The following is a 57,671-nucleotide window of genomic DNA, read 5'->3' as shown; positions in this document are numbered from 1 at the left end:
CGTCATCCCCCAGCCTGGACCTCCGACGACCTGCTGCGCCACTCCGGACGGTCCGATCGGAAGCGGAGCAGTCGCCCACGTGCCCTCTTTCATTTTTTCTTTTGCCCCATCGATGACGTCCGGGTCCTGGATCAGCATAGCGGTCGACCCTGACACAAATCCCTGCACCATCTCCTGGAAGCCCCAGCTGACTGAATCGGCAGGCGATGCCTCTTTATAGAGCTGTTTATAGAAGTTCATGGCTTGCAGAGATTCCGGAGCCGCAAACACGGTACGTCCGTCCTTTAAGAAAAAAGCAGAAGCAGGATCGACCTCTTTGCCGTTGTACGCCCAGATGGTGATCAGCGCATAATCCCAGCCAGTCGGTCCTCCGCGGAAGCTGTAGCCGTAGCGGTTTTTAGCCGGGTCTGTCAGCTTTTTCGCGGCAGCCAGCAGTTCATCCCACGTTTTGGGCACCTCCAGACCGGCTTCCTTCAGCCAGTCTGTCCGGTAAAACAACACGCGCTGGTACAAGCCATTTGGAATGTAGTATGGCGTGTTATCCACCCAGGTCGCTCGCCGCTTGGCGATATCCGTCAGCTGGTCGTAATTTTTCCATTTGTCCGTGTACGGCTTCAGATTTTCAATAAAGCCGTTCATGGAAAACTGCTTCGCATTGAACTCGCGCACCTCCAGCACATCGAGCTCTTCTTTGGCCATCAGCATCTGGGTAATTTTTTGATCGGCCCCTTCAAACGGGGGGGAAATCAAATCGACCTTGATGCCCGGATTTTTCGCCTCGAACTGTGCCAGAAGTTCCTTGAGCAGCTCCGTTCTCTGTGGACTCGTGATACTCTCCACCATCTTCAGTGTAACGGTCTGCCCAGCTTGACCATTGCCTCCACCAGAGCTAGCAGCTGGCGGATTGCTGGCAGACTGGCTACACCCGGCGACTAGCCCCACAGACAGAGCCAGACTTAGTACAGCCGAAAACCATTTGGACACTTTCATACACAAACCCCCTCAATCTACGGATGAATGCCAGTGTGCTTGCATTGTACTAAATATTCAGAATAGTAAGTTTCAATATATTCACCTCTTTTTTCACTTTCTTTACCATTTGTTGGGTTTTATTGCTGGAGTCTTCGCTGCGGTTATACTGAAGAGGTAGCAGCCTTTTCTTCCCCCAAAAAGAAACGGCAGCCTGGACGAAAAAAAGTCCAAGACTGCCGCTATTGCTCACGATTCTATTTTCACTGCTTTGGGTCACTACGGCTTGGCAATCTCGCTTTCGATGACCCACTTGTGGTTCTTCACTTCACCGCCGCCGGTCGTTGGCGTGTAGTCGACCATGTAGACCGTAGTAGATTCTGCCGACTCGATTTTGGCTGAGGCATCCATCATTCCTTTTTCGTGATCGGCTTTCAGAATGACCTCTGTTCCTGGCTTATACGCGGTTGTTTTGTGATTTTTAATTTCTTCTTGAATGATCCATTTATGGTTGGTCACTGGCGCTCCACCTGTTGTAGGCGTGTAAGTAACCGCATAGGCCGTCGTATCGTAGGCAGCAACGATTTTGCCTTTTGCCCCTTTCATCCCGGGCATATGGTCTGCATGGATGATCACATCACTACCAACGGGAAAGGCCGCTTTTTGCACATCCTTGACCCCTTCTGGCGCCTTGGAAGTGTCCGCACCGCAAGCACTCAAGCCCATTGCAGCAACGAGCATCAACGTAATCAGTCGCAGTTTTTTCATTCAAAAACACCTCCATTTTTCAAAGTCGTCCACATGAACAGTATACACATTGTGACGAGCATGTCCAAATTCGCCCCGTCTTTCCTGTGCACGGATAGTCGGAGCTCTCCCTTCAATCCCTGCTATTCTACTAGATGAAAAGGAGGTCAGCCGTATGGATTTGCTGGAAAAGCTGAATGACGCCCTCTCGTACATCGAGGATCATTTGACAGAGGAAATGGATTATCGTGAAGTGGCGAGGCTGGCGGTTTGTTCCGAGTATCATTTCAAGCGCATGTTCCCGTTCCTCACCGGTGTGCCGCTCTCCGAGTATATCCGTCGCAGAAGACTGACTCTCGCCGCATTCGAGCTTTCCAATACGGACGCTCGCATCATCGACATCGCAGTCAAATACGGGTACAGCTCTGCTGATGCTTTTACGAGGGCGTTTATCGCGCTGCACGGAATCACTCCCTCGGAGGCGCGCCGTCACGGCCATGTGCTAAAAGCTTATCCACGCATGACCTTCCATTTATCGATACAGGGAGGTACAGAAATGAACTATCGAATCGTGGAAAAAGAAGCGTTCACCATCGCAGGCATCCAAAAGCGAGTCCCCATTCAATTCAACGGTGTAAACCCAGAGATTGCCGCCATGTGGGCAACGCTGGATGAGGCTGCTATTCACCTGCTGAAGAGTCTGTCCAACGTCGAGCCTTACGGGCTGCTCAGCGCTTCGACGAATTTTTCGGAAGGGCGGATGGACGAGAAGGGAGAGCTGGACCATTACATCGGTGTAGCAACGACAGCCGCATGCCCAAGCCACTTGACTGCACTTCAGATTCCCGCTTCGACCTGGGCGGTATTCGAGGCAATCGGTCCATTCCCGGATACACTGCAAAACGTGTGGGGACGAATCTATTCCGAATGGTTCCCCTCCTCGATCTACGAGCAGGCGCCTGGTCCTGAAATCTTGTGGAACGAGCACAAGGATGTCTCATCCCCTGTCTTTCGCAGTGAAATATGGATTCCGGTTGCGAAGCGAGCCTAAACAAAGCAAAAGATCCAGCTGCCCATGCTGGATCTTTTGGCTTGCTCTTCGGCTATTCATTGCCCCGGCGATTGTTCGTAGGATAACCCATGTCCATATGGATAGAGGACGTTTCCTTTTCCGTCCGGGATCGTCACTGGCAGTCTCCCCCTCGGCTGGTTCCCGCCAAAAAGGGTGTCCGCCATTGCGGCAAAGCTCGCTGCGCGGTAGCCGTATTGGACGAGGTAAGCATCGACCTCGGGATAAGCCATGATATCGTAGGGATTGCGGATGGCTACGCCTACGACAGGCCCTCTCCTCTGCTCGATGAGTCGCCTGTACTCTTTCATGAGCGGGTCCTCCATCGACCGGCCCTTTACATCCGCCGTGTAGGAAGCGAGAATCACCGCATCTGCCTGTATCACCTGCTTCCACTGCTCTGGGGTAAAGCCTTTGTTTCCTAGGTGGACAGCGGTTGTCTGGGCGTGATATTTCTTCATCGCTTCTGCCAGCTTGTCGACGTATTCCTTGCCCACTACTGCGATTTTCTGGGCTTCCGTCAGCTTCAGCGGCAGCACACCGCTGTTTTTCACCAGCGTGATGGAGCGCAATGCCGCTTCCGCCTCTACCTGCCTATGCTCTGCCGATCCATTCATTTCCCGCGCTTTCATCTGCTTGACCTCGATGCTCTCTGGGTCTTCCTCTATCAAGATCCCACGCTTGATTTTCAAGGTCAGTATCCGCCTGACGGACTGATTGATGCGCTCCTCGCTGATTTTTCCCTTTTTCACCGCATCCACGATACCGGCTATGACCTTGTCCAGGTCAACCGGCATTAAAAGGATGTCTGCGCCTGCCTCAATGGCTCGCAGAGAAGCATCCACGGGCCCAAAATGATCGGAAATGGCCTGCATATTCATCGCATCGGTAAAAATCACCCCATCGAAGGCGAGCTGCTCCCGGATCAAGCCTGTGATGACTTTGGGGGAGAGCGTGGCGGGGAGAGCGATTTTTGACCCGTCCTTTTGAGACAGCACCGTTGTCGCATCGATTTTGGGAAAGGTGACATGAGCGGTCATGATCGCGTCCACTCCTGCCGTGATCGCTTGGCGAAAAGGCAGCAGCTCCAGCTGCGCGAGTCGTTCGAGATCATGGGGAACCTGAGGCAGACCCAAATGAGAATCGACCGCTGTATCTCCGTGCCCAGGAAAGTGCTTGACCGTTGCCACGACTCCGTTTTGCTGAAGCCCCCGCATATAGGCGACTCCAAGCTCTCCTACCAAATTCGGATCCTCCCCGAACGACCTCACTCCAATAACGGGGTTGTCCGGGTTGTTGTTCACATCCATGTCAGGGGCAAAATTGGTGTTGATCCCCAAGCTGGCGAGCTCACTTCCGATGACGTCGCCAGCTTTCCATGCCAACAGCTTGGAGCGAGCTGCCCCCAGTGCCATGTTGCCAGGCATATCCGTTCCTTGCTGCAGCCTGGAGACGACGCCCCCCTCCTGGTCAATCGCCACCAGCAGACCGTATTTTTGCGCTAGCTGCTGGTACTCATGCACGAGGTGCACCGTCTGCTCTGTATTCCCGACATTCTCCCGAAAAAGAATGACACCTCCCACCTGATGCCGCTTGATGGTTTCTGCCACTTGCGGCATCAGGGCTGTCACGTTTTTCCCTTGCACCCTGCGAAAATCAGGCATCATCATTTGTCCGACCTTTTCCTCCAAGGTCATGCTCGCAATCGATTTGCCAATGATTTGATAGCGTTCTCCCTTTTGCTTGATTACGGTCACCTGGGGTCTCCCCTGCTCCCGGTAAACAAGCTCGATCCGATCCTCTACTCTGCCGTCAGAAACGGAAAGAAAGACGGTGCCCTGGTCACTGGTAAAATGAACACCCCCCTGTCGATCGACGGTGGCGACATTCTTGTTTGAGCTTTTCCACTGCAGTCGTCGTGTCACTTTCTCGACATGACCATCCCAATACACATGGAGCGCCTGCAAAGACAGCGTGTCGCCGATCCGCTGTTCCTTGAGCTCGGGCAGGTTCAAGTGAATGAGCAGGTCGGGGATCTGCGCCTGTGCCTTCACATTTGACGGATAACCCGACGTCCCCGTGTTTACGAGGGCAGCGAGCAGCACAACCGTACATACGAAAAAAACGGTGTGCATACGACTTTTGCTTTTGGTCATCTGTCTTCCTCCTTCCTCGTTTGCTCCAGCCTCCAGCCTTCCGCTTTCCAGCTGACGCTCCATTCCTCTCCGTTTGGTTGAAGAAGGACAGGCTGATGGAGAAACCAGCCTCTTCCGTTAATCGTCTCATCTGTCGCGTAGCGGAAACGCACATAGCGCGTCCCCGGCGGCACCTGCAGCGACACACGGGTCCAGTCACTCTCGCCTGTAGCCGGGCTTCCGAGCAGCCGCCATTCCTTTCCGTCCACGGAAGCTTCGACATAGCCGAAATCGTACTCATTCTCCAAGCGATACCATGTGTCAAAGGCAAGTGTGCCGCCCGCCGCCAGATTTGCGGTCGCCGTTAGCGTTGATTGAGCATCGTCCCCCATTCCCGCAAACCAGGCTCCTTCCTGCCAAGGAATATCAACAGGGATAGAACGGGCGACTTGCCGAAAGACCTGGTTGCGCAGAGGCGTTATCGATTCGGTGTCGCGGATGGGGTGCACCCGGTTCGTCAGCAAGATTCCGATCGTCTCCTGATTGGGACTGACGACGAGTGAGGTCCCGGTAAATCCGGTATGCCCCATCGATTTGCTGTCGCAAAGTGCGTCCATATACGTCCCACGCGCGAGCTCCCAGCCGAGGCCCTGCTCGTCTCCAGGAGCGGCTGGCAATTGATTTTCCGTCATCCAGGCGACAGCCTGCTCGGACAAGATCCGCTTTTCTCCGTAGCTTCCTCCATTTAGCATCATTTGGGCGAAAACAGCCAAATCGCGGGCGGTGCCGAAAAGTCCTGCGTGACCCGACACACCTCCAAGCGACCAGGCATTCTCGTCCTGCACTTCTCCCCAGACAAGCCCACGCTTCGGCACAGATTGGTATTCCGTCGCGGCGATATGCTCTCGCAGCTGTCCAGGTGGCTTGTACATCGTATGCGACATGCCCAAGGGCGTAAGGATGTTCGTTTGAACGTAGGCATCCAGCGTTTGTCCAGAAAGCTTTTCTACCACAGCTCCCAAAACGATCATGTTCAAATCACTATACACATAGGCGCTCCCCGGCGGTTGGACGAGCGGCTGATCCAGCACGTACTGCATCCGCTCTGCCCGACTGTTGCCTTTCTTGAACAGGTGGATGTACGCCGGAAACCCTGAGGTATGCGTCAACAGCTGGCGGATCGTGACCTGCTGCTTTCCGTTTGCCGCAAAATCAGGTACATAGCGGGCGACAGGAGCATCCAGCTGTAGAAGTCCTTGATCGACGAGCTGCATAAGGGCTGTCGAGGTAAACAGCTTGCTGATCGACGCCAGATCAAAAAGGGTGTCCGTCTGCATGGCAAGGGGCCGCTGCATGGGCGTGAACTCTTCGTCCTTGTATTTAGCCGCCAAGCCATAGGCCTGCTCTTTGACGATTACCCCTCTTCTTGCCACAAGCAAGACGGCACCGGGTATCTGGTTTTGCCGGATAGCAGCTTCGATTTGCGCATCGATTTCGCGAAAAGGCTCCTCTGCCATCCCGGCATCGGACGGTTTACCTGACTGAAGGATGTTCATCGATTTGCCGGGGCCATCCCAGGCATGAGAGATGGGCTTCGCCACGGGCTTTGCCTTTTTTTTCCCTTCAGGCCCATCCATCGCGAGAGTTAACCATGTGGTGACCATGCAGAGGCACAGCATGATGACAGCGCCTGTGCGTTTTTTCATTCTTCATCACTCCGAGCTGTACAGCAAAAAAAGCTTTCGCTGGTTTTCAAAGCTATGCAATCTGTCCTGCCATTGGGCCACAATCTCGTCCACAGAGGTTCCCTGGTCGATCGCTTTGCGGACCGCGTCCGTCCCGATCAGCTTGTCGATAAAGTAGTCATGACGCCAGGCAAATTGCTTCGGATACTGCTTTTTCACTTCTACGATCACAGAGAGAGCTGTGCGGATGGGATCATACACCTCGCGATCCGTCACATAAAACTGCACTCCGCCAACGTTTTTGCCTGCGTGCTTGGAAAAGGCTGGCTGAAAGTACGCCTCGCGAAACGCAACGCCGGGCAGCTTGAGCAAATTGAGTCTCTGCGCGAGCTCCCAGCTGTTGATATAAGGCGCCCCGATCCATTCAAAGGGTCGCGTCGTTCCCCGTCCCTCTGACAGGTTGGTTCCTTCAAACAAGCCGTTCCCCGGATAGACAGTCGCTGTATCCACTGTGGGCATATTCGGAGAGGGCGGCACCCAGGGCAAGCCTGTTTCTTCATAGGACATCCCCCGCTTCCACCCTGTCATGGGGATGACGGTCACTTTCGCTTTGGCACCAAACTCCTTTTCCAGATACTGCTTCTGGATATATCCAGCAAGCTCGCCTACAGTCATCCCATGACGAACAGGGATGGGATAGAGTCCCACGAAAGACTGGTAAGGCGGCTCGAGCACAGGTCCCTCTACTTTTTCGCCGCCGATCGGATTGGGGCGATCCAACACGATAAAAGGCTTGTCAGCGATGGCTGCTGCTTTTATCGCGTAAGCCATGGTGGCGATGTACGTGTAAAAACGAGAGCCGACATCCTGAATATCGTAAAGAACCACATCGACATCGCGGAAAAGGTGAGCAATCTCTTTTGGCTTCTTTTCGTACAGATTATAAAAAGGCAGGCCCGTTTTCGGATCGCGGAATGAGCCGGTTGCCTCACCTGCTTGTTCGGTTCCACGGACCCCGTGCTCCGGTCCGTACACGGCAACCAGCAAAAGCTTTCGGGCAAGCAAAGCGTCTACATCATGAACGAGATTCCTCGTAACTCCCGTCTGATTCGTGATCAAGCCGATCCGTTTTCCCGTGAGCATTTCGGGATTTTCCAGCAAACGTTCGATCCCGGTCTGGACGATGGGCGTATCCTGTTTGGCTGCTGCCCCCCTCGAAACCGAAACAGCCAGAAGCAGCGTCAGGAAGAGCCGTACTCCTACGGATAACCTCATCCTCTTTCACCTCAAGTATTTTCTTCTCATTATGGGTTACTTTTGATGCGGGCAACCCTTCCCATCAGGTGAGTCCAAACATTAGAAAATTTGGCTCCACGAAGCTTTGTGGTATAAATTCTTACTGTAAAAAAAAAGAGCGCACCCCTGATCGTGATATGATTCCCTCATAGTAGACAGAAAAAAGCAAGCATCTTACTCTGTCTATTATGGGGGGATTTTCGCATGGGGAAAATTAGGACAACGTATGATACTGCTTTCAAGAAAAAAGCGGTTGATCTATACCTGAAAGACGGGATGGGTTACAAGAGCGTAGCGAAAGAATTAGGAATCGATCACTCTATGGTGCGTAGGTGGGTGGAATATTTCCAAGCGGAAGGACTCGCTGGCCTTGAAGAAAAGCGAGGAAAAGCAAAAGGTCCTGGCATGGGAAGACCACGAACAAAGCCCGAAGATCCAGAGGCCAAAATCAAACGACTTGAAGCGGAGAATGCCTTATTAAAAAAGCTCTTAAAGATGTGAAAGGTGGAATGGATTCGGTACCGTGCAACCAAAAGTTTGCTGTCATCCGCAAGAAAAGGCCTTATTACGGTAAAAAAGAAGTATATGTCATTTCAGGTAATCTGTTGAACAGGGATTTTCACGCTTCTAGAGCAAACGAGAAATGGGTGACCGATATTACCTATGTAATTTTTAATGGGCAAAGGCTATATCTATCCGCCGTTAAAGACTTATATAACAATGAGATCATCACCTATCAGCTTAGCCAAAGAAATGATCTAAAGCTTGTCATGGATACAGTGAAACAGGCAAGAAAAAAACGGAATGTGAAAGGAATCCTCCTGCATGGAGAATTTCTTTAGCCATTTCAAATCTGAATGTTTTAATCGTTACACCTTCCGTACGAGTAAAGAAGTGAAGTATGCTGTCAAGCGCTACATCCAATTCTACAACCAGCAACGTTTTCAACAAAAACTAAACAACCTAAGTCCGTATGAATATCGGACTCAGGCTGCTTAATGTTGCTTTTATATTTCTGTCTACTTGGCAGGGGTCAGTTCAGATCGAGGATACGCTCTCTATTTTTTCTTACTCTGCTCTCGTCAACATCCGCATCCCCAGAAGCACTGCCCATGCCCGCTCCCCGGCTTCCGGCTTGAAGAAAAAGCGGAGCGGCATTTCCGTTGCGACAAAGACCAGCGTATCCGCTCCACTCGGGCGCAGCTCAAATTCCGTGCCCGCTACGTCCGCCACCGGAGTGCCATCCCGCATGAAAATGCGCGCTTGTCCTCCCTCAGCGGAGCTGTATGTACCTGTCAGTCTAGCCAGCTCGTCTGGCGATGCCGTGTATTGCGGCTCTCGCTCTTCCCGTCTATCCAAAGGAAGACCCAGACATGCATTCACGGCAGTCAGCCAAACATCGCGGATCGGCACCTGATCGATGTTGGACAAGACGGTCACAACGAGCTCTTTTTCCGGCACAAAGCCAAAATGCGAGGAGACGCCTGGCTGACCGCCACCGTGCTCGACCAGCGTAACGCCTTCTGCATAGGCAGGAACTACTTTAAGCGCATATCCGTACCAGGCAGATCTCGTCAGCTGATGCACAGGCTTCCACATGCTGCGAAGCCCTTCCTCGCTTGCAAAAGCTCGCTCCCTCATGCGCCCGCCCTTTACGTACAGCTCGCCGTATTTCAAAAGATCCAGCACGTTGGAGCGAATCCCACCGCCCGCTTCATAGTTTCCGATGCTCGGCCATTCCACTCGCAGCGGCTGCGACTGTCCCGGCTGTTTGACATAGGGCACGGAAACATCCTGCATACGTAACACTTCTTCCAGACTGTACGTCGAACGGTTCATGCCCAGTGGTTCCAACAGTTCAGCGGTAATGTAGCGCCGAAACATCCGTCCGCTCACTCGCTCGATGATGGCCCCCAGAAGCAGGAACGTATCATTGCAATAACTGAAGTACTCCCCTGGCTCGCCCAAAGGCTCATAGGCAGCCGATGCTACGTAATCCAGATGGTCCTCAAAATAATGCCACTCTTCTCTGCGCAGCAGCGGCGGTACACCGGTCGTATGGGACAGCAAATCATGAATTTTTACGCGGGTAGGATCGCTTCCGTCGGATAACCGGAACGCAGGGAGATGCGCAACCACCGGATCGTCCACAGACAGTTTGCCCTCAGCAGCCAGCTGCATGATCGCCGCAGCGGTAAAAGACTTGCTCACAGAGGCAATCCCAAAGATCGTCGCAGGCGTAACAGGCTCTAACGTCTCTCTATCTCGCACGCCAAAGCCTTTCTGGTAGATGACTTCTCCCCCGCGCGAGATGGCGACCGCAAGTCCGGGTACTTGCTCTTTCTCCATGAAGCTCTCTACAAACGCTTCAAAAGCTGCCTCGTTCCACAAATGATTCGTCACGGGACGCTCCCCCTTTTCCTTCTCTATTGGCTACTGAATCTTTCGAACGGAAAGGCGTAAACCGTATTTCCTTTTCTGCCTGTCGTCGTCTTTGCCTGGGAGAGAGAATTGTAGATGGCTTCCTCCGTCGCCTCTGCTGCTGCCGCAAACAGCTGGTTCATCACGGCATGATCTTCGCGCAGCTGCGTGCGTGTCTCGGCAATCCCTTCGGCTTTATGCGGGATTTTATGCGCCGTGGAAAAGGCAATCACGATGTCTCCGCTACCATGCCCGAAATGACTGCCTGTCCGTCCCAGGCCGATCCCCGCGCGTTTTGCCACCCGCAGCAGCTGGCGATCACTGAGCGGTGCATCTGTTGCCAGCACCATGATGATGGAGCCATCGGTAGGCTTCTCTACAGCAGGGAGGGAGTTCTCGAGCGCAGGAAACAGCTTGTCAACCAAAAACTCATGCTTGCTCCCGAAATTGCTCAAGACAAGCACGCCGACTGTATAGGAGGCGTCTGCTGCTGACACGATGCGGGAGGAGGAGCCGATCCCTCCTTTATACCCAAACGTGACCATGCCTGTTCCGGCTCCAACTGCGCCTTCTTCCACGGGGCCGTTCGTCGCCTTCTGGATGGCCTCGATGGCGTCCTGCGGCTGCACCACGCATCTGCGTATGGAATTCAGGCTGCTGTCATTGCATTCGCCGACTACGAGGTTGATCGTCCCTGTCGTATCTCCGATTTCTTCATGTCCTGCAAGCATATATTCGAGCGTCCCCTGTGTGACAGCTGGGACGGAAAAGGTATTGGTCAGCATGATCGGCGACTCCAGTACCCCGAGCTCATTGACCTGCACCAGTCCTGTCGTTTTCCCGAAGCCGTTGATCACATAGCTGGCAGCAGTCACTTTTTCCCGAAACAGACTGCCACCGTGCGGCACGATTGCGGTGACACCTGTGCACGCATATTCCTGGTCTCCCTCCAATTCGCGCTGGATCGTCACATGTCCCACGCGAACATCAGGCACGTCTGTAATATCGTTCTTTTCTCCCGTAGGCAGCTGCCCGATGGCTACCCCGTACTCGCGGATTTTCATGGCCTTTTGCTCCTCCTCTTGTTCACAATCCTCTTACACCGGTCGATTTCGCAGAAAATTCTCACCGGCAAATCCGCGCACTTCCTCCTCGGAATAATGCTTCAGCAGTTCATTGATGAGATTTTGAGTCGTGCCCGCGTGCTCCAAGCCCACGACCTTGTTCGTAATGCCATCAAAGTCAGAGCCTAGACCGATATGCCGCACTCCCCCCAGCGCACAGAAGTGATCGATATGGCGAATCATATCCGGGATCGTAGCCTCGCCTTCTTCTTTTACGAACATCGGACAGTAGACGACGTGCACATTGGCTCCTTTGGCAAACATCGCTTTTGCCTGCTCGTCCGTCAGATTGCGCGGGTTGTTGCACACAGCTTTCGCGTTGGAGTGGCTGGCAATCGGATACTTGGCGATCTCGAGCGTTTCCCAGAAGCTTGTCTCACTCAAATGGGAAACATCCGTCAAGATTTTGTGCTCGTTATGGAATTGGATGATTTCTTTGCCAAAGGTGGTCAATCCCGCATTTCTCGGCTCCAGTACACCATCTGCTGCAAGATTGGCATTGTTCCAGGTCAGACCGACAGCACGCACGCCCAGCTGATACAGGATGTGCAGTTTTTTCAGGTCGCTGCCGATTGGCTCTACGCCCTCCAGAGTCAGCATCGCCCCGACCTGTCCGTCCTCCAGACGATCAAAGTCGCTCCATTCCCGAATCTGCTTCATCTGCGGATTGTTGCCCAGCACGTCTTTGTAAAAGTAGTGGATTTGATCGAGTGCCGCTTGAAAACGCTGCTCTGCCTTCATATCAGCATTGGTGTAGATCGCAAAGCATTGTACTTTGACCCCGCCTTGCAGCAGCCGTTCCTTGTTCACATCCAGCTCTGCGGAGTCAGCAAAAGAGATTTCTCCGTTTCGTTCCCATAATTTCAATAGCGCATCGCAATGCAAGTCAATCACGTTCATGGCTGCCATCGGTTATCGCCTTCCTCATCTAGGTTCTAGCCAGTCTTATGTTTTTACGTTAATGTAATTGTAACGACATATCCAATAAAAGATTGCTATAGGCGTGTTCAAAATTTTGCATAATGGAGCCATCCCTATGAATATGGAACAGATCGAAGCATTCATTTTCGTTGCTCTCACAGGAAGTTTCAGCAAAACGGCGGAGCTGCTCTACCTCTCTCAACCGACGGTCAGCATGCGCATCAAAGCCTTGGAGACATCCATGGGCTGCAAGCTCTTTCAGCGGACTGGTCATACGATTTCGCTGACTAAGGAAGGCGATCTGTTTCTCCCGTACGCGAAAAACATTTTGCACATGCTGCAGGAGGGGCAGCAGGCCATCCAGCGCTCCTACGGAGATGTGGAGGGCGAGCTGGTCATCTCTACCGTTTTTGTCGCAGCCTTTTACATCCTCCCTGACCTGGTAGAGCAATTTCAAAAGCTTTATCCCAAGATCAAGCTGACCATCCTCACCGGGCACTCTCATCAGGTCCTGGACATGGTGCTGAATCACGAGGTATCGTTTGGCATCGCCCGTGAAGTGACGCACCCGCAGATCAACCGGATTCAGCTCATGCCGGATGATATGGTTCTCGCCATCTACCCGGAGCATGCCTTTTTCACCCGACATCAGGTTTCGATCGAAGAGGTCGCACGCGAGAGACTCATTTTGTTCAATCGCGGGTCGCTGGATTGGAAGCTGATCAGCAGTGCCTTCACTCACTATCAGCTGCAGAACAACGTCGTGATGGAGGTAGACAATATTGAAGTCGTGAAACGGATGGTCAAACAAAGGCTGGGCATCGCCTTTCTTCCCCGCTTTTCGATTCAAAAGGATTTGTCCGAGGGTGAGCTGTTGGAAGTATCTGTTCAAAACCTGCCTCAGCTCAACCGGAATTTTGAGCTGATCTACCTCAAGGATACCCCGCTCAACGGCATCATGCGGACCTTTATCGACTTTTTGATGCAAAGCAAGGTACTTCAAATGTAATACAAATGGTAGAAAAAAACCGCGAGATTTCCCCCGCGGCTATTTTTCTTTTCCCTGGCTGATGATTACTCGTTCCCCAGCAGGTCCTCTAAAACTTTTTGCACCTTAACGCCAGTCTCGAACGTCACCAATCTCGCTTCCTTGCCCTCCATCGCTTGCGCAAACTCATCGAGCAGCAGGGCGAGTCGATCAATCAAAGGAATCTCCACAAAAGACGGCGCCTGATTGTCCCCGCCTATGAAAAGATTGGTCCAGTTTTGCAGGCTGAGCGTCCCTTCTGTTCCGTAAATGCGGTAATCGAGATGCTCTACATGCGCGATGCCTGCCAAGCCGTTGATCGTCACCGGCGTACCGTCTGCCAAGCGCAGGAAGGCCGATACCCCTGTCTCGCATGCTTCTGGATCAGCCGGATAGTCTACTTCCGACCGAACGACCTCCAAATCCCCGAACAGCTCATACGTCAAATGAGTAAAGTGAGGCAGTACTTCCCGAATGAAGCCTCCTTGTTCTCTACCGGAGAGCCAAGGTGTTTGCTGCCAAGGCCGCGGCCATTGATGGAAATGTGTGAGGATATCGACGCGCCGAATCGTTCCCAGCTGAGCGATTCGATTTTTCAGCTCAGGAAAAATCGCCTGGTAGAAGGTCGGGAAGTTCATCGCATGAACGACTCCTGCCTCCTTTGCTGCCTGCAGCATTTCCTCTGCCTCGGAAAGCGAGTTTGCCAACGGCTTTTCGCAAAGCAAATGCTTTTTGGCCGCGAGCACATCCAGGGCAATCGCATGATGGAATTTCGGGGGAACCGCCAAATAGACGGCATCCAGATCTTCACGGGCAAGTAGCTCCCGATGGTCGGTATACCATGCTGCATCCCCACTCAGCTTTGCCGACTCCTGTGCCCGCTCTGCCGATACATCGCTGATCGCGGCAATACGAAACAGGCTGTGCGTGCGAAGCGCATTCATCATCCGCTCCCCCATCACCCCTGCACCAATGACCCCTATTTTGTAAACTGGCTGACTCATCTAGGTATCCCTCGTTTCTTGGCATCTGATCAAATTTTTTCAACTATCCCTCTATACCCCATTTCTCCATTTGTCGGGACAATCCTTGTGCAAAACCTGCGAGAAGCAAAAAAAGAAAGTCCCCTCACACTCTCAGTCGGTATGCCATGCGATTTGCCCATAGAGGCGTACCTAGCAAAAAGTCAAAGAAAACAGCGTCAGGCGAGGAATGCTATCATCCCAAGTCTGACGCTGCTTCTATTTGCAAGGGGATTCAGCCCTCAGGAAGTGGCCGATTGGCTTTCCGTAAGCTCAGTATCTTTGCGGAAAACTCCCTCCCACTTCGCCACAGCGATGCAGGAGAAGACATGTCCAAACACGTTGACGGCGGTACGAGCCATATCGATGACACGGTCGATGCCGATAATCAGCGCGACACCTTCAGGCGGCAAGCCAACAGCAGTCACAGTAGCGAGCAGAATGACCATGGAGGAAGAAGGTACAGCCGCTACCCCTTTGCTCGTTACGATGAAAAAGAGCACCATCATCAGCTGCTGCTGCCAGGACATGTCGATCCCGAAGGCTTGCGCAATAAAAGGACCTGCAATCGTCAGGTACAGGGTGGTTCCATCCGAGTTGAGCGGCATGCCTGCCGGGATCACAAAGGACGTAATGTACTTCGGTACGCCGTACTTCTCCAGTCGCTGCATCAGCTGCGGCACGACCGTCTCCGTACTGCCAGTCGATGCACCTACGATCATCAGGTCCCAGACCATCTTATAGATTTCCTTGATCGGCACACGCAGGAGCAAGGCAACCAGTGAGAAGAGACCAAACACGACGACAGCAAGACCCAGATAGGCTGTCCCGATCAGCTTCAGTAGCGGCACGATCAAAGCGATGCCGTAAGTCCCGATCGTATTGGACATCAAGGCGAATACACCGATCGGCGCTGTCAGCATGACCATGTTTACGAGCTGAAACGACGCTTTGGATGCGATCTCCAGCATGGAGACAAAAGGCTTGGCCTCATTGCCTAGCTTGACCAGCGCGATCCCAAAAAGCATACAGAAGAAAATAACGGCGAGCAGATCATTCTTCGCCATGACGTCGACGATATTGGTAGGAATGATATGGAGTAAAAGCGTTTTCCCATCGAGAACAGTCGAAGTATTAGAAGCAATGGCAGTCAAATCAGCCTGGGGAAGATTTGCCAGATCAATGCCCTTTCCGGGCTGAACCAGATTGGCAATCGCGAGTCCAATAAATAGGATCAGCGTCGTAATCAGCTCAAACCAGAGGACGGTTTTGATCCCGATTCGCCCCATCCGCTTGATATCCCCAATCCCAGCAATCCCCACCAGCAAGGTGGTCACAATCACCGGGATGACGATCATCTTCAGCATACGGATGAAAGCGTCACCGAGAAACTTGATATCCTTGCCTAGCTCAGGAAAAAAGTGACCAAAAGCTGCACCCAGTACGGTTGCCCCTAAAATATAAAAGGCAAATCTAGTCTTCATAAAATTCCCCCAGTTCTTAAAATTCGCTTGTATGAAATGATTATTGCAAATAACATCAGTGCGTGCAATAATAATTTCACAAACAAGGAGGGAATGAAATGAAAATTTCATCGTTGCAAGCTACCTTTCAACAGAGCCGACCTAATTCTGCCGCTTTCTTTGAGCGCGCTAAGCATACGATCTCCGGGGGCGTAAACGGCAACCTGCGCTACTTCGCTCCTTTTCCTATCATTTTTGAAAAAGCGGATTCGGCCAGCCTGATCGATCTGGACGGTCACCGCTACGTCGACTATCTGCTCTCGTACGGTGCGCTGATGCTCGGACACGCACACCCGGAAGTGCTGAAAGCGACCCAGAAGGTATGGGAAGAACAAGGTACCAGCAGCTTTGGTGCGACACATCCACTAGAAATGGAAATGACCGATGAGCTGCTCGAGCTGTATCCAAGCTTCGATCAAGTTCGCTTTACCAACTCTGGCCTGGAGGCAACACTGTTTGCACTGCGTCTAGCTACCGCCTATACCGGTAAAACTCATATCGCCAAATTCGAAGGACATTATCACGGCGCTCATGATCATGTGCTGCAAAGCGTCAACCCAACCGCTGACCTCGCAGGGACTACCGATTCGCCGCAGCCAGTACCGGAGTCTCTCGGAACTCCAGACTACTACCGCGACCACAGCGTCATCCTGCCGTTCAATGACTGGGATGCTTGCGAGAAGATTTTGACGGAAAAGGCGGATCGGATCTCAGCCGTAATCATGGAGCCACTGCTCTCCGGTTACATCGCTGCGGATCGCATCTTCCTGAAAAACCTTCGTGAGTTGACAGCACAGCTCGGCATGATCTTGATTTTTGACGAGGTAAAAACAGGCTTCCGCATCGAGATAGGAGGGGCACAGGCCTTTTATGGCGTTGAGCCTGACCTGACTGCTTTGGGGAAAGTCGTGGGCGGCGGCTTCCCGATCGGCGTCGTCGGTGGGAAACGGGAAATCATGGAGCTTGCCTCCCCGCTGCGCTCGAGTAAAAAGTCCGAGGTCGTGTTCCACAGCGGTACCTTTAACGGAAACCCGCTGTCCATCGCAGCAGGCTTGGCAACGATCCGCTATTTGAAACAGCCAGGGAACTTTGCCCAAATGATCGCGAGCACCAGCCAATTGCGCGCTGGCATCGACGCACTCGCCAAGCAATACGACCTGCCCTTCCAAACACTCGGGGAAGGTACCATCTTTAATGTGATGGCGACACAGGACAGCGTAGAGAGCTACCGCGATCTCGGCAAAAACAATAATCAGCTGCGTCTGGCGCTCGACTACCTCTTGATGGAAAACGGTGTCTACTCCAAGCCGATGAACCGCTTCTCCATGTCGGCTGCGCACGGACAAACAGAGATTTTTGCCACATTGGACGCATTTGAGAAAAGCATGGCTGCTCTCAAGCAGGACCCGCTTGTCTAAGGGATGCCATTGTCACCTTTCCTGATCCTGTCGTATACTTAACCGAAACATTTGTACCGGACAGGTCAAAGAGGTGAAACCCATTGGCGCAAAGCCCAACTGTATTGCAAAAGCTATCCCATATGTACCCGCAAATGAGCCCATCCCAGCAGGCGATTGCGGATGTCATTTTGCGTGACCCCGAATCCTCTGCTTTTTACAACGTGGCGGAAATGGCCAAAGAAGCAAACGTGAGCGAATCGACCGTCACAAGGTTCGCCACGTTTCTTGGCTGCTCCGGCTTTCCCGGACTCTCGCGTGAGCTGCAGGAAATGGTCCGCTCGCGGCTGACCACAGGGCAGCGATTTCAGCTCTCCCGCAGCATTACCAAGGAAGAGCAGACCGTCATGCAGCATTTCGAGGAGGATGTCCACAACCTCAATCTGATGATCGAGCGCATCGATCTTACGGCGCTGGAGAGAGTGGTAAAGCTCCTATTGGCCGCCAAACGGATTGGGATCGTCAGCTCTCGAAGCGCGCTGGCGCTTGGGACGTTCTTTGATTTCTATCTGAATTTGCTGCACAAGGACACGCTGTTGTTCAACGGAGAGCCCCGGACTGTCGATAGGCTTCACCGGCTGCAAGCAGATGACGTGATTGTCGGAATCGGCTTTGCCCGGTACACGCGCTTTAGTGTCGACTGCCTGGCGATCGGAAAACAGCGCGGAGCTAAAATCGTGGTCATCACCGACTACCCTTCCTCTCCCTTGTGTCAGTATGCAGACGAGGTGTTGTACACCCCCACAGGGATTGCGTCGCACATGGAATCCTTCGTCGCGCCGATGTCTCTATTGACCGCGATCCTGCGCTCGATGTTCCATCAGGATTCGGAAAAAGCAACGAGCCTGTTGACGGAGATGGAAGACGCCTGGAGTGGTTTGGGTATTTACTTTGATCCGAACAAGTCGTAATCGGTTTTGAGAATGGAAAAGGCAGGAGTAGATGCGGACGTGAAAGACCGTCCCAGACTACCCCTGCCTTTTTGCAGCGTCAAAAAAGACGCTTCCCATAAGGAGCGCCTCTGCATTTCAGAACAAACGTTCGTTTTATGAATCATGCAAACTAGCAACAGCAATATTTCGCTTTAACATTATTAGTATAACCGAATCAGAATAATAAGTCTATATTTTACCATCAGAAAGCTCTATAGTTTGGATACCTGGCCGGGTCACTACTTGCTCGAGGAGGATAATCATGCAGCTGCGTTTGTGGGATCTCAATCTAAAAATCCGGTTAATCGGCGAAGCCCTTTTCAATATGCTGTTTTGGATGTACTTTCCCTTTATCACCGTCTATTTTGGAGCCGCTTTAGGCAATCATATCGCAGGAATCCTGATGACGGTCCCTCCGCTTTTCAGCCTTATCGGCAGCTTGCTCGGCGGAGCTTTGGCGGACCGGATCGGGCGGCGTCCCGTGATGCTCTTCGGGGCTTGTCTCCAAGCTGTCATGTTTGCTCTGTTCGCGGTGTCTCCCTCTCACTGGATCGACTATATGGCCTTTATCGGACTCGGGCTGGGGGGTGCCATCTATCGGCCTGCCAGCTCTGCCATGGTCGCCGATCTCGTGCCCGCACATAGCCGCCGTCAAATTTTCGCGACCTTTACGACAGCCAACAACATCGGTGCGGTACTCGGTCCTGCACTCGGAGCCGTCTTTTTCTTCCATTACCGACAGGAGCTTTTGTGGTCATGTTCCCTGGTCTTGCTGCTGTATTTCGCTGCGATCTATTTCCTGGTACACGAAACATTGCCAGCAGCAGCGAATGGTCCTAAGGAAACGGCCTCCTTGGCTCGGGTATTTCAAGAACAATGGAAGGGGTACGGCATCATTTTTCGGGATAAGGTGTTTCTCGTCTATACATTGGCAGGGATCTTCGCCCTCGTCTCCATCATGCAGCTTGACCTCTATTTACCTGTGTATATCATCCATGAGGTGCCTAGTCAGCCGCTCTTCCCGTGGGCTAGCGGGTCACTTTTGCTCAGCGGCACAGAGATCTTTGGCTGGGTGCTTGGGTTTAACGGCTTATTGTTCGTCTTGTTTATCCTCCCCGTCACGAAATGGTTCCAGCATTGGAGGGAACGCGATGTCTTTATCCTTTCCTCGCTTCTGTCCGGGGTGGGGACATTTGCCCTCGGCTTGAACAGCCAGCTCTGGTTCCTGTTTCTAGCTACGATCGTCTTTACCTTTGGAGAGATGGTACGCTCTCCGGTAACACAGAGCTTCATCAGCCGCTATGCCCCCGAGGAATCCAGAGGGCAGTACATGGGAGCTGACAGCCTGCAGCCCACCATCGGACGGTTTATCGCTCCCGTGACCGTTTTCCTTTCCAGCTGGGTCCCACCCCTCGGCATTTTTACGCTCATTTTGGCGGTTTCGCTCATTAGTGTCGTCTTGTACATTCAGCTGTTTCGCATGTATGTGGAGAAGCCGGAGTCAGTGAAATGATTGGTTTCCATTGTGTAAAAAGGAAAAAGCCGGTTACCCCATCCACAGGAGTAACCGGCACTCTTTATGCCGACATGCTTTCCGATTTCGCCACTTTCTTGCTGCTTTGATACCAGATGCCCACGGGGATGAGCAGCAGCGCCAGAAAACCTCCAGCAAGAGAGAGTGTCGCGTAGCTCGAGCTGGCGACGACCATACCGGATAACGCCCCGCCGGATGCACCTGCCAACGCAACCAAGACATCAATGCTCCCTTGTGTTTTTGCTCGTGTGGTCGGGTCTGTAGCATCTACGATGAGAGCCGTTCCACTAATCAGACCAAAGTTCCAGCCCAGCCCCAGCAATGCGAGCGCTGTGACGAGCAGAAACATCGAATCCGCAGGAGCCAGTGCTGCCGTGAGCCCCGCCAAAAGCAGAATGGCTCCGGAAGCAAAGGACATCGCCGTACGTCCGATCTTGTCTACGAGTACCCCCGTCAAAAGGGACGGCAGATACATCGCACAAATGTGGATGCTGATGACCAGCCCAACCTCACTCAGTCCATGTCCGTGATGCTTCATGTGAACGGGAGTCATGGTCATAATGGCAACCATCACGATCTGCGTCAGGATCATCACCGTGGCTCCAACGATAATCCCTCGGCCGTTGCTGCCTGCCTTGCCCATGCTCGTACGCACGTCAGATTGGCTTCCCTGTTCAGATTTTTGGGCATTTGCGATCGCGTTCGCCACGAGTAACGGGTCCGGCCTTAGGAACAGCAGGAAAACGAGACCAGCCAGCAGAAAGGCAGCCGCACCTAAAATAAAGGGTCCAGCCAATGCTGGCACACCGATGGATGTCGCGAAGCCGCCCATCACCTCCACCAGATTTGGACCCGCTACTGCACCAAAGGTGGTGGAAACCATGGCTGTACTGACTGCAGTGGCACGTTGATTCGGCAGAGCCAGGTCTGTTCCCGCGTACCTCGCTTGCAAATTGGTCGCTGTACCCGCTCCGTAAATAAGCAAGGATAAAAACAGCAGAGGCACACTGTGGACAACCGCGGCAAGTACAACCCCTACCGCACCGATCCCTCCGGCAAAGAAGCCTGACGCGAGCCCGATACGTCGTCCTGCGCGCTGAGACAATCTTCCGACGAGCAGTGCAGCTATTGCGGAGCCTAGCGTCAGCAAAGCAGAGGGAATCCCGGCAAAGCTATCCGATCCCAGCATATCCTGGGCGAGCAGTGCCCCGACTGTCACACCGGCAGCAAGTCCTGCACCTCCAAAGATTTGCGAGAGAACGACAATCATGAGCGTACGTTTATACAGCTTACGCCGCTGTTCGGGTGAATCGATCAAACATCGCAGGCTGGACGTTTGCTTTTCGAGGGTTACTTGTTCTGGGTCATGTGACATGGATCAACACCACTCCCTTCTCAATGTTTGTTCCTTACGTCGGACTCATACAGCTCCTTATCATCAACCATTTTGACTTTCTCCCTCCCCCGAGCAAGTTCATCTTTCCCTAACAACTTACAACGTGTTTGTTTATTTTACAATAATTAGAAAGCAATACTTACACTTCATGGAGGATAGGTTGAGACTGACATACCTGAACATAGCGCAGCAGCGGTAGTCCAGGAAAGGAAACCTTCCCCAAACTACCGCTGCCTTTTACTCTAGTTTCACTTTGCTGCCATCCTTCACAAGCGTCTGTCCCTTATAGACGACTTGATCACTTTCCGAGATGCCTGACGTCACTTCCGCTTGCTCGCTTGACATACTTCCTACTTGAATCTCTACTTTTTTGACAGTATCCCCTTCAACCTTATAAACGTAATAGTTACCCTCTTCCTCCAATACAGCTGTTTTCGGAACTACGAGCCTTGGTACCGCATTCGCATTTTCTACGACCACCTTGGCAACCATACCGACTTTTAATTGATGATCTTCGTTTGGAATCACAATCTCTACGGGATAGGCCTTGTTCGTTTCATCGATGATCGGGCTGATCGCATCGATCGTTCCATTCACGGTTTTATTTAATACATCCATTTGGACGGTTACTTTTCCGCCGACCTGCAAGCTGTTTACCTCTGCTTCCGCGAACTGCACTTTGACCTTCATGGGATTGGTACTTACAACGGTCACAACCGCTGATTGCGAAGACGCCATTTCTCCGACGGCCCCATTTACCGCACCAACTACACCGGAGATCGGCGAGGTAACCGTGGCATTCTTCAATTGATCCCTTGCATTGTCCAGCTGTGCCTTCGCTTGCTTGACTGAGCTTTCCGATACCACAATGGACGTATTCTTTTTGGAGCTTTCATAGCTTTTCAGCGCGTTGTTGTAGGATGCCTGCGCATTTACTAATTTCGCCTTCGCGCTTTCCACCTCTTCCTGAGAAATGGCTCCTTGCTCGAAAAGTGCTGTCATGCGCTCGGCGTTTCTTTTCGCATCGTCTAGCGACTGCTGTGCCTGTATGAATGAGCTTTCGGCCTGGGTAGCACTGTCACTTTTGTTGTCCTTGCTTTGGGCCAGACTTGCTTGTGCCGATTCATACTGTGCTTGGGCTGTTTTCACACTATTCTCCAGATCCTCTTGATCAATGGTGAATAGCACATCCCCCTTGTTTACCTTCTGTCCTAGCTTGACAGGAAGACTCGTAATTTTCCCGTTTCCTTTCGGAGCTACATTCACACTTTGATTCGCTTCTAGTTTTCCGGTCACACCCGCTTCTCCCTGTACATTCCCTTTAATGGGAAGCGCTACGGAAACAGGTACAGCATTCTCCTGTGCTGCAGCTGCCCCTCCTGTCGGTGCAGCACCCCCCGGAGGTGAGCATGCCGCAAGCATGGTGGATAGCAGGATCATCGCCCACACCCCAGAAAAGTAATGGCGTTTTTTATTCATTTGAGGTCACTCCTTGTCCTTGAAGCCCAATCACGGCTTTTTGTTTCTTCCGTTCTTTTTTCACTCTTCTCTTTTGGAAAAAATCGTCAAACAGGGTGTAAACAACAGGCACGAGCACCAATGTGATGAGCGTGGAGAAAGCAAGTCCAAATGCTACCACGATCCCCATTGGCCGCATGGATTCAGAGCCTTCGCTTGACGAGACTGCCATTGGGAGTACAGCCAAAATGGTGGCCAGGGAGGTCATCAGGATCGGGCGAAGACGCACTGGACCTGCCAGCTTAATCGCTTCGTTTCTGTCCATCCCTTGTTTCCTCAGGTTGTTGATATAGTCAATCAGCACGATGGCATTGTTTACAACAATACCAATCAGCATGATAAATCCTACCAGGCCATACACGCTGAGCGGAGTATTGGTGACAAATAAGCCAATCATGACCCCAATCACTGATGTAGGTACCGAGAACATGATGATAAACGGAGTAAACAACGATTCGAATTGCCCTGCCATGACCATATAAATCAGGACGATCGACAAGAGGATCGCGAGTCCGAGAGACAGGAATGACTCCATCATATCCTGATTGTTTCCGCCTGTTTCCAACGTGTAACCGTCAGGCAGATTAATCGTTGCCAACCGTTGTTGAATTTCCGTTGATACGGAGCCCAGGTCTCTGCCAAAAATATCACCGGTAATTTCAGCTGCTCTGGTCATATTCGTTCGTTCAATGGACTGCGGCGTATCGGCTAGCTTGATTTTTGCCACTGACGTTAGTGGAATAGTGGCTCCTTGCGAATTGGTAATTCTGAGTGACTGGAGATAGCTGATATCTTGTTCATAGTTTTCCGGCAGCTTGAGCAAGACATCGATCTCATCGTCACCGGTTCTGTATTTCGTAACGGTATCTCCTTGAAAAGCGACCCGAACACCCGAGATGATTTGCGACGTGGTTAGTTTATACATGCTGGCTTTTTCCGGATCCACGACAATCTGGTATCCTTTTTTCGTAGCATCCAAAGAGGACTCGACGTTTCTCGTTCCTTCTACTTTGCTGATTTCCGATGCAATCACACCGCTGATATCCTTCAAAGTATCCAGATCCTCGCCATGCACGGTGTAGGAAATGTCACTGCCCCCCATCCCTGGACCTGATTCCGATTGCTTGACCTCTATTTCCGCTCCAGCGATCGAGGATGCTTTTTCCCTCAATTCTTCAGCAATTTCATCCGTGGTGCGTGTGCGCTTATCGATATCCACAAGCTGAATGCTGATGTTCCCAGCCGCTGAGGTCGAGGAGCTGTTTGACGAACTCGTACTCACGGTGGTTGCCCAGGTTTCCAGCTCAGGAATGCTCTTCACATGTGCTTCCACTTGATTGACCAACTTCTCGGTTTCTGCAAATACGGTTCCAGATGGGACGGTGACGGACACGCTGATTTTCCCTTGGTCCCCTCCTGGCAAAAATTCCATTCCGACAACAGCGAACAGGGAAAGAGAACCGACAAACAGCGCGAGAACCCCTGCCAGTATCGTTTTGCGGTGATTCAGAGACCAGCCAAGTAGCTTCCCATAAACCTTGGCAACTTTGTTATAGCCGACATTGAACCACATCGCTGGACTCCACCCTCGATAATGGGTGAGCTGCTCCGTTTCTTCATGTCTGATCTTGTCTAACCAGCGGGAGCTTAAGACTGGTACTACAAGCATCGAGACTACCAGCGCAGCAATATGAGAGAACACGACCGTTAGTGCCATCGGGGTAAATATTTCGGCGACAAAGCCTTCTACAAAAGCGACTGGCAAAAACACACAAATCTGTGCAAGAGCAGAGGCCATCACCGCGGTTCCAACCTGCTTCGAGCCTTCCAATGCGGCCTCCATAACGGATTTTCCTTGTTGCCTCATCCGGAAAATGTTTTCCAGAATAACTACAGCAAAGTCAACCAAAGATCCAAGGCCGAGCGTTAACCCTAGCAATGACATCATGTTTAACGTAATGTCGTACACGTACATCAGCGAGAAGGTAGCTACGATGGAAATCGGCATGACGATGGCGACAATCAGCATGGCACGGGCGCTATTTAGAAACAGGTAGAGAATGATGACGGAGAAGATCAGTCCAAGTACACCATGCTCAACCATGCTGTAGATGGAATCTTTGATATCCGATGAGCTGTCCTCCGTCAAGGTAAGGGCTACACCTTTTGGCAATTCCTTTTCAATGGTTGGAATTTGCGCTTTTACTCCATTGGCGATTTCCAGCGTATTACCGCCAGTCGCCTTTGTAATGGATATTTGCACGCTTGGCTTCCCGTTGTAATAAGCCTTTTGCGTTACATCCTCATAGGTATCTGTGACGGTTGCGATTTGATCCAGCGTAAGATAGTGATCGCCTACCGTAATCGGCGTTTTACCTATTGATTCTACCTTTGAAAACTCTCCGACTACCTCAATCGATTGCTTTGTATCTCCATCTTGCACTTCACCAGTGGAAGCCGTTTGGTTTGTTGCTGAGATCGCCGAGCGGATTTGATCCGTCGTAATGCCGTAAGCGTTCAGCTTATCCGGATCCGGTACGACTTTAATCACGCGTTTCTGGCCGCCCGTCACATCAACAGAAGCAATACCGTCGATGCGCTCGATTACGGTTTCTACCTGATCCTCTGCTATTTTCTTCAATTGGTTGATGTCTTGTTCGCCAGTCAGTGTAAGCTTCATAATCGGCTGCGCGTTGGGATCCATCTTGATCACAGTCGGATCGTTCGCATTATCTGGCAGTTGGCCGCGAATCCTGTTTATTTTCTGATTGACCTCTTGAATTTTGTCATCGATGTCCACACCATAATTAAATTCCAGTACGAGATTGGACGCCCCCTTTACGGAGGTGGATGAGATATTCTCAATATCAGATAGCGTACCAACCGCTTCTTCCAGTGGTTTGGTAACGAGGTTTTCCACCTCGGTAGGTGATGCTCCGCTGTAAGATGTGGCGATCATGACAATCGGAAAACTCGTTTCCGGATATTGCTCAATTGGCGTTTTGGGAATGGCAATCAGCCCGAATATCAGCATGGCTATGAGCAGCATGAGTGTGGTAACCGGGCGCTTAATCGACAGATTCGATAAATTCATGTAACGTTTTCCCCTCCTATACAAGTTCTCCTATTGATCCAGCTTCTGTCCTCTTGGGGGTAGCGGGAGGGTAACATTGAAAACAGTCCCTTTGTCCAGTGTGCTTTGCACCGTAATTTGCCCACCATGTATCTCAATGATCTTCTTAGCAATGGATAGTCCCAGACCACTTCCGCTTTTGACCCTTTCTCTCGATTTGTCCCCTTTATAGAAGCGATCAAAAATGTGTGGAAGATCTTCTTTTGCGATTCCACTCCCCTGATCTTCAAGGGAAACCGTGACAGAACCGTCCTTCGTCGTCATTCTGATCCAGATCGCACCTGCTGGTTTACTGAACTTGATGCTGTTCGTAATGAGATTCATCCAGACTTGACTTAATTGGTCCAAATCCGCCTCGATTTGCAGCCAAGGAAGGTCCACATGCACGTCCAGATTCTTTTGTGACCATTGTGGTTCAAGCGCGACCACCGTTTGCCGGATCTGCTCATCCAGATAATAAGGAACCTTCTTGAATGGATGGTGCTTGGATTCCAGAGAAGCCAATTGAAGCAGGTTGGCGCACAGCCTGGATAGGCGCGTACTTTCGTTGTAAATAATTTCCGCAAACCGGTATTTTGGATCAACCGGATCCGTGTCCTCTAACAACGCCTTGGAAAAACCGCGAATAGATGTTAAGGGAGACTGCATCTCGTGCGACACGTTATTCACAAAGTCACTTCTCATCTTTTCGATCTGCTCTAATTGTTTGGCCATCATGCTGAAGTTTTCCGTCAAGTTGCCCAGCTCATCTCTTCGTTTCATCTGCAGATCAATTTGATAATCCCCCTTTGCCAGTCGCTTGGTCGCTTCGGTCAGGCTGGTTATGGGCTTCACGAGATACCGCGCCACCATCAGGATGAGGAGGCTGCCGATCAGTAGAACAAATAACAACGTGACGATCAGGATCTTGTTCATACCACGCAATTCCCTACCCGGAATCGGTTGGACAAAGACAGCGTAGCGTTCACCCTCGTTGAAAAAAGGCAAGCCCACAACTGTATTCTCAGGTATTTCAGATTGATCCAGCTGATTTTTTCCCGAATACTCATTGCCTCCCAAAACGCTCTCTACCATTTGAGGATTGAGGGGTTCAATTGCGTCCACTTCAGGATCCTGATAGCTCTTGACCACTCCATCGGCACTATGTAGGCTGATCCGTACGTTATTGAGCCTCGCGAGCTTTTGCAGAAATTCATCGAAGTTGATTTTTTCACGCAGTGAGTACAGCTCGATCACTTGCTTGCCTGTATCCCTGATATCGCTTTGCAAATATCTCCAGCCTTCTTCACGATAGAGAGTTCCGACTATCGTAAACGTGATGAACGTGGAAGCCAAAACAACGGCTATAAAAGCAAGCACCAAGCGTGTATAGATCGAATGAATCATTTCTGAACCTCCAGGCGATAACCCAACCCTCGTACCGTTGTGATTTTGAAGGAATCCGTCACTTCGGCAAATTTCTCTCGGAGCCGCTTGATATGAACATCGATAGTACGATCGTCCCCTTCAAAATCCATTCCCCAGATTCCCTCAATGAGCGCGGTCCTTGTAAAAATCTGACCCGGATAGCTGGCGAGTTTTTCAAGCAAATCGAACTCTTTTGGAGGTAACGGAAGGACCTTATTATCGATAAAAACCTCTCGGGTTAAACGCTGGATGACCACATTCCCAACCTGGATGGTCTCCGATACCTGTATGCGATAGCGTTTTAGCAAGGCCTTGACACGCAGGACAAGCTCCAATGGTTCAAACGGCTTTACGAGGTAATCATCGGTCCCCAGCTGAAATCCTTTGATTCGCTGATTCGGTTCACCGATCGCCGTTACCATCATGATGGGAATATCCCGTTCCTCCTTGCAGGCCTTGCAAAATTCCCAGCCATCCATTTCCGGCATCATGATATCCAGAACGACGAGATCAATCTGATTCGTTTCCAGCAGAAGCAGCGCTTCCTTGCCGTTATGAGCTTCAAGTGTTTTGTAGCCCTCTTTCTTTAAGTACCATTGAACTAGCTCCCGAATATGTGGATCATCATCAACAATCAGTACCGTTACCACTTCATTCATCCTTTCACCCGTATGCTGCCCACGTAGCTTTCATTAGGTATGTTATTTTTCCAATATGAACGGAATATGAACAAAACAGGATTTATTTTTGCATGCCATCCAAAATGTGTCCATAAGAAAAACTCTATCGAGGCCTTCTCAAGGAGGAGCGACCGCGTTTTAGCGGAAGGTTATTCTTGTTGAATCAGGAAGATGGCTCACGCCGTTTATGCTTTCTGATTCAATAAAAAAAGCCGACCTCGTCTCCGAAGTCAGCTCCGTACCACCTATTCGTTTATTCTATCGACTCTGAAACGCCACCTTTAACCCCAACCCAATATAAATGAGACCGACCAGCTTGCCGCTCCACCGCCCCATCCACGGGACTCGCTTGACGAACTTCCCGAGCTGGCGAACACTTACGGCAATCAGGGTGGTATACATCACGCTCATCGCCACAAAGATCAGACCCAGCACCAAAAATTGCAGGAAGGACGCCCCGCTATCTGGATGGACAAACTGAGGGAGAAAAGCTAAAAAGAACAGCGCCGTTTTCGGGTTTAGCACCTCCACCAGAATGGCTTCACCGTACGCACGAAGACTGGACTTCGGTGCTACCTCAGGCATGGTCGGGTCCACCGGCTTTTCCAAAATCGCTCGAATACCGAGGTACAAGAGATAGGCAGCCCCGGCGTATTTCACAACCTGGAAAGCCATCGCAGACGTCATCAGGATCGCAGACAGACCGACTGCCGCAAACAAGGTATGGATCAAATCTCCGGTCGCGATTCCGAGACCCGCCATGATGCCTGCCTGTCGTCCCCCCTGCACCGTACGAGTCGCGGTTAACAGGACAGCCGGACCTGGTATCAAAAACAGACCAATGACGATGATCATAAAAGTACTGAGTGTAGCAAAGGTAAACATGTGCTCATCCCATCCCCTTACCGTTTCTTTCTTCTTTCCCTCATTGTAACCGCGACAGGCCGCTCAGGTAAACGGGAAACGCTTGACGCGAAACCTTTTGGTTGCCTATAATAAACGCGAAACCTTTTCGTTTCCTTTTGTGTCTTTCAATGAATACATACTATTTGGAGGTAACACATGACTGCGATCCCTGATATCGTACACACACTCGTATTGAACGCTCCGATTCAAAAAGTTTGGGAGGCCGTTTCTACTGCTGAAGGAATTGCCGCCTGGTTTATGCCAAACAACTTTCAAGCCATTGAAGGGCATACCTTTACGATTTTCTCTCCCTTTGGAGACTCCCCTTGTGTCGTAAAAGAGCTGGATCCGCCTCACCGCCTCGTCTTTTCCTGGGGGAAAGACTGGGTCGCAACCTTTTCTTTGAAGGAGCTGGGCGACAAAACAGAATTTACATTGATTCACTCCGGCTGGACAGCAGGTACTGTTACCGAAATGGGTGATACTCATGACGTCATTCGCGAGCGCATGAACCAAGGCTGGGATTCTTCCGTATTACCGAAGCTGCGAGCCTATGTGGAGCAGTAAATGAGCGCTTCTGCCGCCAAGCATGATGTTTTTCAAGCTATAGCGGATCCTACCCGCCGCCAGCTTTTGCAACTGCTGGTCAATCAGGAGATGTCCGTCACGACGATCAGTGGGCATTTTCCCATGAGCCGCACCGCTGTTTCCAAGCATTTGCGTGTCCTGTCGGAAGCAGGCCTGGTAAAAGAGCAAAAAGTAGGCCGCGAGACGCGGTATCGCATGCAGCCTGAGCCTTTGAAGGAATTGAAGGATTGGCTTTCCTACTACGAGCTGTTTTGGGAGAATAAAATGCAGGCTCTCAAACGTTTCGTAGAAGAAGAGTAAACGGCAAATGTTTAGCCCGCCTGCTGCTCGTGTGCAACTGGCGGGCTTTTTGCTGCAAAAAAAAGCGGACCCTGCCCGGCGAGGAGCAAAGGGTCCGCTTTTCTATTTAGGATTGAGCCACGACCGGTTTCATTTTCCTGCGGCTTTCTTTTCTCGACAGGAACAGGCTGATGATCAAAATGATGGCTCCGAACAGATAAGGAGCATCCAAATGAACATCGTACAACGTACCCGCTACTGCTGGCCCAAAGATGTTGCCCAGACTCATGTAGGCATTGTTCATCCCCGCCACAAAGCCTTGCTCGTCACCTGCTCGCTTCGAGATGAGCGTATTAATCGCTGGCCGCATGATGGACGTGAGCGTAAAGAAGATCACGGTCAGCACCAGCATATACCAGAAGTTGCCGGACAAGAGCATCAGCACCATACTGACAGCAGAGAACAGGAACGTCCAGTTGATCAGGTTTTTCTCCCCGAAGCGTTCGATCAGCTTGCCGATCAAAGCGGCTTGCACGACTGTACCTGCCAACGCTCCCACCGTGATGATGATGGAAATGTCGCGGGCGGTATAAGCGAATTTCGCATCGACAAACAACGGGAAGATCGCTTCGAAGTTTGCCAACCCGAAGGTCATCGTAAAAATGAGGATCAGCATGATAAAGTAAGGTGCACGGACCGACCTGCCAAGCTGAACGAAGATGCTTTCTTTCTTTTCCTTTGCATTTCGAGCAGCCATCTGTGCATCTTTGGAAAGCGATTCAGGCAAGAAGAACAAGGAACCGACTGTCGCCAGCGCCCCTACGCCTGCCGAAACATACAGCGGCATCCGCAGGCCCAGCTCAGCGAGGAAGCCTCCGATTCCAGGTCCGATCACAAAGCCAAGCGACATCGCTGCCCCGAGGAGTCCCAGACCTTTTCCGCGTTTTTCTTCTGTTGTGATATCGGCCACATAAGCCAGCATCGAAGGGATCATGAATGCCGCGCCAATTCCCCCGATTAAGCGGGAGATATACAGCATCGAGATGTGCTCCGCAACCGCGAACAGAAGATTGGAAATAGTGAAAAGGGTCAGTCCAGACACAATCATGATCTTACGACCGTATTTGTCGGACCACTCACCTGCAATCGGTGAAAAAATGAACTGCGTCAATCCCAGAGCCGCGATCAAATAACCCGCGGTCTTGCCTCCAGCGCCAAATTCCTTTAAAAACTCGGGAAGGATGGGAATGATCAGGCCGATTCCCAACATCGCAATGAACATGTTAACCATGAGAAAAAGAATCGGTCGTTGATTATTCTCTGCACTTCTCATTATGTTTTTTATCCAGTCCTATCCATCATAGATTTTTTTGTCTATGCGTCTCTCTTTAGCCTTGCAGCTTTGCTTTTACACTCTCGATGACGGTGCGCCAAATGGCAGTATCGGTTGTAATCTGCTGCTTGAAATCGCGATAGACATTTTTTTGCTTTTCTTCAAAATCCGGTGCATCCTTTGCAGGCAACTGGCTGCGCATGCCGGTGATCAAATCCTGAACCTCTGGTGAACGCGGCCCCCATACTGCCTTCATTTCCCCTGCCTCATCGATGAAGATGAAGATGGGAATCGCACGGGAGGTCCCGTTTGTCAAATACTGATCCATCAGCTCGAGGTTGTCATCGCGGATCAGGTAACGCAGCTCGATCTGGCTTTGCTCCGCAATCTTTTGTACGACAGGCACGTTCAGGGCCGCATCTCCACACCAGTCCGCGGTCAATACGATTCCTCTCCAGCTGCGCTTGGCAACGTCGTTCCAAACTGCCAGATCCTCTGGAGAAAACGTCAGTCCCTCATAAACGCGGGTGACTTCCTCACGATTTACCTTCATGGCTTCCACGTACTGTGCGAAAGTCATGCCTTTGTCAAACCAGGAATTGTGATCAATTGTCGCCATTGTTTTTCCCCCTAGGCATTATACTGTATAAATCGTTATTCCCAGATAGCAGATGTTCCCAAGCGATTGCGGACGTGGCGCTGCTCTGCGCTCCTGTTTTTTCCTGCTTTCTCGTTCTTCTTCCATGACGCTGCCATGGCAGAAAGCTCCATAAACCATTCCCGATCCTTGGTTGCCAGCGCGAGGTCAATCAAGTCGTACACCTGCTCCTCATCGATCAGACTGGTCTTTGCCATGGCTTCCACCCAGCTGGCTCTGGTCGCTACGACTTTGCCGAGCGTCATGTCGTTATCACTGTTGACCACATACACATGAACGGTACTCCCTGTTGAATCGACATTTTCCACAAAGCCGTGGATCAGCTCTCCCTGTTTTGTCTTGCCTCGGACCCAATCGCCTACTGCCAGTTTTTGCTCACGATTCATCATCATACCGCACCACCTTACGTGTATTTGGAAAAGTTACAGTTTGGATATCGTTCTCTCTGCTACGGCTGCTTGATTTGATCCAGTACCGATTGAATGGTGACCTGCTCTAAGTATTTCTTGTAGTGAAATTCAGCCTGGTTGAAGATCTGATCCATGACGCAATGCATTTTGGAAGAAACGACACAGGTATCTTCTGGATCCCCTGTACACCAGTGAGGCTTTAGCGTACCACTGGAGATGGTCTCGTAGATCTGGGCCAGATTCAACTCGCGCGGGTCTCGGTCCAAAATGTAGCCGCCGCCGATCCCCTCTTTGGTTCGTACGAAGCCGTGCTTTCGAAGTATACTCATGATCTTCCGGATTCTTGCCGGATTCGTACACACATTCTTCGCAATATGCTCACTGCTTGCCATGTGATCGGGAAGGTTTGCGAGCAAGGCTAAGCTGTGGACAGCAATCGTAAATTCACTATTCAAATCAGCGACTTCCTCTCCAGAAGAGTACTGTAATCTTAATGCTTACAGTTTAAAAAGTCAACGGGTCCTGACACTTGCAACTGTACGGCAAGAAGCATAAAGAAAAAAATGGCAGCAGCTGCAGGCGAGATGTCATGCACATCCTGCATGCAACAAAGCTCCCGCCGCCAGGACGAGAGCTTTCCGATTCGTTCTATTCTGTTACCGCCGTACATCCAGCAGCACTTTGCCCGTGCTTTGCCGGCTTTCCACCCACGCATGTGCATCTGCTGCTTCTTCCAGTGAAAAACGTTTGCCGATTCTGATCTGAAGTTTGCCATCGGCCAGCAAAGGAAGGACTTTTTCTGCCGTATCCTGCAATAGCTCCGGGCGTTTGGCGCGAGTCGTTCCAAAGCTGAAGCCAAGCACGGAGCGGCAGCTCGTATGCAGATCGATCGTCCGAATGGCTCCAACCTCTCCACTTGCATTGCCGAAATGGACGAGTCGTCCGTACCAGGCGAGACAATCCATACTCCGCTCAGAGACTGCTCCTGAGATGGAATCAAGGATCACATCTGCACCTGCTCCGCCAGTCAGCTCGTTTACCTTTTCCACAAAATCCTCGGTGTCGTTACAAATCACATGATCGGCACCTGCTTCCAGCGCGATGGCCGCTTTGCTCTTGGTCCCCACGGTGCCAATGACCTTGCCTGCCCCCAGCAGCTTCGCCAGCTGGATTGCTGTCGTACCGATCCCGCCGGCAGCAGCGTGAACCAGGACGGTCTCACCCGGTGAGAGACGGGCCACGTCGGCCAGCAGCTTGTAAGACGTAAACGAGACAACCGGACTTGCAGCTGCGGTATCAAAATCCATGCTGTCCGGGATGGCAAACGTCAACGCTTCACTGGCTACTACATACTCCGCGTACGTCCCGTTTGCCGGAAATGCGATGACGCGTTGGCCCGGCTGGAATCGCTGCACTTCCGAGCCGACTTGTTCAATGACCCCTGCCGCATCCAATCCAGGGACAAAAGGCAGCTTCCCTGCTCCTTTTTTTCCGTATCGAGATTTGATGTCGGCAAAATTCACGCTGGTTTTTTCGACGCGAATCAGGACTTGCTTGGGATTTGGCACCGGTTTTTCTACCTCTGCTACCTGCATGTTCTCAGGACCACCCAAGGCGGTAACTACGACAGCTCTCATGACAACTCTCCTCCCACTTGTACCTGATCCCTTTTCTTTCGTTCACCCGTTCAAAATGTTCAGGATTTCCTCTTTTTTCTGATTGTATTTCGCATCGGACAAAACCGGCTCGAAGCGTTGTCCTGGGATGGCATTCAACAAATGATGCCAGGACTTGCAGCCTTTGTACGCTTCTTCTATGAGAATCTCCACAGGCTGCTCCAGACGATAAACGCGTGCGAACAGGATATGGAGCGGCTTTTGCTTTTTCCAGTGCAAGCGCACATCCGCGAAGTTGTCCGACCAAATATGGTAGGGAGAGATCCCGCGCAGCTTCTCCTCGTCCAAAAGCTCTATGTCGTCCGTCACTTCGGCAAAGTATGCGACCTCTACCGTTTCCTGCTCCGGTGACCAGCCTTCCCATGTAGCTGCCAGCAAATCGTGATACTGCGGCTTGACCATGTCCTGCTTTTGATGCTCATAGGTCGGGTACAGGTAAAACTGGTTGTTTTCCAGTCGGAACTCCCGTGTTTCTTCATATAAACCGCCCTTGCGAATCGTGATGATCTGGTGTCCTTCGCCGAGGGCTTTGACGGCGACTGCCCATTCCTTCAGAGACAAAGGTGAGGCAGGCTGTGTGATGGTAGGCAATGACATGCAGCTCCCTTCCTATGTTGCCAATTTCTTATTGGCTCTAGTCTATCCGAATTTTCAGCTATTGAGAAGGCTTCTGAAGCAATGCGTCCACATGTTCCATCGCTTGCCGCAGCCGCTCGTGATAGCTCCCTGCGATCGATACATAGGCGATATGACGTTCCCTTAGCATCCGCTTCAGCTTTTCATTATTTTCATGGCGGACCTGGTTCTCCCCGTGCACACGCAGACCATCATCCACCCATGGCACATCCGGCTCCATGTACAGCCACAGGTCGTACTGCTGCTCTTTTGCCACCTGATCGAGTACAGAGAACGTACTCCCGGTATACAGCTCGGAGTAAAATTGGGTCACAACCGCTTCTGTATCCACGAACAGAACCTTGTTTGCCTGTTTGATCGCTTCGTATTCTTTCATTTTGTGTCCATAGGCGATGTGCGGGTAAAACTCTTCGGTCAAAATGGTTTCGCATCCGCCGACTTCTTCGCATACCGTTCTCCCGTACTCTTCCACAAAAACGGTGTTGTACAGCTTCGCCAGATAACGGGTAAGCGTCGATTTGCCGCAGCTTTCCGTGCCAACCACCACAACCTTTTTGACAAAAGTCGGCCTGACGATAGCCGGGATGTGCTCCCAATGGGTGAAGATGCCTTCTTCTCGGATACGCGTTGCCGAAATCGGCACCTGTTTCCGCTCCGCATCGAGGATGATGTGCCTCGCTTCCGGGTAGAGCTGCTGAAAAATAGGCTCGTAGGAAGTCTCTGAGCTGAAGACGTAATCGATCCGCTTGCCGATTTTCCTGCGAATATCCGCTGCACCTGCCGCCCAGTCATACGCCTCGTCTGTCTCCGCTGTATCTTCAACGGCCAGCACGTGCACATTTTCCATATCCTTCACGAGGCCAGACAGCCAGCGCAGCCTGACCTCATAAGGCATAATCTGAATGCCTGCCTTCTCGCATAGCTTGCGGTCGCGAGCCTGACTAAAGGAGAGGACGACGTACAGCTCATCGCATAAGCATGCCGCCCGGGTAATCGCATGCACATGTCCGAGATGCAGCGGCAGAAATTTTCCGCCGATAAAGCCTACCGTACCCATGCTTGCCCCTCCTTTTGCAGCAGATACTGCGATCTCCAGTTCAACCAGCCATAAACGGCATTCACCAGGTAAGCAATCCACATGACGAGGATGGAAACGTCGCTGCCATCCCCCATGAAGGCGACCAGCCACATGTAGATCGTCAGCACATCGATGATGATCCAGACGATCCATTGCTCCACCACGCGCTTCACCATAAAGATCATTGCCACAATCGAGAGAACGGCTGTCAACGAGTCGATGAGTGGAAGTGCCCCGCCCATTGCCTGCAGCACCCACGCATAGGCGACTGTGGCCGCAAGACATGTCAGGGCCCAATAGAGGCGAGTTCGGTTCGTCATGACTGCGACCCGCACGTCATGTTGTTTCTCTTCCGATACTTTGTTCCTTCGCCACAGGAGGAGTCCGATAAACTGCATCGGCAAAAAATAGAGAAGATTCAGCATGACTTCGCCGTAGTACTTTTGTCCATACGCAACGATGGCGTAAAGCACCACGTTGATGATGCCTGGATAGTAATTCCATGTCTTTCCTTTTGCCACCAGAACGACGCTGAGCATCCCGGTCAGGGAAGCGCACAGCCCGATGAACGTGTCATCCAGAGCGAAAAACAGATAGACAGTCACGACGGTAAACGTCAGCAGCCACAGTCTTTCAAACCAGCTCCAGTCAGCAAAGTACCCAGCTCTTCTTGTTCTCATAGGAATCTCTCCCGAAATGCCCTCAGGTTCTCCTGCCGGGCAGAGTGGTCCAACACGGCAAACACGATATGATCAAAATGTTTTTCATAGGCTTCCTCAAACAGCACTTGTGCAAAATAGCCCGCCACATCTTGGGCTCGATTGCGAAAAACTCCGCATCCATAAGCACCGAGGACTAGCGTTCGATGTCCGTGAAGGGCCGCTACAGTCAATATTTTTCGGATTCTCTTTCGTTATCATTTCCATCGTTTCCTGCGCGGTCATGACGCGCTTCGTACGGTTCATTCCCGTTTTCATTTTGGTTTCCTCCCCCTCTGGGATTCGAACAACATGTAGACTTTTACGTCCATTCTGGATTGAAGCGGTAGTATTTGGATGGCCGATGCCCCGCATGCTTGCGATAATGATTGGTCTCGATCACCTTGTCTGCCACCTTTCTGCGAAAAGCAGCCGCCAGCAATTCCTTGCCTAAAATGACTTCGTAAACTTGCTGCAGCTCCGTCAGCGTAAATAGCTCCGGCATGAGAGCAAAAGCGATATCGGTATACTCGATCTTGTTGCGCAGCCGCTCTAATGCATATTGGATAATCTTGGCGTGGTCAAAGGCAACCTGGTTGGTTTCCACGATTTCTCTTTCCTCACGTACGATCCTACCTGACACGGTACGCGTGATTTTGATGGTCGCTGACAGCTCCTCTGCCTCGTTCCAGAAACGCAGCTCGACCCATTTTTCCGTGATCGTTCCAGATTCAGTAGCCATCCTGTTTTCGCGCAGCCATTTGTCCTCGATGCGAAACCACTTGGCATCCTCCGCATCATCCCCCGCTCTTACTTCCAATGCTTCGCTATCAACCAGTGCCATGTACGAGGTGCTAATGACACGTGTGCGTGGATCTCTGTTTACTTCTCCCCACGTATACAGCTGCTCCAGATAAATGTTGTCGATATTGGTCTCCGTCCAGAGTTCACGCAGGGCCGCTTCTTCCAGACTTTCATCGGGAGATACGAAGCCCCCCGGCAGCGCCCACTGGCCCATGTAAGGATGATCTGCACGTTTGACGAGCAAGATCTGCAAGGACTTGGGAGAGAGCTTGCGGTAATTCGGTTCCAGCTCCTCGGCGACAGTAAAGATAAGCATATCGACGGTAACCGATGGCCGCTCAAATTGGCTCGCGTCATAACGCTGCAAAAACTGTTCCTCTGTCAATCCTTCCTTATTGGTGGGTGATGGGTTCATATGTTCAAACGCCTCCGTTCGTATACTCACTTGTTTACTTCTTTTTGTTATTATCATCTTGTTAATATCATCTTGTTGGTATGATCTTACTCTTCCTGTTTCTCCCTGTCAATAGGCTCCCGGAAAATGAGAAAACTCGTCTCCGCCAAGCTTTGTGGCGGAGCCTTTGTTGCACAAAAAAAAAGCCTCCTGCCTGGTTCATGCCAGACAGAAGGCTTCCTGTGTTCATTTCTGCTTATGCCGCTTTTGCACTTACTTCTTTCAGATATTGCTCAGCTTTTTTCTTGTCGAACTGACCTTCCCAACGAGAGATCACGACAGCAGCCAGCGAGTTTCCGACTACGTTTACAACGGTGCGCGCCATATCGAGCAGTCGGTCAACACCGGCGATGAATGCGAGACCTTCGAGCGGAATGCCCACAGATCCCAAAGTCGCCAGCAATACGACGAAGGATACACCTGGAACCCCAGCAATCCCTTTCGAGGTTACCATCAGCACCAGCATCAGTGTGATTTGCGCACTGATCGGCATGTGGATGCCATACATTTGGGCGATGAACAGCGCAGCCAGTGCCTGGTAAAGAGTCGAGCCATCGAGGTTAAATGAGTAGCCAGTCGGGATTACGAAAGACGTAATCGCTTTCGGACAGCCCAGACGCTCCATTTTCTCCATGATTTTTGGCAGTACCGTCTCCGAGCTGGAGGTGGAGTATGCCAGGAGCAGCTCGTCCTTCAAGATTCGCATGATTTGCGTGATCTTAACTCCACTGATTCGAGCAATGGTGCCCAATACGACGAGAATAAAGAACAGCATCGCCAAGTGAACCAAAATAACCAGCTTGCCTAACGGAACGAGTGAAGAAAGCCCAAACTTGGAAACGGTTACACCGATCAGAGCAAACACCCCGAATGGTGCAAAGCGCATAATTGCATTTACTACCCAGAACATGGCGTCAGCGACACCCTGGAAGAAGTGCAGGACCGGTTTTCCGCGTTCCCCTGCAGCGGCGACCCCTAAACCGAACAAGACGGAGAAGAAGATAATCGCCAGCATGTCACCACGGACAAAGGCGTCAAAAATATTTTTTGGAACAATATTTACAAAGGTATCAATCATGCTGTGACTTTGCGTCGTCTCAGCCGTCTCTACATACGAATGAATATCTGTTTTTTGCAGGTGTGACATGTCAACGCCCACACCGGGTTGGAAAATGTTTGCAGCCAGAAGCCCGACTACAATCGCAATTGTGGTAACGATTTCAAAATACAGAATCGTCTTCCCACCGATCTTCCCGAGTTTCTTGACGTCACCGACACCCGCAACACCGACGATTAACGTCGCGACCACAATCGGAATGACAATCATTTTGATCAACCGCAGGAATACATCGCCAATTGGTTGCAAATAGGTTGCCACAGCAGGATTGCCAAAGAAAATGGCGCCTACCAGGATACCCAGAATGAGACCGATGACAATTTGTATGGCTAATCCAAACCGCTTCATTCTGACACCTCACTAATAAAAATGTAATTTATATCTACACCATTCACGACAGTTTTTTGTCGAAATGTGTCGATTTCAATTCACATTCTAGCAACGAATGTTCATATTCACAATGTAAATAAATACCTTCCAGCTTATTGGTTGTGACCATATAAACCTACGTCTTTAGAATCTGGAATCATATAGAGGAACATCATATCACAAAATTTACGCACACTTTATTTTTTGCATTCTTTTTTCAATGCTGCTTTTTTTGAAAATTACTCTCGCACATGCCTTTTCTGACATTTTGAGCGAGGAGAATGCATTGTTTTCCTCTATGCAACAATGATAAAATAGATAAGATTGGATATAACCCTTTACTTATAAGAATGAGAATGGAGTCTTTTGATGACGATTCGGAAAATTTTTCTGCTCGTGTTCGTTCTGGCCATCCTATTATTTTTGCTGCCCTATTCCGTTCCTTTTGTTCTCGCTTTGGTCACCGCTATACTGCTTGAGCCCCTCGTGCTCTTTCTTATCCGAAATCTGCGCCTGAATCGCCTCGGTGCCGTCATAGGCTCCTTTCTCCTGTTTCTTTTGTCGTTTGCTGTCATCGCCTACTGGCTGGGTACGCAAATCGTTGTGCAAAGCGTAGATTTGGCGCAAAAGCTTCCCGCCTACTCGCGGCATCTGTTTGATTTTCTCGAGTCGACGTTTGGACAATGGGAGCTCTACTACGCTTCTCTGCCAAAAGAAACGGTCATCCAGATCCAGCAGGTGTTCGACAGCTTAAAAACTTCTGCCATGAATGCCGCCTCGACGATCGGCAAAGGCATTCTCGGTGCGGTCGCAACTATTCCCGGCTTTTTGATCAGCACCATTATTTTTTTGGTCGCTCTCTTTTTGATCAGTCTGGATCTCCCTCGTTTGCGCGCTGGCTTTATGCGGATGTTTACCGTCTCCGCCAGGGAAAAAATCAACGTCGTGTTCACCCAGCTTAATCGAGCTACCATCGGATTTTTACGGGCCCAAATCATTCTTAGCTTGGTAACTTTTTTGATCGCTTGGCTCGGATTGGTTATTTTGCACATCAAATACTCTGCCGTCATCGCATTATTGATTGTGCTGGTTGACATTTTGCCGATTTTGGGGACTGGCTCCTTTCTCGTTCCTTGGGCTGTCTACAACTTTTTCACGGATAAGACCCACCTCGCCATCGGACTGATCATCCTTTTTTTGGCGATTACGGTCATCCGCCGCATCATCGAGCCGAAGATTTTGGCTTCCAACCTTGGCATCAGTGCTTTGGCTGCTCTCGTCAGTCTTTTTCTCGGCTTTCAGGTTATGGGCTTCTTCGGCCTTATTCTGGGACCGGCGCTGGTCATTATTTACGAGGCACTACGCAAGGCTGGCTTCCTGAAGTTCAAAATCGATTTTTAAAAAGGAAAGCGTGACGACAAAAAAGCCAGTACAATTCCTCCTAACCGGGACTGTACTGGCTTACCTTTTGTTCATGCGTGATTGCTTACGATTCGTTCAAAGACCAATGCTCTTTCAAAAAAGTGTCTCTTCCAGACTTTTCTCGATCCTCTTTAATAGTGCTTCGGATTTTTCTTATGGTAGCCTTGATGATATTCTTCTCCGGGGTAAAAAGCGGCCGCCGGGAGAATTTGCGTAACAATCGGTTTTGAAAAACGGCCGCTTTGCTCCAGTGCGATCTTCGATTGTACCGCAGATGCATACTGTTCCTCGCTATGATAAAAAATAACAGTGCGATATTGCGTGCCCCGATCGTGAAATTGCCCTTCCGCATCCGTGGGGTCAATCTGCTGCCAATAGAGCTCAAGCAATTTTTCGTAGGGAAACTGCTCAGGATCATAGGTAATCTGTACTACCTCCACATGCCCTGTTAGTCCCATCTTGACTTCCTCATAGATGGGATGGCTCGACGTCCCTCCCATATACCCCGATAGGATCCCTCCAATCCCAGGCAACTCTTCAAACGGGGTTACCATGCACCAAAAGCATCCACCGGCAAAAGTAGCTTTTTGCATCATCTGCCATCCTTCATCCTTTTCCCACATCTATTTCCAGCTCAACAGCCGCCTAAAAATGGACCTGCTCCAACAGGTTTAGCATCGCATGCGCGACTCTCGCTTCATAGCTCTCTTTTCGCTCAAATTCATTCCACAATGCTTTGACTTCATGATGGGAAAGCGGCTGGCCCTGCATTCCCGACTGCGTATTTTGTGTATCAGCACCAGCACCAGCTGTACGGGCCCTCACGCTATCATGGAGAATGAGCATTTTCATAAGCTTTTCCATGTCCGCCTGATTGCGGATCAGATGCGGCTCCATTCGTTTGGCAAACATCCATATCTTTTCCGATGTCTGATAGTCTGTCGTCACCATTTCCACCTGCTCACCCACCTGATCATAACTAATTATATCTATTTATAACCAATAGAATCAAAATAAACAAGCTTCAAAAACATTAGACATAAATAAATATAATTAGATATGATTAATTTGTGAAAAGGAACAACTCTATGAGCATTACGCGGAAGGAAGGTAACGAGCATGTTTACAGTCGAAAAATACCAGGGAGATCGGAAAGATGCCTACCAGCTGCTCATCAAACAGCTGGAAGCCCTTCTTGCTGGCGAGACCAATCGAATCGCCAATTTGTCCAATGCTTCGGCCTTGCTCAATCAATTCTTCGAAGAGGTAAATTGGGTCGGCTTTTATTTGTATGACGGCAATGAGCTCGTGCTCGGGCCTTTTCAAGGTCTCCCCGCCTGCGTCCGCATTCCTTTGGGGAAGGGCGTTTGCGGAACGGCAGCACTCGAGCAAAGGACGGTGCTCGTCGACGATGTGCATTTGTTTCCTGGGCATATTGCCTGCGACGCAGCCTCTCAGTCAGAGATTGTCGTGCCCATTCGCAAAGACGGTGAGTTGATCGGCGTCCTCGACATCGATAGCCCGAGGAAAAGTCGTTTTGATGAAGTCGATCAAGTCTATCTCGAGCAATTTGTCCAAGCATTGCTTCCTTTTCTCTAAATAGCCGAAAGACCAGCTATCCTGCTGGTCTTTTTCACACCTGCCCCTCTTTTTATCGTGTTCCTTCGAACGCATAGAAAGGCCAGATTTTCTCCCCGTCTGCAGTCAGCTTCAGCGCTTCTGCCAGAAACGGCATCCGAGCCTTGGCATCTTCGTAGTCAGCCCACATGACCTCCATAATTTCTTCGTCAGGGTCATTGATCTGGATCGCGCCATCGATGATTTTTGCGAAAAAGGCAAAGAAAATGACATGATTCTCCCATTTTTCAAAGAACACCTCTCTCACAGAGCTCAAACCCATCACCTGAATCCTGTAGCCGGTTTCTTCCCTAACCTCCCGAATGAGAGCCTGTTCAAGCGTTTCCCCAGCTTCCACTGCTCCTCCTGGCGGCCCCCAGTAATGAGAGTCACCTTGTTTATTTTTTACCAGTAAGATTCGTCCGCCTTCATCACGGATAATGGCTGATACCACATCGACTCGCTTCAAACTGCTCTCTCCTTTTTTGTTAAACGACTGGTTGGCTCCATCACGAAAGAATGCTTTGAAGCCTCGCGTGTGGGATTGGAGCCGCGGATTCGATCTCCAACATCAAAAGTGTACTGGATCACGTGAAGTAAGAAAACCTCTATCGAGGCCTGTTCAAGGAGGAGCGACCGCGTTTTAGCGGAAAGTTTTACCGAAGTGATGCCGGTAGCTGACGCTGAGGCACTTCGTCATGCGCTCCAGAATTTATAAGCTTTACGCTTATAAATTCTTATACGTAAAAAAAAGGCCAGTCTCTCACGCGGCAGCGTGTGTTGACTGGTCTCTTCTATCGTGCTTTTTCTATGAAAAAACTGCTATTGGGCCGCTTTCTTCTGCACCCTCGCCAGCAAATCGACGAGGTGCACCGCCTCCATCTGCCCTTCCAAGCCCGCTCGTTTGATGCCTGCTTTCATTTGGAGCAGACAGCCGGGATTGGATGTGACCAGAATATCGGCTTGGGTCGCTGCCACGTGCTGCATTTTCTCATTCAGTAAATTGCCCGCCATTTCCGGCTGCACAAGGTTGTAGATGCCTGCCGAGCCACAGCAGCGGTCGCCCTCCCGCAGCTGCACATAGGTAGCTCCGGGAATGGATTGCAACAGATGAACCGGCTCTTTGGTAACCTTCATCCCGTTGCGCAAATGACAGGACGACTGGTAAGTAATCCGTTTCGATTGCGGCAGAGCGTCCCATGTCTCAGGTGCGACCAGCTCTACCAGCAGCTCGCTGATATCTTTCACGCGCTCCGCGAACCATTTCGCGTCATCGTGCCACTGCGGATCGTTTGCCAGTAGATGGTCGTACTCCTGAAGCATGGCGCCGCATCCACCCGCATTGGACACAATCACATCCACGTCTGCCTGCCGGAAAGCCGCAATGTTTTTCCGCGCCAGACCTCTCGCCTCTTCCCGTTCACCGCTATGGGCGTGCAGCGCTCCACAGCATACCTGTCCTTCGGCGATGACGACCTCGCAGCCCGCCTCGGTCAAAAGCCGTACCGTGTTGACATTCGTCTCGTTGAAGAGTACATCCATGATGCATCCGTGAAACATGCCGACACGCCTTTTCCGCTCGCCTGCAGCAGGGATGACGGTAGTGCCAAAGCTCTTCTTGAGTCCTGTTCCCGATGCTTCCGGCATGATCGCTTCCATCTCGCCCAGCTGCTTTGGAAGGATGCGCATGACCCCCAGCTTTCGCACGGCTTTTTGCACGCCTGATTTTTGGTAGAAGCGCAGCATGCTGCCCAAACGATACATGCGGTCCTGACGGGGAAACAGATGCTTGAAGGCCACTTTCCTGACCGCTTTTACCCATGTCGGATGCTCCTGTACTTCTTCGATCGCCTCTCTCGTCTGCTCGATTAGCTGACCGTAGGGAACGCCTGCAGGACAGACCGGCTCACACGCACGGCAGCCAAGGCACAGATTCATCTGGTCGACAAAGTCCTGATCCGGCTGCATGACACCATCGGCTACCGCCTTCATCAAGGCGATTCGCCCGCGGGGAGAAGCCGCCTCGTAGCCCGTTTCCCGAAAGGTCGGACAGGCGGGCTGACAAAATCCGCAGCGCATACAGTTCGATAGCTCGTTGTAATCCAGTTTCTCTATCAAGGCTTCTTTAAGCACGATTGACCACCACTCTGTTCCGCGTTTCTTTTGCGAACATTTTGCCTGGGTTGAGCAGATTGTTCGGGTCAAAGGCCTTCTTGATGCCTTTCATGACTTCGATCCCTGCTGCGCCCACCTTCCATTCCAGGTAAGGAGCCTTGACGATGCCCACACCATGCTCGCCGGTAATGGTTCCGCCCAGGTCGATCGCAGCCGCAAAGATCTCCGCAAAAGCTTCTTCTACCCGTTCGATTTCTTCGTGGTTGCGCGCATCGGTCATACAGGTGGGATGCAAGTTGCCATCACCTGCATGACCAAAGGTGCAAATATGCAGTCCATATCGCTCTGTGATTTCCTGAATAGCGGCTACCATCGGAGCGATCTCGGCACGAGGGACAGTAGCATCCTCGAGGATCGTGGTCGGACGCATCCGGGAAAGAGCCGCCAGGGCGCTTCGTCTCGCCGTCATGACATCTTCGGCTTCCTCAGGAGTTGTCGCTACCTTGATCTGAACCGCTTCATTTTTCTTGCAGATGGCCGCGATCTTCTCCATATCCTGATCCACGGTCTGCGGTTCGCCGTCCTGACCGATCAAAAGGATTGCCGCTACATCCGTAGGCAGACCGATCTGCTTGAAGTCTTCTACCACGCGAATCGTCCCTTGGTCCAAAAATTCCAGAGTACCTGGGATGATCCGATTGGCAATAATGTCAGAAACCGAGCGAGCCGCCTGCGCCATATCTGCAAACATCGCCAGCATGACGCGCTGGGTCTGCGGCTTGGGTATCAGCTTGAGGATCGCCTGAGTAATGATCGCCAGCGTTCCTTCACTGCCGACCAACAGCTTGGTCAAGTCATAGCCTGCTACGTCTTTCATCAGCTTGCCACCCGTACGGATGACCTCCCCATTCGGCAGGACGGCTTCCAGTCCGAGTACGTAATCCTTGGTCGTTCCGTACTTCAGCCCGCGAAGTCCCCCAGAATTGAGGGCGATGTTCCCGCCAATTGTCGAGATGACCATACTGCCCGGATCTGGCGGGTAAAACAAGCCTCGTGCTTCGACTGCCTGATGGATATCCGAGGTGCGCACACCAGGCTGTACGGTGATCGTCAGGTTCTGCTCGTCGATTTCCAGGATCTGATTCATCCGGCTCAAAACGAGCACGATTCCCCCTCCGACCGGAATGGTTCCGGCGCACAGATTGGAGCCTGCTCCGCGAGTGACGATCGGGATCTGGTGCCCCGCAGCTACCCGCATGACCTGCTGCACCTCCACCGTGCTCTTCGGCATGACCACGACATCTGGCAGGGCTTGCTGCATGGGCGTCGCATCATACGAGTAGGCCACCAGCGCTTCCTGCCGATCCAGACAATACTGCTCGCCCACGATCGCACGCAGCTCGGAGCGAATGTGTTCTGGCAACATGGAAATCCTCCTCATGGATCAACTGTTCATTAGCTGTACTTTTGAATCGCTTCCCGAATCCTTCCATTGGTAAGATTCAACAGGCGCGTTGCCTCTTCCCTGCTGGTGTTCGTCAGTTTCATCAAAATCGCCGTTTTTGCGTCCCCTTTTGCCTGCTCTGCCAGCATCTCTGCTTCGGCATAGCCTACTCCGGTCACTTCCATCACGATCCGTTTTACCCGTTCCTTGAGCTTCAGGTTTGTCGCTTGAACGTTGACCATCAGATTGCCATATACCTTCCCCAGCTTGATCATCGTCGCTGTCGTCAGCATATTGAGAACCAGCTTTTGTGCGGAGCCAGCCTTGAGGCGAGTGGAGCCTGTCAACACCTCAGGTCCCACGACAACGTTGATCGCCACATCCACCCCTTTGTTAATAAAGGAAGGCTGGTTGCAGGATAGCGCAATGGTACGGGCGCCAATTCGCTGCGCTTCTTTCAAAACGCCAAGCACATAGGGAGTCCGACCGCTTGCCGCAATCCCTACCACAACATCCTTCTCGGTTACTCCGTAGTTGTGCACATCCTCTTGTCCGAGCTCAGCCGAATCTTCCGCGCCTTCGACTGCACGGATCATGGCGGATGGTCCACCAGCAATCACACCCTGCACCAGCTCCGGATCGGTACCAAAGGTCGGCGGGCATTCAGACGCATCGAGAATTCCCAGGCGTCCGCTCGTTCCCGCTCCAAAATAAAACAGTCTGCCCCCCCGCTCCATAGCTGCTACGATCAGCTCGACTGCATCGGATACTTGATCCAAAACGCGTTCTACCGCATACGGTACTTTTTTGTCTTCATCGTTCATTAACTGCACGATTCCCCGGGTACTCAAGCGGTCCAGGTCCTGAGTGCCTTCGTTTTTTCCTTCGGTGGTCAAATCTTGTAAGTTCTCCAGCTTCAATGTCTCCGAACCTCCTTTTCTATTCATGTGTGCGACCCGATGGTGTCCGCATCCTCGAGATGGCAGGATACAAAATGATCGGGTGCCAGCTCACGCACAGGTGGAGCAGCCGTTTTGCAAATCTCCATGCAATGGCGGCAGCGAGGATGGAAGGTACAACCCGATGGCGGATTTGCAGGGCTTGGCAGGTCTCCCTCCAAAATGATGCGCTGGGTCGTCACGTGTGGATTCGGAACAGGTACAGCAGATAGCAAAGCTTGCGTATAGGGATGGGTCGGTTTTTCGTACAACGACCTCTTATCCGCTACCTCCACCACTTTCCCCAAATACATGACAGCGACCCGGTCGGAAATATGGCGCACGACGCTCAGATCGTGGGAGATAAACAAATAGGTCAAATGAAATTCCTTTTGCAAATCCTGCATCAGGTTCAAAATCTGTGCCTGAATCGATACGTCCAAAGCAGAGACTGGCTCATCGGCTATGATCAGCTTTGGCCGCAAAATCAGAGCGCGGGCGATCCCGATCCTCTGGCGCTGCCCCCCGGAAAATTCATGCGGGAAGCGATCCAAATGCTGTTTGGAGAGACCCACGATCTCGATCATCTCTTCCACCTGACGGCGACGCTCCTGTGCCGTACCTATTTCATGGATGATCAACGGATCTTCTAATATCTGCCCGATCGTTTTTCGCGGATTAAGCGATGCGAACGGGTCTTGAAACACAAGCTGCATGTCGCGGCGAGTTCGTCGCAGATCCTCTTCGTTCAGCTTGCGAATGTCGTTTCCTTCAAACAAAATCTCGCCGTCGGTCGGCTCGATCAGACGCAGGATACAGCGGCCCGTCGTCGACTTTCCACAGCCAGACTCCCCTACGATGCTGACGGTTTCCCCCGGATAAACCGTGAGATTGACCCCATCTACCGCACGTACGACTTTTTCCTTGCTGAAAAAGCCTTGCTTGCTTGTGAAATGCTTCGTGAGTGATTTGATTTCCAACAGTGGTTTTGTCATTGTGCTTCCCCCTCGCTATACAGCCAGCACCGGCATTTTTGCGATTCGGAAACAGCCAACAGCTCCGGATTTTTTTGATGGCAAATATCCATCACCTGTGAGCAGCGCGGCGCAAAACGGCACCCTCGCGGCATTTCGCTCTGCAGCGGCACGGAGCCGGGAATCGCGTCCAGTCTCTCCTGATTCACGTTCACGCTCGGCATGGACTTCAATAGTCCCCTTGTGTAGGGATGCTTGGGATCGTCAAACAGCCCTTTGACGTCGGCTTCCTCCACGATCTGCCCCGCGTACATGACGATAACCCGGTGGCACATCTCCGCTACTACTCCCAAATCATGGGTAATGAGCATGATCGACGTCCCTTGCTCATCACGTACTTTTTTCATCAGCTCCAAAATCTGCGCCTGAATGGTCACATCGAGTGCCGTCGTTGGTTCATCGGCAATCAGCAGCTTTGGCTCACAGGCCATCGCCATGGCGATCATGACACGCTGACGCATCCCTCCGGACAGCTGGTGCGGGAAGTCAGAGATGATTTCATCCGCACGCGGGATGCCGACGAGCTTGAGCAGCTCGATCGCCCGCTCTTTTGCCGCTTGCTTGGACAAGCCCAGGTGGCGTCGCAGCGGCTCGCTGATCTGCTTTCCGATCGAATGCAGCGGATTGAGCGAGGTCATCGGCTCCTGAAAGATCATCGCAATCTGGTTGCCGCGGATTTTTTGCATTTCTTTATCGGAAAGGGTCAGCAGCTCCTTGTCTTGAAAGCGAATGCTGCCGCTCATTTCTACGTTTTTGCCTAATAGCTGCATGATGGACATGCTGGTTACGCTTTTCCCGCAACCTGACTCGCCGACCACCCCGACGGTTTCACCAGGCTCGACTGTGAAGCTGACTCCTTCGATTACGGTCAGCTTCTTGCCAGATTGGAGAAAAGACGTTCGCAGATTGTCGATTGTTAGCATGGCTGTCATGGGTTACTCCCCCTTTCACCTGATGCGTCGACTAGCTCGATTCCGTTCCAAAGTTGATTGTGATGCGCGATTCGCCACGAACCGATGAGTGGACTTGCAACCGGGTGCACGCGATTTGTCAGCGTGATGACAGTCGCTTCCCGCAAAGGATCAGTCCAAATCGAGGTTCCCGTAAAGCCCGTATGGCCATATGCACGCTCGGAGACCAGATCTCCCCCCGTAGAGCCAGCCGCCAGCTGATCAAGCGAGCCGCCCGTTGAGGAAGCGATCCACCCCAGCCCTCTTCGCTGTGCGGAAAAATCCGTATGCGACCTCGTAGCTAAAGACCGCAAAAGCGGATCGATATAGACCGGAGCTTTCTGTGACGTCCAGATATCCATATACCGTTCTGTATCACGAATGGTCGAAAAGAGTCCGGCATGACCGCTGATTCCGCCCAAGCCGTAGTGAGCGTTGCAATCGTGCACCGTGCCGCAGATTACGCCTTGACGCCACTTAAAATGTGCCAGCTTTTCCGTCCATTCTGTCCCTTTCGAAGGATCAGATGATGCAAGGCTCGCCAAATAGTTTTGCGCCATGTTTTGCTCGAAGCCGTTGCCGTTCTCGGTCTGCGCAATTCCGCTAATTGCGAGTGACTTGTGCTGCAGAGGAAGATAACAGGTATTCTTCATCCCACTCGGCTGAAACAAAAGACGGGTAGCGAGCACGTCCAGCTCCTCATCCCAGATCCGTTCGAGCACAAAGCCCAGCAGCATGAAGCCCAAGTCGCTGTACACGACATGACTGCCCGGATTGCTTTCCAATCTCTCTTCCTTCATCAACTGAATGTAGTCTGCTCTGCCCTGACCGATCAGAAAATACGGCCGCCAAGCAGGCAGTCCAGATGTATGGGTCAGCAAATGGACGATCTTGATTTGCGATTTGCGTTCCGTGTCCTGCCCCTCTCCCAGCTGGGGCACATGCGTCAGCAGCGAATCAAAGAGAGACAGCTTTCCGGATTGTACACTGAGCAAAACCAGCGGCAGCGTCACCATGACTTTGGTCAAGGAAGCCATGTCGTAGAGAGTCTGCGCATCGACTTGCGGCGCGTCTTCTCCCGCTCCCGTTTTTCCTTTGACGGTCGTCAGCGTGGGCGCTCCTTTTCTCATCAGACTGACAGCTGCACCCGGAAAAATCCCACGGTTCATGCCGTCCTCCAGGCTTTGCTCCATCCGAACCATCAGCTCGATACCGTTCATACCGTTTCCTCCCGCCTACTTGCCGCGATGACGCGGATCGAGAATATCGCGCACAGCATCGCCGAACATGTTGCATGCCAAAATCGTTACCGTCATCGCAAGACATGGCCAAATGATCATTCCCGGCGCCAGCTCCATGTAGCGGCGCGCTTCCGAGATCATTCCACCCCAGGATGGGTCTGGCGGCTGAATCCCTAAGCCCAAAAAGCTCAGAGCCGATTCTGTCAAAATAGCACCGGAAATCGCCAAGGAGGATTGCACCAAGAGAGGTGCCGTCACATTCGGGAAGATTTCCAGGAACAAGATTCGCTTCGTACTCGCCCCGATCGCGCGGGCGCTTTCGACGTATTCCAAATTCTTGATGGAGAGCACCGCTCCCCGAACCGTTCGCGTAAAAATAGGAATATTCACAATCCCGATCGCCATGATCGTATTGAAGGTCCCCGGTCCTAACGCTGCCACGATCGCGAGCGCCAGCAATATTTCCGGAAAGGCAAACAGCACGTCCATGCAGCGCATGATAAATCCGTCCACCCAGCGTCCAAAATATCCGGCAATCAAACCAAACAGCGTTCCAAACACGACGCTGACCAAGACAGCCGAGACCCCTACCACGAGCGATACACGCGCGCCGTAAATAATCCGGCTCAATAAATCCCGCCCGAACTGATCGGTACCGAGCATAAAATCTCCAGAGCTGCCTTCCATCCGATGGTCCTGAAACATCTGGGTCGGGTCATGCGGTGCCAAAACAGGCGCCAATGCCGCCATCAGACAGAGCAGGAGCAGCAGCACGGAACAGAAGACTGCCGTTTTATTCGCTAAAAATCGCTTTCGAAATGTGCTCATGTCGCATTCCCCTTGTCAATACTTGATACGCGGATCAATCCAGGTATAGATCAGGTCGATGAGCAGATTGACCAGGACAAATACCAGAGCGACGAAGAGTACGCCTCCCTGCACGACCGGATAATCCCGCTGATAGATTCCTTCCAAAATGTACTGACCCAATCCTGGTATCGAAAACAGCTGCTCCACGATGACTGATCCGCCCAACAGGTATCCGATTTGCATCCCAGCGATGGTCACAATCGGAATCGAGGAGTTGCGGAAAGCGTGACCGATTACGACGGTCCATTGACTGTTTCCTTTTGCACGTGCCGTACGGATAAAATCTTTGTCCATCGTTTCCAAAAAGGCAGAACGCGTCATCCGCATGACACCGGCAGCGACGACGATCCCCATCGTCACGGCTGGAAGAATAAAGACCTTGAACGCCTCCACCGGATTTTCCCAAAAGCTGACGACATCAATCGGCGGAAACCAGTTGAAATAAAGAGAGAAGCCGAGCAGCAGCAGCGTTCCTACGGCAAAGTTCGGTACGGAGATCCCCAAAAGCGTAGCGACACGGACGATAATGTCTGTCTTGGAATGCGCACGAATCGCCGAAAGAATCCCAAAAGGAATCGCAAGCACCCAACCGATCAGAACACCAAACACCGTCAGCTGCAACGTGATAGAGAAGCGCTTGATAATTTGCGGCAGGATTTCCTCACCCGAGTGCACAGAGACGCCAAAGTCACCCTTGAGCATTCCGCCAATCCAATGCAAGTATTGCGTAAGTAACGGCTGATCCAGCCCCATGCTCTTGTGCAAAGCAGCGATGGCTTCTGGCGTAGCGTTGGTGCCCAGCATGATGGATGCGGGATCGCCCGGCACCAAATGCAGGATGGTAAACACCAAAACAGAGATGCCAAACAGGATGGGAATCAGGCTGAAGATGCGTTTGATTAGATAAGATACCACTTTGGTTCCCTCCAAATTAGAAAACTTGGCTGCGCCAAGCTTTTGGCGGAGCCTTAGTTGCACTGATACTGGATAAGAATCCCGTAATTCTTATCTGTATTAGAAACTTGGCTCCGCCAGTGGCCAGGCGGAGCCTTTTATCATCCCTATGTTACTTGATGGAAGTCTTCACCAAAGAATAGACTTCGCCCGCTGCCGTTGGTGTGAAATCAATGTTGTCACGTACAGCGTAGTAGTTCTTCGGCGATGCCAGGAACAGGTTTGGCGCATCTGCTACGAGCATGGTTTGCGCTTGCTCATACAGTTTTTTGCGCTCTGCCTGATCTACTGTTCCCAATGCTTTTTCGACCAGCTCATCGTAAGCCGGGTTGGAGTAATTCCAAACGTTTGCAGATCCAGTGGTAGCGAAGAAGAAGCGCATCGAACGGTCAGCATCTACACCGGACGTGTTGCGGCCTACCATCAGGTTCATGTTCTTGGACTTCCATACCTCGATGTAGTTGCCCCACTCCAGCTGATTGATCTTCGCGTTGATTCCGATTGCTTTGAGCTGCTGCTGTACGACCTGTGCGGTTTCTACCATGTCAGGATACGTCGCAGCTGTTTCGATTTGCGTTTCAAATCCGTTCGGGAAGCCCGCTTCTGCAAGCAGCTGTTTCGCTTTTTCTACATCTGTTTTGTAAGTAGGGTAGCTCGCTGTATCCAGTGCCCAGCTGGTGATAGCTGGAGCGATTGGACCTGTCAGAGCAGCTTCGCCTTTCCAGACGGTTTGCACGATCTGGTTGCGGTCTACTGCATAGCTGATCGCTTCGCGTACTTTTGGATTGTCAAACGGCTTTTTATTCACGTTGATCCCCAAGTAGCTGTACTCCAGGGACTGATAGTTTTTCACTTGTACGCCTGGCTTGCCTTCCAAAAGCTTCGCGGAATCGGCAGAAATGGTGCTGATGTCGATTTTGCCCGAGCGAATCGCTGCCAGACGCTCTGCCTCGTCCTTCATGATTTGGAATTTGATTGTTTCTACTTTTGGTACGTCTTTATTGAAGTAATCTGGATTTTTCTTCAGCAATACGTATTGGCCAGGCTCAGCTTTTTCCATTTTGAAAGGCCCTGTACCAATTGCCTCTTTTGTCAGATCAGTCGATCCGCTTGGTACGATAGAAGCATACGCGCTCGCTGTGTTTGCAATGAAAGCTGCATCTGAATTTTTCAGCTTGAACACGATCGTCGCAGGGTCTTTCACTTCAATCGCTTCTACACTTGCGAAGTACGATTTCGCGATAGAGCCTGTGTCTGGATTCATGATACGCTCAAAGGAGAACTTCACGTCGTCAGCTGTCATGTCTTTGCCGTTGTGGAACTTCACGCCTTTGTGCAGGAACATCGTAATGGTTTTGCCATCCGGTGCGATTTCCCACTTTTCCGCCAGGTTCGGAACGATGTTCATGTTCTCGTCCAGCTTGGTCAGGCTGTCATAGATGAGCGCATATACACGTACGCTGGATGCAGCTGGAACCTTGTGCGGATCATAGCCCACTGGCTCCTGCTCGGCTGCGACAATCAGCTCTGTTTTGGCTGCCGATTGTTCTTGTGCTTGACCTTCTTGCGGCTTCGCCGGTTCCGCTGGAGCAGCTGTTCCGCCGCCGCCTGAACAAGCGGTAAGCATCAGGGATAAAGATAGGAAAAAGCCTGCCAACACTCGTTTTCTCACGATGGTACCCCCTACGTGTCTTTTGTTTAAAAGCATATATTTCCTAACGGCACGGCTCTCTTGGCACCTGTTACAGAAGGCACGTTCGATGGCCGTCCCATTAGTGTCTCATGACCCAAAATGGCAAATGCGACAGCTTCCTTCGCGTCATCCGGCATTCCGAATTGCTGGGCTGTCGTGATGTGGATTCCTGCTCCCAGTTGACTTTGCAGCATGCGAAGAAGTGTCTGGTTGTGTGCGCCTCCACCGGAGACGATCACTTCCTCCACCTTGGTTGTGGGTAAGACGAATTGTAAGTAAGCCTGGGCGATGGAGGTTGCGGTCAGTGCCGTAGCCGTTGCAATCAGATCATGTCCGCCGAGTCCAAGCTTTCCGCCCTCTGCCAGCAGCTCCTGGGCAAATGCGCGTCCGTAAACCTCGCGTCCCGTACTCTTTGGCGGCTTCATCTGATAGTACGGATCCTTCATCAGGCGACCCAGCAGTTCTTCGGAGACCATACCGGCTTCTGCCAGCTTGCCTCCTTCATCATACCGGAGTCTTCCCTCGGTCACGATCTGGACGATCTGATCCATGATCATATTTCCCGGCCCTGTATCAAAAGCGACGACTTCTTCGATGGATGCACCAGCTGGCAGTACAGTCACATTGGCGATTCCACCAATATTTTGCAGCAGCCTGCCCTTTTTCGGATCTCGGAACAGGACGTAATCCGCGTACGGTACGAGCGGTGCCCCCTCGCCATCCGCTGCCAGATCTCTCGCCCGGAAGTTCCCGACCACCGGGATACCCGTTCGTTCTGCCAGGGTAGACAGCTCCCCGATCTGCAGGGATGCGCGTACCTGCATCATGCCTGTCGGCCCGGGAAACGGTGTGCGTCCCGCAATATGCCAGATCGTTTGACCGTGCATGCAGACAGCATCGACTTCGTTTGCCGTAACCTTTGCCTGATCCATCAGCTGCTTGACAGCGTAGGCATACCACTCGGAAAGACCGTAATGAACAGCCGTGAGCTGATCGACACGCGCTGTCTCTACACTGCACAAGCTCATGACCCATTCTCGCAGTTCATCGGAATAAGGCATGTAATAAAACTCACGCAGGGCTACGTCTTCGATCTCTCCCTCATCGTTCGTCCGGATCGCCACCAGCGCAGCATCGATGCCATCCAGCGAGGTGCCAGACATAAGACCGATGAGCAAATGCTCCTTTTTTGAGCGATAATCTAGCAGTTTCGCAGGCTGATCCATGATGCACCCCTCGCTTCGCTATGAAGAATAGTGAAAATATTCGCTTGTTTCCGCTTTCATTATAAGAAATAAAATTACATCAGTCAATCTACAATTAGTAAACTTTATTTCTTTTGGAGTTAATTTTGATAGAAAAAAAGAAACGAGCCACTAGACAAAATCTAGGACTCGTTTCCCTTTTTCCATGCTCATTAAAAATCAAAGTTGTCTGGATCTGGGCCTACACGGAAGTTTTCATTCAACGCATCGATTTTCGCCATATCGTCTGCAGACAGCTCGAAGTTGAACACATCTGCGTTTTCCACGATGCGGTGCTCTTTAATCGATTTCGGAATGGTGACTACGCCGTTTTGCAAATCCCAGCGAATGATGACCTGCGCCACTGACTTCTGATGACGCTCCGCTATTTCTTTCAGCACAGGATGATCGAGCAGCTGGCCTTGCATCAAAGGAGACCACGCTTCCATCTGAATGCCATTCTCCCGGCAAAAAGCCTGCAGCTCTTTTTGGGTCAGTCGCGGATGGAATTCGATTTGATCGATCATCGGCTTCATTTCTGCGTCTTTCATCAAATCCTCGAGATGGTGCACATGGAAGTTGGACACACCGATCGCTTTTACTCTTCCTTCTTTATAGATCGTCTCCAGCGCACGCCATGCTTCTTTATACTTGCCTTCTACCGGCCAGTGAATCAGATACAGATCGAGATAGTCCAGCCCCAGCTTTTTCAGGCTTGTTTCGTAGGCTGCCAGGGTAGACTCGTAGCCGAGATCCGAATTCCATACTTTTGAGGTGATGAACAGATCCTCTCTCGCAATTCCGGCATCCTTCATCCCGAGGCGAATCCCTTCCCCTACGCCTTCTTCATTTCCGTAAATGGCAGCGGTATCGATGCTGCGGTAGCCGTTTCGGATCGCTGTGCGAACGGCATCGACAACCTCTGCTCCTTCTTCTACTTTAAACACACCCAAGCCCAGCCACGGCATTTTGACGCCGTTGTACAGTGTTGTTGTATCTTGCAAATGTTTGGTCATGAGAATGAAACCTCCTGATTGTTTGGATTGTTTTTCCTTACCCTAGACTTTCCATCCTTGCTCTCCAATACTCGGCTTATAGCGGTCAGGATGACGGCCCCGGCCACCATGATGCCTCCGACCCATGTCGTGTGAACAAGTCCGATCGTGTCCGTGATCACGCCTCCCAAGTAGGCGCCAATCGCGATGCCTGCGTTGAAGGCTGCGATGTTGATCGCGGACGCAACATCCTTCGCACTCGGTACAAACCGCTCTGCGAGAATAACCACGTACACCTGAAGACCAGGGACATTCATGAACGCCAAGATGCCCATGAAGAAGATCGTGATGAGCCCGGCTACCTTGAACGGCACAGTGGCAAACAAGACGAACAGGACGATCGCCTGAATGACGAACATGATAAGCAAGGCACTCAGTGGATTTCGGTTAGCCAGCTTTCCACCCATCATGTTGCCAATCGCGATGGCAATTCCGTATACCAGCAGGATGACAGCAACCTGTCCTGCTGTAAAGCCGGTTATATCAGTAAGCAATGGCGACAGATACGTAAAGACGACGAATGTCCCGCCATAGCCTAGGGTAGTAATGATGAACATCAGGAGCAAACGGGAATTGGTAACCAGCTTGAGCTGATCGCCAAACGTCGTTTTGACCCCTTTGCGCAGATTCGAGGGAACCAGCAGCATGTTGGCAATCATCGCAATCACTCCCACGATGACGATCGCCATAAAAGCCGTACGCCATCCGAGCTGTTGTCCCAGATACGTCCCCAGTGGCACTCCAGTCACCGTGGCGACAGTCAAACCCGTGAACATGAGTGAGATGGCACTCGCCCGGCGGTCATTGGGTACCAGGTCAGCGGCAATCGTCGAGCCGATCGACATGAACACGCCGTGAGCAAACGCGGATACGACACGCCCGATCAACAGCATCGTGATGCTGGTGGCAGTTGCTGCAATGGCATTTCCTACAAGGAAGAAAGCCATAATCCAGAAAAGCAGCATTTTTCGCGGAACTCGCGAAGTCAATGATGTGAGCACAGGTGCTCCAACGGTAACGCCTAGTGCGTATAACGTAACGGTCAGTCCTGCTGTCGTGACCGGGATTTGCAAATCTAACGAAATCAGCGGCAACAACCCGACGCTAATGAATTCAGTTGTACCGATCGCGAAAGCACTGATCGCCAAAGCCAGCAAGGCCAGCGTGCTTCGCTTTTTACTTTCAGACACGTCAATTCCTCCTTGTGAAATGAATCAATCGTTCGTTCACCTGCGAACGATCGCAAATAAATGAGTATGGTGAATACCAGCTGGCAAATGCTATTATGGGTGATAGAATTCCGAAAGAAAAGTACACACTTTTTTGTACGGTAGTTACCAAAAAGTGATATAGGTACTTTTTAGTGCCTGTCATGAAGGAAGGTATGGCTATGAAGAAAAAGAAGTACAATATCTCTGTGGAAGCCACACTTGAAGTGATCGGCGGCAAATGGAAATGTGTGATCCTCTGCCATTTGACCCATGGCGAAAAACGAACGAGCGAGCTGAAACGGCTCATGCCTGGCATCACCCAAAAAATGCTGACGCAGCAGCTGCGGGAGCTGGAAGAGGACGGGATTATCAACCGGATCGTCTATAATCAAGTTCCGCCAAAGGTCGTTTACGAGCTTAGCGAATACGGCTCGAGCCTCCGCGGCATTCTCGATACGCTGTGCGCGTGGGGGGAACGACACATCATTCGGGTGTATGGGGATACAGCGGACATGCTGGAGGATAGTATTTTAAATAAAAAGAACTGATGCGATTCTTTTCGCTCACATCCGTCCACATAATGTAAAAAGCCGATTCCAATGAATCGGCTTTTCCCTATTTCACCCTCGGTTTTTATACAAACAGGCTGATCAGATTGCCATCAGGGTCGGCGACAATCGCATAGCGCTGCCCCCAGAAAGCATCCCACGGTTCCTTATGTCCGTGGTAACCATGCCCCACCAGTTTTTCGTACAAGGCATTCAAGGCATCCGGACTCTCGCACAAAAACGCCAGCTCGATGCGATGCCCCGCAGGCTCTTCCCATCCCCCGTAAACACCCTTGGCCACCTCTACCGAGTCAAAGGCAAGACGCACACCCT

Annotated in this window: 55 protein-coding genes and 1 pseudogene (2 of these 56 only partly in view); 13 read left to right on the top strand and 43 right to left on the bottom strand. The window is 51.4% G+C overall.

Features of this window, described 5'->3' with window-relative positions; genetic code table 11:
- Together EDM59_RS16325 and EDM59_RS16315 are read right to left on the bottom strand one after the other, a co-directional pair.
- Positions 1-990: the 5' portion of an ABC transporter substrate-binding protein gene (locus EDM59_RS16325; protein WP_122924565.1), read on the bottom strand. Its footprint begins 345 nt before the window's first position; the window shows 990 of its 1,335 coding nt (coding positions 1-990); its start codon is at positions 988-990; its stop codon lies beyond the left edge, outside the window.
- A gap of 258 nt (positions 991-1,248) precedes the next feature.
- Complete coding sequence (locus tag EDM59_RS16315; RefSeq protein ID WP_092265909.1) at positions 1,249-1,737, bottom strand: YdhK family protein; 489 nt, start codon at positions 1,735-1,737, stop codon at positions 1,249-1,251.
- A gap of 154 nt (positions 1,738-1,891) precedes the next feature.
- On the opposite strand from EDM59_RS16315, the gene EDM59_RS16310 reads away from it, so the two are divergent.
- Positions 1,892-2,767: an AraC family transcriptional regulator gene (locus EDM59_RS16310; protein WP_122924563.1), complete on the top strand. Its 876-nt coding sequence runs from the start codon at positions 1,892-1,894 to the stop codon at positions 2,765-2,767.
- Positions 2,768-2,823: 56 nt separating this feature from the next.
- Here EDM59_RS16310 and EDM59_RS16305 read toward each other — a convergent pair whose 3' ends face one another.
- From EDM59_RS16305 to EDM59_RS16295, 3 genes are read right to left on the bottom strand one after another with little or no spacing between them, the layout of a single operon-like run.
- Complete coding sequence (locus EDM59_RS16305) at positions 2,824-4,920, bottom strand: glycoside hydrolase family 3 protein (RefSeq protein ID WP_425455992.1); 2,097 nt, start codon at positions 4,918-4,920, stop codon at positions 2,824-2,826.
- 17 nt (positions 4,921-4,937) lie between these two features.
- Positions 4,938-6,626 carry a serine hydrolase domain-containing protein gene (locus EDM59_RS16300; protein ID WP_122924561.1) on the bottom strand — a complete coding sequence of 563 codons (1,689 nt, stop codon included), beginning with the start codon at positions 6,624-6,626 and terminating at the stop codon, positions 4,938-4,940.
- Positions 6,627-6,632: 6 nt separating this feature from the next.
- Positions 6,633-7,880, bottom strand: a complete 1,248-nt coding sequence (locus EDM59_RS16295; protein ID WP_122924560.1) for an exo-beta-N-acetylmuramidase NamZ family protein — start codon at positions 7,878-7,880, stop codon at positions 6,633-6,635.
- Positions 7,881-8,105: 225 nt separating this feature from the next.
- On the opposite strand from EDM59_RS16295, the gene EDM59_RS16290 reads away from it, so the two are divergent.
- The 3 genes from EDM59_RS16290 to EDM59_RS31780 are packed head-to-tail and all read left to right on the top strand — an operon-like array spanning position 8,106 to position 8,900.
- Entirely contained in the window at positions 8,106-8,402 is a 297-nt protein-coding gene (locus EDM59_RS16290) for a transposase (protein ID WP_122924559.1), read from the top strand.
- Positions 8,403-8,410: 8 nt separating this feature from the next.
- Positions 8,411-8,743: a DDE-type integrase/transposase/recombinase gene (locus EDM59_RS16285; protein ID WP_122924558.1), complete on the top strand. Its 333-nt coding sequence runs from the start codon at positions 8,411-8,413 to the stop codon at positions 8,741-8,743.
- Entirely contained in the window at positions 8,727-8,900 is a 174-nt protein-coding gene (locus tag EDM59_RS31780) for an IS3 family transposase (protein WP_122924557.1), read from the top strand. Before EDM59_RS16285 ends, EDM59_RS31780 begins: the two co-directional genes overlap by 17 nt.
- A gap of 69 nt (positions 8,901-8,969) precedes the next feature.
- Here EDM59_RS31780 and EDM59_RS16275 read toward each other — a convergent pair whose 3' ends face one another.
- From EDM59_RS16275 to EDM59_RS16265, 3 genes are read right to left on the bottom strand one after another with little or no spacing between them, the layout of a single operon-like run.
- Positions 8,970-10,304, bottom strand: a complete 1,335-nt coding sequence (locus EDM59_RS16275; RefSeq protein ID WP_281274567.1) for a serine hydrolase domain-containing protein — start codon at positions 10,302-10,304, stop codon at positions 8,970-8,972.
- A 23-nt stretch (positions 10,305-10,327) separates the two neighbouring features.
- Positions 10,328-11,386, bottom strand: a complete 1,059-nt coding sequence (locus tag EDM59_RS16270; RefSeq protein ID WP_122924556.1) for a DmpA family aminopeptidase — start codon at positions 11,384-11,386, stop codon at positions 10,328-10,330.
- Positions 11,387-11,419: 33 nt separating this feature from the next.
- Positions 11,420-12,355 (bottom strand): dipeptidase, encoded by a 936-nt coding sequence (locus tag EDM59_RS16265; protein ID WP_122924555.1) that lies wholly within the window; start codon positions 12,353-12,355, stop codon positions 11,420-11,422.
- Positions 12,356-12,482: 127 nt separating this feature from the next.
- Here EDM59_RS16265 and EDM59_RS16260 point away from each other — a divergent pair, with 127 nt between their 5' ends.
- Positions 12,483-13,376, top strand: coding sequence for a LysR family transcriptional regulator (locus EDM59_RS16260; RefSeq protein WP_122924554.1), 894 nt, complete (start codon positions 12,483-12,485; stop codon positions 13,374-13,376).
- A gap of 65 nt (positions 13,377-13,441) precedes the next feature.
- Here the strand turns inward: EDM59_RS16260 and EDM59_RS16255 are convergent, their stop codons facing one another.
- Together EDM59_RS16255 and EDM59_RS16250 are read right to left on the bottom strand one after the other, a co-directional pair.
- Complete coding sequence (locus EDM59_RS16255) at positions 13,442-14,398, bottom strand: Gfo/Idh/MocA family protein (RefSeq protein WP_122924553.1); 957 nt, start codon at positions 14,396-14,398, stop codon at positions 13,442-13,444.
- Positions 14,399-14,658: 260 nt separating this feature from the next.
- Entirely contained in the window at positions 14,659-15,900 is a 1,242-nt protein-coding gene (locus EDM59_RS16250) for a dicarboxylate/amino acid:cation symporter (protein ID WP_122924552.1), read from the bottom strand.
- Positions 15,901-15,998: 98 nt separating this feature from the next.
- Between EDM59_RS16250 and EDM59_RS16245 the strand changes: the two genes are divergently transcribed.
- The 3 genes from EDM59_RS16245 (at position 15,999) to EDM59_RS16235 (ending at position 19,841) form a co-directional block, all read left to right on the top strand.
- Positions 15,999-17,357 (top strand): aspartate aminotransferase family protein, encoded by a 1,359-nt coding sequence (locus EDM59_RS16245; RefSeq protein ID WP_122924551.1) that lies wholly within the window; start codon positions 15,999-16,001, stop codon positions 17,355-17,357.
- 83 nt (positions 17,358-17,440) lie between these two features.
- Positions 17,441-18,307 (top strand): MurR/RpiR family transcriptional regulator, encoded by an 867-nt coding sequence (locus EDM59_RS16240; RefSeq protein WP_122924550.1) that lies wholly within the window; start codon positions 17,441-17,443, stop codon positions 18,305-18,307.
- Between the two features lie 283 nt (positions 18,308-18,590).
- Positions 18,591-19,841 (top strand): MDR family MFS transporter, encoded by a 1,251-nt coding sequence (locus EDM59_RS16235; RefSeq protein WP_122924549.1) that lies wholly within the window; start codon positions 18,591-18,593, stop codon positions 19,839-19,841.
- Between the two features lie 64 nt (positions 19,842-19,905).
- On the opposite strand, the gene EDM59_RS16230 is transcribed toward EDM59_RS16235, so the two are convergent.
- From EDM59_RS16230 to EDM59_RS16205, 6 genes are all read right to left on the bottom strand, one after another.
- Positions 19,906-21,237 (bottom strand): MFS transporter, encoded by a 1,332-nt coding sequence (locus tag EDM59_RS16230; protein ID WP_122924548.1) that lies wholly within the window; start codon positions 21,235-21,237, stop codon positions 19,906-19,908.
- A 258-nt stretch (positions 21,238-21,495) separates the two neighbouring features.
- Entirely contained in the window at positions 21,496-22,737 is a 1,242-nt protein-coding gene (locus EDM59_RS16225; protein WP_122924547.1) for an efflux RND transporter periplasmic adaptor subunit, read from the bottom strand.
- A complete protein-coding gene (locus EDM59_RS16220; RefSeq protein ID WP_122924546.1) occupies positions 22,730-25,870 on the bottom strand; it encodes an efflux RND transporter permease subunit in 3,141 nt (1,046 codons plus the stop codon). The genes EDM59_RS16225 and EDM59_RS16220 overlap by 8 nt, the downstream gene beginning before the upstream one ends.
- 30 nt (positions 25,871-25,900) lie before the next feature.
- Positions 25,901-27,295, bottom strand: coding sequence for a HAMP domain-containing sensor histidine kinase (locus EDM59_RS16215; protein WP_122924545.1), 1,395 nt, complete (start codon positions 27,293-27,295; stop codon positions 25,901-25,903).
- Positions 27,292-27,966: a response regulator transcription factor gene (locus EDM59_RS16210; protein WP_122924868.1), complete on the bottom strand. Its 675-nt coding sequence runs from the start codon at positions 27,964-27,966 to the stop codon at positions 27,292-27,294. Before EDM59_RS16210 ends, EDM59_RS16215 begins: the two co-directional genes overlap by 4 nt.
- A gap of 288 nt (positions 27,967-28,254) precedes the next feature.
- Complete coding sequence (locus tag EDM59_RS16205; protein WP_122924544.1) at positions 28,255-28,881, bottom strand: LysE family translocator; 627 nt, start codon at positions 28,879-28,881, stop codon at positions 28,255-28,257.
- 177 nt (positions 28,882-29,058) lie between these two features.
- Between EDM59_RS16205 and EDM59_RS16200 the strand changes: the two genes are divergently transcribed.
- Together EDM59_RS16200 and EDM59_RS16195 are read left to right on the top strand one after the other, a co-directional pair.
- Positions 29,059-29,469: an SRPBCC family protein gene (locus EDM59_RS16200; protein WP_122924543.1), complete on the top strand. Its 411-nt coding sequence runs from the start codon at positions 29,059-29,061 to the stop codon at positions 29,467-29,469.
- Complete coding sequence (locus tag EDM59_RS16195; RefSeq protein ID WP_122924542.1) at positions 29,470-29,790, top strand: ArsR/SmtB family transcription factor; 321 nt, start codon at positions 29,470-29,472, stop codon at positions 29,788-29,790.
- Positions 29,791-29,896: 106 nt separating this feature from the next.
- Here EDM59_RS16195 and EDM59_RS16190 read toward each other — a convergent pair whose 3' ends face one another.
- The 11 genes from EDM59_RS16190 to EDM59_RS16140 form a co-directional block, all read right to left on the bottom strand.
- Positions 29,897-31,102 carry an MFS transporter gene (locus EDM59_RS16190; protein WP_122924541.1) on the bottom strand — a complete coding sequence of 402 codons (1,206 nt, stop codon included), beginning with the start codon at positions 31,100-31,102 and terminating at the stop codon, positions 29,897-29,899.
- 55 nt (positions 31,103-31,157) lie between these two features.
- Positions 31,158-31,721: a thioredoxin family protein gene (locus EDM59_RS16185; RefSeq protein WP_122924540.1), complete on the bottom strand. Its 564-nt coding sequence runs from the start codon at positions 31,719-31,721 to the stop codon at positions 31,158-31,160.
- 35 nt (positions 31,722-31,756) lie between these two features.
- Positions 31,757-32,152, bottom strand: a complete 396-nt coding sequence (locus tag EDM59_RS16180) for an IDEAL domain-containing protein (RefSeq protein ID WP_246011077.1) — start codon at positions 32,150-32,152, stop codon at positions 31,757-31,759.
- Between the two features lie 56 nt (positions 32,153-32,208).
- Entirely contained in the window at positions 32,209-32,625 is a 417-nt protein-coding gene (locus EDM59_RS16175) for an RrF2 family transcriptional regulator (protein ID WP_122924539.1), read from the bottom strand.
- Between the two features lie 201 nt (positions 32,626-32,826).
- A complete protein-coding gene (locus tag EDM59_RS16170; protein WP_122924538.1) occupies positions 32,827-33,807 on the bottom strand; it encodes a quinone oxidoreductase family protein in 981 nt (326 codons plus the stop codon).
- Positions 33,808-33,849: 42 nt separating this feature from the next.
- Entirely contained in the window at positions 33,850-34,443 is a 594-nt protein-coding gene (locus tag EDM59_RS16165) for a DUF1802 family protein (protein WP_425455981.1), read from the bottom strand.
- Between the two features lie 58 nt (positions 34,444-34,501).
- The gene (gene nadR, locus EDM59_RS16160) at positions 34,502-35,539 is read right to left on the bottom strand and encodes a multifunctional transcriptional regulator/nicotinamide-nucleotide adenylyltransferase/ribosylnicotinamide kinase NadR (RefSeq protein WP_122924537.1); all 1,038 of its coding nucleotides are present in this window, start codon (positions 35,537-35,539) and stop codon (positions 34,502-34,504) included.
- Positions 35,527-36,240 (bottom strand): nicotinamide riboside transporter PnuC, encoded by a 714-nt coding sequence (gene pnuC / locus EDM59_RS16155; protein ID WP_122924536.1) that lies wholly within the window; start codon positions 36,238-36,240, stop codon positions 35,527-35,529. The genes nadR and pnuC overlap by 13 nt, the downstream gene beginning before the upstream one ends.
- Positions 36,237-36,464 (bottom strand): TIGR02452 family protein, encoded by a 228-nt coding sequence (locus EDM59_RS16150; protein WP_122924535.1) that lies wholly within the window; start codon positions 36,462-36,464, stop codon positions 36,237-36,239. The genes pnuC and EDM59_RS16150 overlap by 4 nt, the downstream gene beginning before the upstream one ends.
- 116 nt (positions 36,465-36,580) lie before the next feature.
- Positions 36,581-37,477: an NUDIX hydrolase gene (locus EDM59_RS16145; protein WP_122924534.1), complete on the bottom strand. Its 897-nt coding sequence runs from the start codon at positions 37,475-37,477 to the stop codon at positions 36,581-36,583.
- A 235-nt stretch (positions 37,478-37,712) separates the two neighbouring features.
- Positions 37,713-38,981 (bottom strand): cation:dicarboxylate symporter family transporter, encoded by a 1,269-nt coding sequence (locus EDM59_RS16140; RefSeq protein WP_122924533.1) that lies wholly within the window; start codon positions 38,979-38,981, stop codon positions 37,713-37,715.
- Between the two features lie 390 nt (positions 38,982-39,371).
- On the opposite strand from EDM59_RS16140, the gene ytvI reads away from it, so the two are divergent.
- On the top strand, positions 39,372-40,403 hold the full coding sequence (gene ytvI / locus EDM59_RS16135) for a sporulation integral membrane protein YtvI (protein WP_092265939.1): 1,032 nt from the start codon (positions 39,372-39,374) through the stop codon (positions 40,401-40,403).
- An 85-nt stretch (positions 40,404-40,488) separates the two neighbouring features.
- On the opposite strand, the pseudogene msrA reads toward ytvI, so the two are convergent.
- Both msrA and EDM59_RS16125 read right to left on the bottom strand, forming a co-directional pair.
- Positions 40,489-41,017: pseudogene (msrA, locus tag EDM59_RS16130) on the bottom strand (peptide-methionine (S)-S-oxide reductase MsrA).
- A gap of 52 nt (positions 41,018-41,069) precedes the next feature.
- Positions 41,070-41,375 carry an HD domain-containing protein gene (locus EDM59_RS16125; RefSeq protein WP_246011110.1) on the bottom strand — a complete coding sequence of 102 codons (306 nt, stop codon included), beginning with the start codon at positions 41,373-41,375 and terminating at the stop codon, positions 41,070-41,072.
- 168 nt (positions 41,376-41,543) lie between these two features.
- Between EDM59_RS16125 and EDM59_RS16120 the strand changes: the two genes are divergently transcribed.
- Positions 41,544-42,023: a GAF domain-containing protein gene (locus EDM59_RS16120; protein ID WP_122924531.1), complete on the top strand. Its 480-nt coding sequence runs from the start codon at positions 41,544-41,546 to the stop codon at positions 42,021-42,023.
- Positions 42,024-42,075: 52 nt separating this feature from the next.
- On the opposite strand, the gene EDM59_RS16115 is transcribed toward EDM59_RS16120, so the two are convergent.
- From EDM59_RS16115 to EDM59_RS16055, 13 genes are all read right to left on the bottom strand, one after another.
- Positions 42,076-42,510 (bottom strand): NUDIX hydrolase, encoded by a 435-nt coding sequence (locus EDM59_RS16115; protein WP_122924530.1) that lies wholly within the window; start codon positions 42,508-42,510, stop codon positions 42,076-42,078.
- Positions 42,511-42,863: 353 nt separating this feature from the next.
- Entirely contained in the window at positions 42,864-44,174 is a 1,311-nt protein-coding gene (locus EDM59_RS16110) for a (Fe-S)-binding protein (protein WP_122924529.1), read from the bottom strand.
- Positions 44,167-45,582 carry an FAD-binding oxidoreductase gene (locus EDM59_RS16105; RefSeq protein WP_122924528.1) on the bottom strand — a complete coding sequence of 472 codons (1,416 nt, stop codon included), beginning with the start codon at positions 45,580-45,582 and terminating at the stop codon, positions 44,167-44,169. The genes EDM59_RS16110 and EDM59_RS16105 overlap by 8 nt, the downstream gene beginning before the upstream one ends.
- A 29-nt stretch (positions 45,583-45,611) precedes the next feature.
- Positions 45,612-46,520: an N-acetylmuramic acid 6-phosphate etherase gene (gene murQ, locus EDM59_RS16100; RefSeq protein WP_122924527.1), complete on the bottom strand. Its 909-nt coding sequence runs from the start codon at positions 46,518-46,520 to the stop codon at positions 45,612-45,614.
- Between the two features lie 23 nt (positions 46,521-46,543).
- Positions 46,544-47,533, bottom strand: coding sequence for an ABC transporter ATP-binding protein (locus EDM59_RS16095; RefSeq protein ID WP_122924526.1), 990 nt, complete (start codon positions 47,531-47,533; stop codon positions 46,544-46,546).
- Complete coding sequence (locus EDM59_RS16090; RefSeq protein WP_122924525.1) at positions 47,530-48,504, bottom strand: ABC transporter ATP-binding protein; 975 nt, start codon at positions 48,502-48,504, stop codon at positions 47,530-47,532. The genes EDM59_RS16095 and EDM59_RS16090 overlap by 4 nt, the downstream gene beginning before the upstream one ends.
- Entirely contained in the window at positions 48,501-49,742 is a 1,242-nt protein-coding gene (locus EDM59_RS16085; protein ID WP_122924524.1) for a serine hydrolase domain-containing protein, read from the bottom strand. Before EDM59_RS16085 ends, EDM59_RS16090 begins: the two co-directional genes overlap by 4 nt.
- Before the next feature lie 15 nt (positions 49,743-49,757).
- Positions 49,758-50,591, bottom strand: a complete 834-nt coding sequence (locus EDM59_RS16080; RefSeq protein WP_122924523.1) for an ABC transporter permease — start codon at positions 50,589-50,591, stop codon at positions 49,758-49,760.
- 15 nt (positions 50,592-50,606) lie between these two features.
- Positions 50,607-51,548: an ABC transporter permease gene (locus EDM59_RS16075; RefSeq protein WP_122924522.1), complete on the bottom strand. Its 942-nt coding sequence runs from the start codon at positions 51,546-51,548 to the stop codon at positions 50,607-50,609.
- Between the two features lie 151 nt (positions 51,549-51,699).
- The gene (locus tag EDM59_RS16070) at positions 51,700-53,259 is read right to left on the bottom strand and encodes an ABC transporter substrate-binding protein (protein WP_122924521.1); all 1,560 of its coding nucleotides are present in this window, start codon (positions 53,257-53,259) and stop codon (positions 51,700-51,702) included.
- 26 nt (positions 53,260-53,285) lie between these two features.
- Positions 53,286-54,506 carry an anhydro-N-acetylmuramic acid kinase gene (locus EDM59_RS16065; RefSeq protein ID WP_122924520.1) on the bottom strand — a complete coding sequence of 407 codons (1,221 nt, stop codon included), beginning with the start codon at positions 54,504-54,506 and terminating at the stop codon, positions 53,286-53,288.
- A gap of 191 nt (positions 54,507-54,697) precedes the next feature.
- Positions 54,698-55,540, bottom strand: coding sequence for an aldo/keto reductase (locus EDM59_RS16060; protein WP_122924519.1), 843 nt, complete (start codon positions 55,538-55,540; stop codon positions 54,698-54,700).
- Positions 55,537-56,769, bottom strand: coding sequence for an MFS transporter (locus EDM59_RS16055; protein ID WP_122924518.1), 1,233 nt, complete (start codon positions 56,767-56,769; stop codon positions 55,537-55,539). Before EDM59_RS16055 ends, EDM59_RS16060 begins: the two co-directional genes overlap by 4 nt.
- Before the next feature lie 200 nt (positions 56,770-56,969).
- Here EDM59_RS16055 and EDM59_RS16050 point away from each other — a divergent pair, with 200 nt between their 5' ends.
- Positions 56,970-57,338, top strand: coding sequence for a winged helix-turn-helix transcriptional regulator (locus EDM59_RS16050; protein ID WP_122924517.1), 369 nt, complete (start codon positions 56,970-56,972; stop codon positions 57,336-57,338).
- Between the two features lie 85 nt (positions 57,339-57,423).
- On the opposite strand, the gene EDM59_RS16045 is transcribed toward EDM59_RS16050, so the two are convergent.
- Positions 57,424-57,671: the 3' portion of a VOC family protein gene (locus EDM59_RS16045; RefSeq protein ID WP_122924516.1), read on the bottom strand. It continues 130 nt past the right edge of the window; the window shows 248 of its 378 coding nt (coding positions 131-378); its start codon lies off the right edge, out of view; its stop codon occupies positions 57,424-57,426.

It is taken from the genome of Brevibacillus nitrificans (assembly GCF_003710965.1).
GTDB classification, from domain to species: Bacteria; Bacillota; Bacilli; order Brevibacillales; family Brevibacillaceae; genus Brevibacillus; species Brevibacillus centrosporus.
Note: the sequence above shows the minus strand (reverse complement) of the source record. Positions and strands in the feature narration are given on the sequence as shown.

Bases quoted from the DNA above. Each gene is read 5' to 3' on its own strand.
- EDM59_RS16315 (WP_092265909.1), bottom strand. From the start codon at position 1,737: ATGAAAAAACTGCGACTGATTACGTTGATGCTCGTTGCTGCAATGGGC.
- EDM59_RS16310 (WP_122924563.1), top strand. From the start codon at position 1,892: ATGGATTTGCTGGAAAAGCTGAATGACGCCCTCTCGTACATCGAGGAT.
- EDM59_RS16305 (WP_425455992.1), bottom strand. From the start codon at position 4,920: ATGCACACCGTTTTTTTCGTATGTACGGTTGTGCTGCTCGCTGCCCTC.
- EDM59_RS16300 (WP_122924561.1), bottom strand. From the start codon at position 6,626: ATGAAAAAACGCACAGGCGCTGTCATCATGCTGTGCCTCTGCATGGTC.
- EDM59_RS16295 (WP_122924560.1), bottom strand. From the start codon at position 7,880: ATGAGGTTATCCGTAGGAGTACGGCTCTTCCTGACGCTGCTTCTGGCT.
- EDM59_RS16290 (WP_122924559.1), top strand. From the start codon at position 8,106: ATGGGGAAAATTAGGACAACGTATGATACTGCTTTCAAGAAAAAAGCG.
- EDM59_RS16285 (WP_122924558.1), top strand. From the start codon at position 8,411: ATGGATTCGGTACCGTGCAACCAAAAGTTTGCTGTCATCCGCAAGAAA.
- EDM59_RS31780 (WP_122924557.1), top strand. From the start codon at position 8,727: ATGGAGAATTTCTTTAGCCATTTCAAATCTGAATGTTTTAATCGTTAC.
- EDM59_RS16270 (WP_122924556.1), bottom strand. From the start codon at position 11,386: ATGAAAATCCGCGAGTACGGGGTAGCCATCGGGCAGCTGCCTACGGGA.
- EDM59_RS16265 (WP_122924555.1), bottom strand. From the start codon at position 12,355: ATGGCAGCCATGAACGTGATTGACTTGCATTGCGATGCGCTATTGAAA.
- EDM59_RS16260 (WP_122924554.1), top strand. From the start codon at position 12,483: ATGAATATGGAACAGATCGAAGCATTCATTTTCGTTGCTCTCACAGGA.
- EDM59_RS16255 (WP_122924553.1), bottom strand. From the start codon at position 14,398: ATGAGTCAGCCAGTTTACAAAATAGGGGTCATTGGTGCAGGGGTGATG.
- EDM59_RS16250 (WP_122924552.1), bottom strand. From the start codon at position 15,900: ATGAAGACTAGATTTGCCTTTTATATTTTAGGGGCAACCGTACTGGGT.
- EDM59_RS16245 (WP_122924551.1), top strand. From the start codon at position 15,999: ATGAAAATTTCATCGTTGCAAGCTACCTTTCAACAGAGCCGACCTAAT.
- EDM59_RS16235 (WP_122924549.1), top strand. From the start codon at position 18,591: ATGCAGCTGCGTTTGTGGGATCTCAATCTAAAAATCCGGTTAATCGGC.
- EDM59_RS16230 (WP_122924548.1), bottom strand. From the start codon at position 21,237: ATGTCACATGACCCAGAACAAGTAACCCTCGAAAAGCAAACGTCCAGC.
- EDM59_RS16225 (WP_122924547.1), bottom strand. From the start codon at position 22,737: ATGAATAAAAAACGCCATTACTTTTCTGGGGTGTGGGCGATGATCCTG.
- EDM59_RS16220 (WP_122924546.1), bottom strand. From the start codon at position 25,870: ATGAATTTATCGAATCTGTCGATTAAGCGCCCGGTTACCACACTCATG.
- EDM59_RS16215 (WP_122924545.1), bottom strand. From the start codon at position 27,295: ATGATTCATTCGATCTATACACGCTTGGTGCTTGCTTTTATAGCCGTT.
- EDM59_RS16205 (WP_122924544.1), bottom strand. From the start codon at position 28,881: ATGTTTACCTTTGCTACACTCAGTACTTTTATGATCATCGTCATTGGT.
- EDM59_RS16200 (WP_122924543.1), top strand. From the start codon at position 29,059: ATGACTGCGATCCCTGATATCGTACACACACTCGTATTGAACGCTCCG.
- EDM59_RS16195 (WP_122924542.1), top strand. From the start codon at position 29,470: ATGAGCGCTTCTGCCGCCAAGCATGATGTTTTTCAAGCTATAGCGGAT.
- EDM59_RS16190 (WP_122924541.1), bottom strand. From the start codon at position 31,102: ATGAGAAGTGCAGAGAATAATCAACGACCGATTCTTTTTCTCATGGTT.
- EDM59_RS16185 (WP_122924540.1), bottom strand. From the start codon at position 31,721: ATGGCGACAATTGATCACAATTCCTGGTTTGACAAAGGCATGACTTTC.
- EDM59_RS16180 (WP_246011077.1), bottom strand. From the start codon at position 32,152: ATGATGATGAATCGTGAGCAAAAACTGGCAGTAGGCGATTGGGTCCGA.
- EDM59_RS16170 (WP_122924538.1), bottom strand. From the start codon at position 33,807: ATGAGAGCTGTCGTAGTTACCGCCTTGGGTGGTCCTGAGAACATGCAG.
- EDM59_RS16165 (WP_425455981.1), bottom strand. From the start codon at position 34,443: ATGTCATTGCCTACCATCACACAGCCTGCCTCACCTTTGTCTCTGAAG.
- nadR (WP_122924537.1), bottom strand. From the start codon at position 35,539: ATGGGTACGGTAGGCTTTATCGGCGGAAAATTTCTGCCGCTGCATCTC.
- pnuC (WP_122924536.1), bottom strand. From the start codon at position 36,240: ATGAGAACAAGAAGAGCTGGGTACTTTGCTGACTGGAGCTGGTTTGAA.
- EDM59_RS16145 (WP_122924534.1), bottom strand. From the start codon at position 37,477: ATGAACCCATCACCCACCAATAAGGAAGGATTGACAGAGGAACAGTTT.
- EDM59_RS16140 (WP_122924533.1), bottom strand. From the start codon at position 38,981: ATGAAGCGGTTTGGATTAGCCATACAAATTGTCATCGGTCTCATTCTG.
- ytvI (WP_092265939.1), top strand. From the start codon at position 39,372: ATGACGATTCGGAAAATTTTTCTGCTCGTGTTCGTTCTGGCCATCCTA.
- EDM59_RS16125 (WP_246011110.1), bottom strand. From the start codon at position 41,375: ATGGTGACGACAGACTATCAGACATCGGAAAAGATATGGATGTTTGCC.
- EDM59_RS16120 (WP_122924531.1), top strand. From the start codon at position 41,544: ATGTTTACAGTCGAAAAATACCAGGGAGATCGGAAAGATGCCTACCAG.
- EDM59_RS16105 (WP_122924528.1), bottom strand. From the start codon at position 45,582: ATGTTGCCAGAACACATTCGCTCCGAGCTGCGTGCGATCGTGGGCGAG.
- EDM59_RS16095 (WP_122924526.1), bottom strand. From the start codon at position 47,533: ATGACAAAACCACTGTTGGAAATCAAATCACTCACGAAGCATTTCACA.
- EDM59_RS16090 (WP_122924525.1), bottom strand. From the start codon at position 48,504: ATGACAGCCATGCTAACAATCGACAATCTGCGAACGTCTTTTCTCCAA.
- EDM59_RS16085 (WP_122924524.1), bottom strand. From the start codon at position 49,742: ATGAACGGTATCGAGCTGATGGTTCGGATGGAGCAAAGCCTGGAGGAC.
- EDM59_RS16080 (WP_122924523.1), bottom strand. From the start codon at position 50,591: ATGAGCACATTTCGAAAGCGATTTTTAGCGAATAAAACGGCAGTCTTC.
- EDM59_RS16065 (WP_122924520.1), bottom strand. From the start codon at position 54,506: ATGGATCAGCCTGCGAAACTGCTAGATTATCGCTCAAAAAAGGAGCAT.
- EDM59_RS16060 (WP_122924519.1), bottom strand. From the start codon at position 55,540: ATGACCAAACATTTGCAAGATACAACAACACTGTACAACGGCGTCAAA.
- EDM59_RS16050 (WP_122924517.1), top strand. From the start codon at position 56,970: ATGAAGAAAAAGAAGTACAATATCTCTGTGGAAGCCACACTTGAAGTG.